The organism is Curtobacterium sp. NPDC087082, assembly GCF_044745045.1.
GTDB lineage: Bacteria > Actinomycetota > Actinomycetes > Actinomycetales > Microbacteriaceae > Curtobacterium.
On sequence record NZ_JBIUZN010000001.1, the window covers coordinates 190,324 to 247,537 of the forward strand.

52 protein-coding genes (1 of these 52 cut by a window edge) are annotated in these 57,214 nt (G+C 70.8%); 24 read left to right on the forward strand and 28 right to left on the reverse strand.

Annotated features, from left to right (window positions below; all coding sequences use genetic code 11):
- The 4 genes from ACIPEP_RS00825 to ACIPEP_RS00840 all read left to right on the forward strand — a co-directional run.
- Positions 1-386 (forward strand): hypothetical protein (locus tag ACIPEP_RS00825; protein ID WP_402716192.1); only part of this gene is annotated, 386 nt, incomplete at its 5' end.
- 131 nt (positions 387-517) lie between these two features.
- Positions 518-970, forward strand: a complete 453-nt coding sequence (locus ACIPEP_RS00830; RefSeq protein ID WP_402716193.1) for a DUF3060 domain-containing protein — start codon at positions 518-520, stop codon at positions 968-970.
- Positions 971-1,044: 74 nt separating this feature from the next.
- Positions 1,045-2,334, forward strand: a complete 1,290-nt coding sequence (locus tag ACIPEP_RS00835; RefSeq protein ID WP_402716194.1) for a lipopolysaccharide biosynthesis protein — start codon at positions 1,045-1,047, stop codon at positions 2,332-2,334.
- Between the two features lie 9 nt (positions 2,335-2,343).
- Entirely contained in the window at positions 2,344-3,240 is an 897-nt protein-coding gene (locus tag ACIPEP_RS00840; protein WP_402716195.1) for an ankyrin repeat domain-containing protein, read from the forward strand.
- 62 nt (positions 3,241-3,302) lie between these two features.
- Here the strand turns inward: ACIPEP_RS00840 and ACIPEP_RS00845 are convergent, their stop codons facing one another.
- The 7 genes from ACIPEP_RS00845 to ACIPEP_RS00875 form a co-directional block, all read right to left on the reverse strand.
- Positions 3,303-4,490: a glycoside hydrolase family 1 protein gene (locus tag ACIPEP_RS00845; protein WP_402716686.1), complete on the reverse strand. Its 1,188-nt coding sequence runs from the start codon at positions 4,488-4,490 to the stop codon at positions 3,303-3,305.
- 8 nt (positions 4,491-4,498) lie between these two features.
- Entirely contained in the window at positions 4,499-5,371 is an 873-nt protein-coding gene (locus tag ACIPEP_RS00850; RefSeq protein ID WP_402716196.1) for an alpha/beta fold hydrolase, read from the reverse strand.
- On the reverse strand, positions 5,368-7,152 hold the full coding sequence (locus tag ACIPEP_RS00855) for an ABC transporter ATP-binding protein (RefSeq protein WP_402716197.1): 1,785 nt from the start codon (positions 7,150-7,152) through the stop codon (positions 5,368-5,370). The genes ACIPEP_RS00850 and ACIPEP_RS00855 overlap by 4 nt, the downstream gene beginning before the upstream one ends.
- The gene (locus ACIPEP_RS00860) at positions 7,149-8,081 is read right to left on the reverse strand and encodes an ABC transporter permease (protein ID WP_070417090.1); all 933 of its coding nucleotides are present in this window, start codon (positions 8,079-8,081) and stop codon (positions 7,149-7,151) included. Before ACIPEP_RS00860 ends, ACIPEP_RS00855 begins: the two co-directional genes overlap by 4 nt.
- Positions 8,078-9,058 carry an ABC transporter permease gene (locus ACIPEP_RS00865; RefSeq protein WP_070417091.1) on the reverse strand — a complete coding sequence of 327 codons (981 nt, stop codon included), beginning with the start codon at positions 9,056-9,058 and terminating at the stop codon, positions 8,078-8,080. Before ACIPEP_RS00865 ends, ACIPEP_RS00860 begins: the two co-directional genes overlap by 4 nt.
- On the reverse strand, positions 9,055-10,785 hold the full coding sequence (locus ACIPEP_RS00870; protein WP_402716198.1) for an ABC transporter substrate-binding protein: 1,731 nt from the start codon (positions 10,783-10,785) through the stop codon (positions 9,055-9,057). Before ACIPEP_RS00870 ends, ACIPEP_RS00865 begins: the two co-directional genes overlap by 4 nt.
- A gap of 262 nt (positions 10,786-11,047) precedes the next feature.
- The gene (locus ACIPEP_RS00875; RefSeq protein WP_070417092.1) at positions 11,048-12,154 is read right to left on the reverse strand and encodes a LacI family DNA-binding transcriptional regulator; all 1,107 of its coding nucleotides are present in this window, start codon (positions 12,152-12,154) and stop codon (positions 11,048-11,050) included.
- A gap of 208 nt (positions 12,155-12,362) precedes the next feature.
- Here ACIPEP_RS00875 and ACIPEP_RS00880 point away from each other — a divergent pair, with 208 nt between their 5' ends.
- Positions 12,363-12,518: a hypothetical protein gene (locus tag ACIPEP_RS00880; protein ID WP_156794780.1), complete on the forward strand. Its 156-nt coding sequence runs from the start codon at positions 12,363-12,365 to the stop codon at positions 12,516-12,518.
- Positions 12,519-12,599: 81 nt separating this feature from the next.
- Here ACIPEP_RS00880 and ACIPEP_RS00885 read toward each other — a convergent pair whose 3' ends face one another.
- Positions 12,600-13,301 (reverse strand): GntR family transcriptional regulator, encoded by a 702-nt coding sequence (locus ACIPEP_RS00885; RefSeq protein WP_254790679.1) that lies wholly within the window; start codon positions 13,299-13,301, stop codon positions 12,600-12,602.
- A 107-nt stretch (positions 13,302-13,408) separates the two neighbouring features.
- Between ACIPEP_RS00885 and ACIPEP_RS00890 the strand changes: the two genes are divergently transcribed.
- The 3 genes from ACIPEP_RS00890 (at position 13,409) to ACIPEP_RS00900 (ending at position 17,577) form a co-directional block, all read left to right on the forward strand.
- Entirely contained in the window at positions 13,409-14,554 is a 1,146-nt protein-coding gene (locus ACIPEP_RS00890; protein WP_229085922.1) for an MFS transporter, read from the forward strand.
- Positions 14,555-14,683: 129 nt separating this feature from the next.
- Entirely contained in the window at positions 14,684-16,156 is a 1,473-nt protein-coding gene (locus tag ACIPEP_RS00895; protein ID WP_402716199.1) for an O-antigen ligase family protein, read from the forward strand.
- Complete coding sequence (locus ACIPEP_RS00900) at positions 16,153-17,577, forward strand: polysaccharide biosynthesis tyrosine autokinase (protein ID WP_402716200.1); 1,425 nt, start codon at positions 16,153-16,155, stop codon at positions 17,575-17,577. Before ACIPEP_RS00895 ends, ACIPEP_RS00900 begins: the two co-directional genes overlap by 4 nt.
- An 81-nt stretch (positions 17,578-17,658) precedes the next feature.
- Here ACIPEP_RS00900 and ACIPEP_RS00905 read toward each other — a convergent pair whose 3' ends face one another.
- Positions 17,659-18,822, reverse strand: a complete 1,164-nt coding sequence (locus tag ACIPEP_RS00905) for a Vms1/Ankzf1 family peptidyl-tRNA hydrolase (protein ID WP_092384694.1) — start codon at positions 18,820-18,822, stop codon at positions 17,659-17,661.
- 193 nt (positions 18,823-19,015) lie between these two features.
- On the opposite strand from ACIPEP_RS00905, the gene ACIPEP_RS00910 reads away from it, so the two are divergent.
- From ACIPEP_RS00910 to ACIPEP_RS00930, 5 genes are all read left to right on the forward strand, one after another.
- Complete coding sequence (locus ACIPEP_RS00910) at positions 19,016-20,380, forward strand: extracellular solute-binding protein (RefSeq protein ID WP_071303434.1); 1,365 nt, start codon at positions 19,016-19,018, stop codon at positions 20,378-20,380.
- Entirely contained in the window at positions 20,377-21,474 is a 1,098-nt protein-coding gene (locus ACIPEP_RS00915; RefSeq protein WP_071294396.1) for a carbohydrate ABC transporter permease, read from the forward strand. The genes ACIPEP_RS00910 and ACIPEP_RS00915 overlap by 4 nt, the downstream gene beginning before the upstream one ends.
- Positions 21,471-22,406, forward strand: a complete 936-nt coding sequence (locus ACIPEP_RS00920; protein ID WP_092384698.1) for a carbohydrate ABC transporter permease — start codon at positions 21,471-21,473, stop codon at positions 22,404-22,406. The genes ACIPEP_RS00915 and ACIPEP_RS00920 overlap by 4 nt, the downstream gene beginning before the upstream one ends.
- Complete coding sequence (locus ACIPEP_RS00925; RefSeq protein WP_402716201.1) at positions 22,403-25,417, forward strand: glycoside hydrolase family 2 TIM barrel-domain containing protein; 3,015 nt, start codon at positions 22,403-22,405, stop codon at positions 25,415-25,417. The genes ACIPEP_RS00920 and ACIPEP_RS00925 overlap by 4 nt, the downstream gene beginning before the upstream one ends.
- Positions 25,418-25,507: 90 nt before the next feature.
- Complete coding sequence (locus ACIPEP_RS00930; RefSeq protein ID WP_402716202.1) at positions 25,508-27,478, forward strand: Ig-like domain-containing protein; 1,971 nt, start codon at positions 25,508-25,510, stop codon at positions 27,476-27,478.
- Positions 27,479-27,732: 254 nt separating this feature from the next.
- Here the strand turns inward: ACIPEP_RS00930 and ACIPEP_RS00935 are convergent, their stop codons facing one another.
- Positions 27,733-28,152, reverse strand: coding sequence for a DUF3151 domain-containing protein (locus tag ACIPEP_RS00935; protein WP_071294394.1), 420 nt, complete (start codon positions 28,150-28,152; stop codon positions 27,733-27,735).
- A gap of 288 nt (positions 28,153-28,440) precedes the next feature.
- Between ACIPEP_RS00935 and ACIPEP_RS00940 the strand changes: the two genes are divergently transcribed.
- Positions 28,441-30,015 carry an ABC-F family ATP-binding cassette domain-containing protein gene (locus ACIPEP_RS00940; protein ID WP_402716203.1) on the forward strand — a complete coding sequence of 525 codons (1,575 nt, stop codon included), beginning with the start codon at positions 28,441-28,443 and terminating at the stop codon, positions 30,013-30,015.
- A gap of 21 nt (positions 30,016-30,036) precedes the next feature.
- Here ACIPEP_RS00940 and ACIPEP_RS00945 read toward each other — a convergent pair whose 3' ends face one another.
- The 11 genes from ACIPEP_RS00945 to ACIPEP_RS00995 form a co-directional block, all read right to left on the reverse strand.
- Complete coding sequence (locus ACIPEP_RS00945) at positions 30,037-30,732, reverse strand: SDR family oxidoreductase (protein WP_402716204.1); 696 nt, start codon at positions 30,730-30,732, stop codon at positions 30,037-30,039.
- A gap of 53 nt (positions 30,733-30,785) precedes the next feature.
- Positions 30,786-31,274 (reverse strand): DedA family protein, encoded by a 489-nt coding sequence (locus ACIPEP_RS00950; protein WP_402716205.1) that lies wholly within the window; start codon positions 31,272-31,274, stop codon positions 30,786-30,788.
- A gap of 36 nt (positions 31,275-31,310) precedes the next feature.
- Positions 31,311-32,342 carry a YihY/virulence factor BrkB family protein gene (locus ACIPEP_RS00955; RefSeq protein ID WP_092384718.1) on the reverse strand — a complete coding sequence of 344 codons (1,032 nt, stop codon included), beginning with the start codon at positions 32,340-32,342 and terminating at the stop codon, positions 31,311-31,313.
- 4 nt (positions 32,343-32,346) lie between these two features.
- Positions 32,347-32,865, reverse strand: coding sequence for a hypothetical protein (locus tag ACIPEP_RS00960; RefSeq protein ID WP_070417102.1), 519 nt, complete (start codon positions 32,863-32,865; stop codon positions 32,347-32,349).
- A 389-nt stretch (positions 32,866-33,254) separates the two neighbouring features.
- Complete coding sequence (locus tag ACIPEP_RS00965; RefSeq protein WP_402716206.1) at positions 33,255-34,298, reverse strand: Gfo/Idh/MocA family protein; 1,044 nt, start codon at positions 34,296-34,298, stop codon at positions 33,255-33,257.
- 70 nt (positions 34,299-34,368) lie between these two features.
- Positions 34,369-35,295 carry a prenyltransferase gene (locus ACIPEP_RS00970; protein ID WP_402716207.1) on the reverse strand — a complete coding sequence of 309 codons (927 nt, stop codon included), beginning with the start codon at positions 35,293-35,295 and terminating at the stop codon, positions 34,369-34,371.
- Complete coding sequence (locus tag ACIPEP_RS00975; RefSeq protein WP_402716208.1) at positions 35,292-35,672, reverse strand: lycopene cyclase domain-containing protein; 381 nt, start codon at positions 35,670-35,672, stop codon at positions 35,292-35,294. Before ACIPEP_RS00975 ends, ACIPEP_RS00970 begins: the two co-directional genes overlap by 4 nt.
- Positions 35,669-36,010: a lycopene cyclase domain-containing protein gene (locus ACIPEP_RS00980; RefSeq protein ID WP_402716209.1), complete on the reverse strand. Its 342-nt coding sequence runs from the start codon at positions 36,008-36,010 to the stop codon at positions 35,669-35,671. The genes ACIPEP_RS00975 and ACIPEP_RS00980 overlap by 4 nt, the downstream gene beginning before the upstream one ends.
- Complete coding sequence (crtI, locus tag ACIPEP_RS00985; protein WP_083295095.1) at positions 36,010-37,641, reverse strand: phytoene desaturase family protein; 1,632 nt, start codon at positions 37,639-37,641, stop codon at positions 36,010-36,012. The genes ACIPEP_RS00980 and crtI overlap by 1 nt, the downstream gene beginning before the upstream one ends.
- Positions 37,638-38,570, reverse strand: coding sequence for a phytoene/squalene synthase family protein (locus ACIPEP_RS00990; protein WP_402716210.1), 933 nt, complete (start codon positions 38,568-38,570; stop codon positions 37,638-37,640). Before ACIPEP_RS00990 ends, crtI begins: the two co-directional genes overlap by 4 nt.
- Entirely contained in the window at positions 38,567-39,625 is a 1,059-nt protein-coding gene (locus ACIPEP_RS00995; protein ID WP_402716211.1) for a polyprenyl synthetase family protein, read from the reverse strand. Before ACIPEP_RS00995 ends, ACIPEP_RS00990 begins: the two co-directional genes overlap by 4 nt.
- Before the next feature lie 21 nt (positions 39,626-39,646).
- Between ACIPEP_RS00995 and idi the strand changes: the two genes are divergently transcribed.
- From idi to ACIPEP_RS01010, 3 genes are all read left to right on the forward strand, one after another.
- Positions 39,647-40,189 carry an isopentenyl-diphosphate Delta-isomerase gene (gene idi, locus ACIPEP_RS01000; protein ID WP_070417109.1) on the forward strand — a complete coding sequence of 181 codons (543 nt, stop codon included), beginning with the start codon at positions 39,647-39,649 and terminating at the stop codon, positions 40,187-40,189.
- Positions 40,190-40,241: 52 nt separating this feature from the next.
- A complete protein-coding gene (locus tag ACIPEP_RS01005; RefSeq protein WP_071294384.1) occupies positions 40,242-40,844 on the forward strand; it encodes a glycerol-3-phosphate responsive antiterminator in 603 nt (200 codons plus the stop codon).
- A gap of 250 nt (positions 40,845-41,094) precedes the next feature.
- A complete protein-coding gene (locus ACIPEP_RS01010) occupies positions 41,095-42,144 on the forward strand; it encodes a magnesium and cobalt transport protein CorA (protein ID WP_402716212.1) in 1,050 nt (349 codons plus the stop codon).
- A 111-nt stretch (positions 42,145-42,255) separates the two neighbouring features.
- Here ACIPEP_RS01010 and ACIPEP_RS01015 read toward each other — a convergent pair whose 3' ends face one another.
- The 4 genes from ACIPEP_RS01015 to ACIPEP_RS01030 form a co-directional block, all read right to left on the reverse strand.
- The gene (locus ACIPEP_RS01015; protein ID WP_402716213.1) at positions 42,256-43,683 is read right to left on the reverse strand and encodes an FGGY-family carbohydrate kinase; all 1,428 of its coding nucleotides are present in this window, start codon (positions 43,681-43,683) and stop codon (positions 42,256-42,258) included.
- Positions 43,680-45,212 carry an FAD-binding oxidoreductase gene (locus ACIPEP_RS01020; RefSeq protein ID WP_402716214.1) on the reverse strand — a complete coding sequence of 511 codons (1,533 nt, stop codon included), beginning with the start codon at positions 45,210-45,212 and terminating at the stop codon, positions 43,680-43,682. Before ACIPEP_RS01020 ends, ACIPEP_RS01015 begins: the two co-directional genes overlap by 4 nt.
- Before the next feature lie 97 nt (positions 45,213-45,309).
- On the reverse strand, positions 45,310-46,086 hold the full coding sequence (locus tag ACIPEP_RS01025; RefSeq protein ID WP_402716215.1) for an SDR family oxidoreductase: 777 nt from the start codon (positions 46,084-46,086) through the stop codon (positions 45,310-45,312).
- A 26-nt stretch (positions 46,087-46,112) separates the two neighbouring features.
- Positions 46,113-47,396, reverse strand: a complete 1,284-nt coding sequence (locus ACIPEP_RS01030; RefSeq protein WP_402716216.1) for a nitrate/nitrite transporter — start codon at positions 47,394-47,396, stop codon at positions 46,113-46,115.
- 309 nt (positions 47,397-47,705) lie between these two features.
- Here ACIPEP_RS01030 and ACIPEP_RS01035 point away from each other — a divergent pair, with 309 nt between their 5' ends.
- The 4 genes from ACIPEP_RS01035 (at position 47,706) to ACIPEP_RS01050 (ending at position 53,322) form a co-directional block, all read left to right on the forward strand.
- The gene (locus tag ACIPEP_RS01035; RefSeq protein WP_070417111.1) at positions 47,706-48,728 is read left to right on the forward strand and encodes a LacI family DNA-binding transcriptional regulator; all 1,023 of its coding nucleotides are present in this window, start codon (positions 47,706-47,708) and stop codon (positions 48,726-48,728) included.
- A gap of 596 nt (positions 48,729-49,324) precedes the next feature.
- Complete coding sequence (gene mmsA, locus ACIPEP_RS01040) at positions 49,325-50,848, forward strand: multiple monosaccharide ABC transporter ATP-binding protein (RefSeq protein ID WP_175473765.1); 1,524 nt, start codon at positions 49,325-49,327, stop codon at positions 50,846-50,848.
- Positions 50,845-52,137, forward strand: coding sequence for a multiple monosaccharide ABC transporter permease (gene mmsB / locus ACIPEP_RS01045; RefSeq protein ID WP_070417112.1), 1,293 nt, complete (start codon positions 50,845-50,847; stop codon positions 52,135-52,137). The genes mmsA and mmsB overlap by 4 nt, the downstream gene beginning before the upstream one ends.
- Before the next feature lie 78 nt (positions 52,138-52,215).
- The gene (locus ACIPEP_RS01050) at positions 52,216-53,322 is read left to right on the forward strand and encodes a sugar-binding protein (RefSeq protein WP_070417113.1); all 1,107 of its coding nucleotides are present in this window, start codon (positions 52,216-52,218) and stop codon (positions 53,320-53,322) included.
- A gap of 122 nt (positions 53,323-53,444) precedes the next feature.
- On the opposite strand, the gene ACIPEP_RS01055 is transcribed toward ACIPEP_RS01050, so the two are convergent.
- Together ACIPEP_RS01055 and ACIPEP_RS01060 are read right to left on the reverse strand one after the other, a co-directional pair.
- A complete protein-coding gene (locus ACIPEP_RS01055) occupies positions 53,445-53,822 on the reverse strand; it encodes a DUF86 domain-containing protein (protein WP_402716217.1) in 378 nt (125 codons plus the stop codon).
- The gene (locus tag ACIPEP_RS01060; protein ID WP_083403123.1) at positions 53,819-54,334 is read right to left on the reverse strand and encodes an XRE family transcriptional regulator; all 516 of its coding nucleotides are present in this window, start codon (positions 54,332-54,334) and stop codon (positions 53,819-53,821) included. Before ACIPEP_RS01060 ends, ACIPEP_RS01055 begins: the two co-directional genes overlap by 4 nt.
- Before the next feature lie 154 nt (positions 54,335-54,488).
- Between ACIPEP_RS01060 and ACIPEP_RS01065 the strand changes: the two genes are divergently transcribed.
- Positions 54,489-55,499, forward strand: a complete 1,011-nt coding sequence (locus ACIPEP_RS01065; protein ID WP_402716218.1) for a hypothetical protein — start codon at positions 54,489-54,491, stop codon at positions 55,497-55,499.
- A 194-nt stretch (positions 55,500-55,693) separates the two neighbouring features.
- Positions 55,694-56,248: a hypothetical protein gene (locus ACIPEP_RS01070; RefSeq protein ID WP_139199446.1), complete on the forward strand. Its 555-nt coding sequence runs from the start codon at positions 55,694-55,696 to the stop codon at positions 56,246-56,248.
- 25 nt (positions 56,249-56,273) lie between these two features.
- On the opposite strand, the gene dcd is transcribed toward ACIPEP_RS01070, so the two are convergent.
- On the reverse strand, positions 56,274-56,861 hold the full coding sequence (dcd, locus tag ACIPEP_RS01075; protein WP_070417116.1) for a dCTP deaminase: 588 nt from the start codon (positions 56,859-56,861) through the stop codon (positions 56,274-56,276).
- Between the two features lie 88 nt (positions 56,862-56,949).
- On the opposite strand from dcd, the gene ACIPEP_RS01080 reads away from it, so the two are divergent.
- Positions 56,950-57,214: the 5' end (the start) of a GNAT family N-acetyltransferase gene (locus ACIPEP_RS01080; protein WP_402716219.1), read on the forward strand. 827 nt of this gene lie beyond the right edge of the window; only the first 265 of its 1,092 coding nucleotides appear in the window; it begins with the start codon at positions 56,950-56,952; its stop codon lies off the right edge, out of view.

A 57,214-nucleotide genomic window follows, 5' to 3' on the forward strand; every position in this document is an offset into this window, starting at 1 on the left:
GGTCCGGCATCGGCACGATGTCCGCCGGCGAGCGCGACGTCATCCTGCAGTTCAAGGAACCCGGCAGCCGCGACAAGCAGACCATCACCCGCACCCTCGAGGTCCGAGAGCGCACCGTCGTCGACTTCGCGCTGACCAGCCCGACCCCGGGCAGCACCGTCGGCACCGCCTTCGAGTTCCGCGGCGACGCCACCACCGACACCATCGTCAACGTGATCCGACCCAACGGATCCGGCGTCATCATGGACAACGTCGAAGCCAACGGCAAGGGCAAGTGGTCCGGCACCGCCACCCTCGAACCCGGCCGCACCCACACCGTCCGCCTCCAGTACAAGGAGCCCGGCAAGAACAAGGTCACGATGGACTTCCAGCTCACCGTCCCCTGACCCGACAACACCACCCCGAACAGCCCCGACACCACCCAGGTGCCGGGGCTGTTCCCGTTCGCCCTTTCATCATCGCAACCGTCATGCTAATATTTCATGTACCGGGAAGTCCGGCTCTCGAAGGGAACCCCATGAAGAAGCTCCTCACCGCGACCCTCTCCGCCGCCGCGCTCGTCACGCTCCTGGCGGGCTGCTCCACCGCCGAGCAGAACGACGCCGCGAAGTCCCCGGCACCGACGACGATCGTCGAGACCGAGGAACAGCTCCGGGCGGCCGACACGACGGGCGCGTACGACAAGCTCAACAACTGCGTCGACGGCATGCTCACCGTGATCGACGCCGCGAAGGCCAAGGACGCACTCGCCAAGGGCTGCGAGACCGTCCGCATCGTTGAGTCCGGCGCCACCATGACGCTCGGCCCGGTCGAGCACCTCTCGGTGGAGGGTGCGGACAACACGATCACCGCGTCGACCATCGGCGAGATCGCCGTCGACGGCGAGGAGAACTCGGTCTCCTACACGGGCGAGGACCCCGAGCACCTCGACGACTGGGTCGTCAAGGGCACCGAGATCACCAAGAAGTAGCACCCACGACCGCCCCGGCCCCGAACGGACCGGGGCGGTCGCACGTCCGAGCCGACCAGGAACCGAGGAACACGATGCCCCGCACCGAACGCCACGCCGTCGCGTTCTCGACCCTCGGGAACGCCGTCGCACCGATCGCAGCGCTCGCCACCGCCCCCGTCCTGGCGCACGCGCTCCAGGCCGAGGGTCGTGGTCTGGTCGCAGCGGCCACCGCCCCGCTGCTGCTCGCGGTGGCGCTCGGCTCCCTCGGGCTCCCGGCGGCGCTCAACCACTGGATCGCCCGGCACCCGGGCATCACCCGGCCGGCGTTCCTCCTCAGCGCCGTCATCAGCGCCGCGGCGGGGGCCGGCCTCACGGTCGTGCTGGCCCTGCTCGGGCCGACGCTCGCCGGCGGGCACGAGACCCTCGGCCGACTCATCCTGCTCGCAGCCCTCGCACTCGTGCCGAACCTGCTCGCGGCGCTCCTCCAGTCGGTCGCCGCCGGGCACCACGCCTGGCGCCTCATCGCGATCGAACGGCTCGTCACGCAGGGGTCCCGCCTCGCGGTCATCGGCGGGCTCGCACTCGCGGGGACGCTCACGGTCGAGTTCGCCGTCGTCGCGATCGCCGCGAGCCCGGTGCTCGGCGCCTGCTGCTACCTCGGCCTCCTGCGGGGAGCGAGCAACCAGACCGGGTCCTCCGCCCAGAGCGCGCAGGCACTCGACGCCCGGGTCCTCGTGTCGTACGGCGGCCGGGTCTGGTTCGGCGCGCTGTCCGGCATCCTCCTCAGCCGGCTCGACCAGACCCTGATGGTCCCGCTCGCCGGCGCGGTCGCGCTCGGGCTGTACGCGGTGGCGGTCAACATCGCGGACGTGCCGCTCATCGTGGCGAACGCCGTGCGCGAGGTCTCGTTCAGCGACCAGAGCGCGTCGAACGACCCGGCGGCGCTCGCACGGTCGTCCCGGCTGACCACGGCCGCGGTGACGCTCGCCTCGATCTCGATCGGCCTCGCGATGCCCCTCGCCGTCCCGCTGCTGTTCGGGGCCGACTTCCGCGAGGCCGTCCCGGTCGCAGCGATCCTCCTGCTCGGACTGGTCCTCGGGTCGCCGGGGTCGCTCGCAGGCGTCGGCCTGGCAGCGGCGGGTCGGCCCGGTCTGCGGAGCGTCTCCCTCGCGGTCGCCGCGGTGTGCAGTGCCGTCGCACTCGTCCTCCTCGCTCCAGTGCTCGGCGCGCTCGGTGCCGCGCTCGCGACCTGCCTCGGCAACGTGGTGTCGGCCGGCGGCAACCTGGTGTTCCTCCGACGGCTCACCGGGCAGCCCGTCTCGGCGTTCTTCGGCCTCCGCCGCAGCGACCTCCGCGCGGTGCGGGCCCTGCTCTCCCGGTAGGCTCGCACCGTGCGATGGAGTCGAGTGGGCTGGCCCGCCGTCGGGTACGTCTCCCTCGAGGACGTCGACGGCTACCCCGAGCACCTCGCACGCCTGGTGACCGACGCCCCGCCGTCCGTGGCCGCCCTCGCGTCCGTCACGTGGAGCGAGTCCCGCATCCAGAGCTGGCGCATCGAGGAGGCCGGCCGCCACGGTGACGCCGGCGTCGACGCGACACCGACCCACACCGTCCACGCCGTGTTCGTCGTCCGCAACGACGAGGTGCTCGACACCCCGGACGGCCTCTGGCGCCGGTGGAACCACGCGCGGGTGTCCCTCCGCTTCGACCGTGCCGTCCTCGATCCGTCCGACACGGAGGCGCTCGACCTGCTGGCCGGTGACGTCCACGTCTCCCGCGGCGAGATCGCACACGTGGACGCCGACGTCTGGGAACTGCGCCTGCTCGTCTCCCCCACCGGCGAGCTCGCGATCCACTTCCGCGACGTCGTGATCGAGGTGCGGCCGGTCGCCGAAGAGGACTGGGCAGCGCTTGAGGCACGCCCTGCCCACGGCTGGCACGGCCCGGTCCCGGACGGCTGGGTCGAGTGGGCGACCCCGGCGGTGCGGGCTGCGGCGCACGGAGACGTCGGCGGCCTCTCGCTGGCGCTCGACGGCATCGGTCAGGACCCCGCCGGCATCGACGAGGTGGACCCGCGGTGGGGATTCGCGCCGCTGCACGCGGCCGTCTGGTTCGACAACCGCGGCACGACCGAGGCACTGCTCGAACGCGGTGCGGACGTCCGGGTCGAGGACGCCGAGGGGCGCACCGCGATGGACATCGCCCAGGAGCGCGGCTCACGCCGGGCGGAGGAGATCCTTCTGGCCTGGTTCGACCGGCCGGCGCACGAGCCGCCCCAAGGCGACTGACGACGGACGGGAGGCGCGGTCCCAGCTGGCACCGCGCCTCCCGTCCGCCCTCCGGCTGGGTCTCAGACCGTGAGCGCGTTGGCGGCGGCGACCCGCCCGTACCACCGCGCCGAGTCCTTCGGCGTCCGGGCGAACGTCACCGGGTCCCACGACACGAGCCCGAACGTCGGGCGGAAGCCCGACGCCCACTCGTAGTTGTCGAGCAGCGACCAGTGCTGGTAGCCGAGGACCTCGATACCGTCCTCGATGCACGCGTGGATCCCCTCGAGGGCGCCCTGCGTGTAGGCCACCCGGCGGGAGTCGTCGGCGGTGGCGATCCCGTTCTCGGTGATCATGAGCGGCACGTGCCCGGAGAGCTCCCACGCGCTGCGGAGCCCGTCGGCCGAGGCCTCGGGGTAGAACTCCCACCCGGTCAGGGTCGTCTCGACGTCGTCGGCCACCGGGAGCGGACCCGACGGTCCGATGAAGGTGCGGGTGTAGGCCTGCACGCCCAGGAAGTCGTCGCCGGCGGCGTTCTCGAGGTACCAGTCGTCGCGCGGGTACCCGTACTCGCGGAGCATCTCATCGGCGCCGGGCTCCCCGTTCGACCGGAACGCCTGCGTCGCGATGGTCCAGCCGGACTGCAGGCCGGACACCTGCGACAGGATCTCCCGCGAGCGCTTGTGCGAGGCGAGCAGTGCGTCGGCGACCCCGAGGTCCGGGTTCGGCAGGCCGTAGGCGACCAGGTTCGCCGCGTCCTCACCGCCGGCGAGCATCGCCGCGATGTTCGGCTCGTTGATCGTGCAGACGTAGCGGACGCCGTCCTGCACGACGGGGAGCGCAGCCTCGGTGTACCGCGCGAAGAGGTCGGCGGCGTCGGGGGCGCGCCAGAAGCCGTCGCGTTCGAACCAGCGCGGCACGGTGAAGTGCATGAGCGTGACGATCGGTTCGATGCCGAACTCGTGGCAGGTCTCGACCATGCGGCGGTAGTGGTCGATCTCGGCGCGGCTGACGAACCCGCGCTCGGGTTCGATCCGCGCCCACTCGATGCTGAACCGGTAGGAGTTCAGTCCGAGGTCGGCCGCGATGCGGATGTCCTCGCGGTACCGGTGGTAGCTGTCGGCGGCGTCACCCGAGGGCTCGACGATGGTGGTGTCGGGCTCGTGCTCGTGCACCCACCAGTTGCTGTTGACGTTGTTGCCCTCGATCTGGTGCGCGGCGGTGGCGGCACCCCAGAGGAAGCCCTTCGGGAACTGCAGCGTGGTGATGATCGTGCCTTTCAGTGCTGTGACAGGAAGCGGTCGAAGGTGTGGAGCGTCGCCGACGGGTTCTCGACCTGCGGGCCGTGGTAGCTCTCCGGGATGACCTCGTAGGCGGCGCCGGTGTCCTCCGCCATCTGCCGCTGCCAGGGGATCGGCCAGGCGCCGTCCCACTCGCCGTGGGTCACGAGCACCGGGAGCCCGGTGGCGCGGAGTGCGGCGGAGGAGTCGGTGTGGTCCTCGAGGATGTGCCCGCCGGCGACGACGCTCGCGGGGTCGTGCGCGTCGAAGCGGTCGCGGACGAACCGGGGGTCGTCGGGGAGTTCCTCGGCGGGCCGGTACGCCCAGAGCGGGTTGGTGGAGTCGAACAGCTGGCGGAGGTTGCCGCCGGTGTCGTGCAGGATCGTCAGCTCGGCGACCTTGCGGTAGGGCCAGCCGTACGGTCCGGAGCAGAACTGCACCAGGTCGCGGAAGGCGCTCGGGTCGGCGATGGCCGCCTCGCGGACGATCACGCCGCCGAGCGAGTGGCCGATGAGGTGCACGGGAGCGCCGTCGTCGAGCAGCCGTGCGACCCGGACGACGTCGGCGGCCTCTTCCGCCAGCGTGTAGCCGGACGGCCCCGATGCGCGCGCCGAATCGGCCTGGCCGCGGCGGCTGATCGCCACCGCGGTCCAGCCGGCGTCCCGGAGGAGCGGCATGAACGTGCGCCAGTCCTCCTTCGAGCCGGTGTACCCGGGGACGACGAGGACGGTGCCCTTCGACGGCCCGGGAGGCACGACGCGGTATGCGGTGAGTCGGCCGACGGGGAGGTCGATGCCGACGACGTCGACGCCCTCGGGGGTGGGCAGGTGGCCGAACGGCGGAACGGACGGGAAGTCGCGGAGCGTGCTCATGCCAGCAGCGCCCGTCGTGGGTTCGGCACCGCGTCGAGCAGCGCCACCGTGTAGTCGTCCTGCGGGTGCTGCAGCACCTCGGCCGTGCGACCCCGTTCGACCACGGCGCCGTCGTGCAGCACCATGATGTCGTCCGTGATGAGGCGCGCACTGAGCAGGTCGTGGGTGATGTAGAGGAGCGAGACGCCCCACTGCTCGCGGAGGTCCTCGAGCAGGGCGAGCACCCCGGCACGGAGCGTCACGTCGAGCATCGAGACCGGCTCGTCGGCGATGATCACCTGCGGGTCGGACGCGAGCGCCCGGGCGATGACCACGCGCTGGCGCTGGCCACCCGACAGCTGGTGCGGGAGCTTCTGCGCGAACTGCTCCACCGGGGTCAGGCCCACGGTCTCGAGCAGCTCGAGCACGCGCTTCCGGGCATCGCGCCCGCGCAGGTTCGTGTAGTTCGCGACGGGGCGGGACAGCGTGTACTCGACCGTGTGCAGCGGGTTGAGCGCGGCGTAGGGATCCTGGAACACCATCTGCACCTCGGAGCGGAGGTCCTTCAGCCCCCGTCTCCCGAGCTTCGCCACGTCCGTGTCGCCGAACCGGACCGTGCCGGTCGTCGGCTTCTCGACGCCGGTCAGCATCTTCGCGATCGTCGACTTGCCCGAACCGGACTGGCCGACGAGGGCGAGCGACTGCCCGGGTTCGAGGGTGAACGACACGTCGCGCACCGCCTGCACCGGCTGCTCGCCGCGTCGGGGTGCCGGGTAGGTCTTGACGAGGTGGTCGACCACGATCGGGTTGCGGGCGGCGCTGCGCTCGCGGGAGCCGACCGTGCTGAACGACGTCGTGGTCTCCTGGCGGGTGGCCGACGGGTCGCGCTGCGACCGGTCCGGGAAGCCCGGCAGGCTCACGACCTCGGCACGCGGGTCGGCGTAGTGCGACAGCAGCATCTGCGTGTACTCGTCCTGCGGGTCGCGGAGGATCTCCTTCGAGCCGCCGTCCTCGACGATGCGGCCCTCGTGCATGACGAGCACGCGCTCGGTCGCCTCGAGGACGATGCCGAGGTCGTGGCTGATCAGGATGGCCGTGAAGCCCTCGGACTGCTGCAGCTCGATGATGGTGTCCATCACGGCGTGCTGCACGAGGACGTCGAGCGCGGTGGTCGGCTCGTCGAACACCATGAGCTGCGGCTCGAGCGAGAGCGCCAGGGCGATCGACACGCGCTGCCGCATGCCGCCGGACAGCTCTCCCGGGTACCGGGCGAGCATGGCGGTGGGGAGCTTCACCTTCTCGATGAGCTCCTTCATCCGGGCGTCCCAGCGATCACGCGACACGTGGCCGTGGGCCTTGAAGATGTCGATGAAGTGGTTGCGGATGGTCCGCACCGGGTTGAGCGCGTTCATGCCGGACTGCAGCACCATCGCGAACCCGCCCTGGCGCTGCTGCCGGAGGGCTTCCTCGTCGAGGTCGCGGATGTCGTGGCCGCCGAAGAAGATGTTGCCGCCGTTGGTCCGAGCCGGCGGCTTCTGCAGCCGGGTCAGCGCGTAGCCGAGGGTCGACTTGCCGGAACCCGACTCCCCGACCAGGCCGACGAACTCGCCCTTCCGCAGCTGGAAGGACACGTGGTCGACCGCCTGGACGGCCTCCTGGCCGGCCGATTCGTACACGACCGACAGGTCGCGGACGTCGAGCAGCACGTCCTGCGCGGCGCTCGTGGTGTCGGACGGGAGGCGCGTGGCGGCGCCGTCCCGCGCCTCCAGGCCGTCGATCGGTTCGGAACGCGAGCCGCTCATGCGGTGGCCTCCTTGCGCTTGCGACGCGCGCCTTCGCGCAGTCGCGGGTTGGACACGGCGTCGACGCCGAAGTTGATCAGGGTCAGGCTCATCGCGAGGAGTGCGATGCAGAGACCCGGGGCGAACAGCAGGATCCACTGACCGGTCAGCAGGGCGTTCGAGTTCTGCGCCCAGTAGAGGATCGTGCCCCAGCTCACGATGGACGAGTCGCCGAGTCCGAGGAACTCGAGGCCCGCCTCGGCGAGGATCGCGCTCGTGGCCGCGCCGAAGAACGAGCCGACGATGAGGCTCGTCATGTTCGGCAGGATCTCGCGGAACACGATGCGCGTCGCGCCGTCGCCGGAGAACTGGGCCGCGGTCACGAAGTCACGACCGCGGAGGGACTGCGTCTGGCTGCGCAGGACGCGCGCGCCCCAGGCCCAGCCGGTGACCACGATCACCGCGATGATGACCGCGATGCCGCCGTTCTGCAGGTACGCGGCGATGACGATCATGAGCGGCAGGCCGGGGATGACGAGGAAGAGGTTCACGATGAACCCGATGACCTCGGCGATCCACCCGCGGACGTAGCCCCAGCTCAGGCCGATCGCGACGGCGACGAGCGTGGACAGCAACCCCGCGACGGCACCGACGAGCACGGAGATCCGGGCGCCGTAGATGATCTGCGACAGGACGTCCTCGCCGGCGGCGGTCGTGCCCATCCAGTGCGCGCCGGTGGCGTCGGCGCTCCGGGCGAACCCGTTCTGGCTCGCGCCGTACGGGGCGAGGAGCGGGGCGAAGATCGCCACGATCACGAAGACGGCGAGGATGATGATGCCGATCCGGGCCTTGGTGTTGCTCCAGACGACGCCGAACTGGCGGGCGGCGGCTCGGAGTTTGCTCGGGGCGGTGGGTTCTTCTGCTTGCGTGCGAACTGCGATCGTGGTCATCGGCGCGTCCTCGGGTCCAGGACGCCGTAGAGGACGTCCACGATGAAGTTGGCGATGAGCACCGACACGGTGATCATCAGGAAGAGGGCCTGCATGAGCGGGTAGTCCTGCCCGATCACGGCGTTGAACAGCAGGTAGCCGATGCCCGGGTAGCCGAACACCTGCTCGACCAGGACCGAACCGCCGACCACACCGCCGAGTGCCAGACCGAAGCCGGTCAGGTTCGGCAGGATCGCGTTGCGGGCCGCGTACCGGATCGCCACGGTGCGACCGCGGAGACCGTTCGCCTCGGCGAAGGTCACGTAGTCGTCACCGAGGGTGTTGATCATGGCGTTGCGCATGCCGATGATCCAGCCGCCGAGGCTCGTCACGAGGATCGTGATCGCCGGCAGGACCGCGTGCTGCAGGGCGTCCCCGAGGAACGCACCGTTCAGGCCCGGGGTCGTCGTCGCGGAGTAGGCGCCCGTGGTCGGGAACCAGTGCAGGACGTAGCCAAGGAAGAACAGCAGCAGGAGCGCCGTCCAGAAGTACGGGAACGTCGACATGAACGAGCCCGACAGCGTCGGCAGCGAGTCCAGCCAGGTGCCGCGCTTCCAGGCCGCGCCGACACCGATCAGGGTGCCGAGCACGAACGCGAGGATCGTCACGACGCCGACGAGGATCAGCGTGTACGGCAGGGCCTGGGCGACGAGGTCCCCGACGGGCTGCGGGTAGAACGTGTAGCTCGTGCCGAAGTCGAGGGTGATGACCTGGTGCAGGTAGCTGACGTACTGGTCCCAGAGGTTGCCGCTCGGGACGCCGAGCTGGGCCTCGATGGCCTTCTTGGTGGCGTCGGTGACCGGGCCGTTCTGGCTGAGCTTCGCGAGGGCGGCGTCGGTCGGGCTGCCGGGCATGAGTCGCGGGAGCACGAAGTTCAGCGTGACCGCGGCCCAGAGGGTCAGGACGAAGAGGACGAGTTTCTGGAGGATGTACTTCACTTCTGGTCCTCTTCGGCCTTGATGATCGCCCGGCCGGCTGCGCTGTCGCGGAGCCGCAGCTTCGAGAAGATGAGCAGCGGTGCCGAGTCGTAGTTCTGCGGCGCCATGTACGGGTCCTCGGCGCTGGGCCAGCCGACGAACTTGCCGGTGTTGAACAGGCCCCAGAGTCCGCCGTAGTACATGCCGATCACGGGCAGGTCGTCGTACACGATCTCCTGCAGCTGGTTCAGGATCTCCTGCTGCTTCGCGGTGTCCGTCGTCGCCTTGTACTCGTCGAGGAGCTTCTGCGTGTCGGCGTTCTGGTACCGCTCGAAGTTGTTCACCGTCGACTTGCCGACCGGCTGGTAGAAGTCGCTGCTGAGCAAGGAGTTGAACGCCTGGTAGACGTCACCGTTGCCCATGCCGCCCATCGCCATGTCGAACTGTCCGTTGTTGATGTTCGACTGGTAACCGGCGGGCTGCGGTGCCTGGATCGACACCTTGATGCCGATGGCCGTCAGGTTGCGCTGCACGGTCTGCGCGGCGCGGAGCCAGTCCGAGTAGCCGTTCGCGGTCATGATCGTGATGGACAGCTGCTTGCCGTCCTTCATGATCTTGCCGTCCTGCTCGGTCCAGCCGGACTTCGCGAACGCCTGCTTCGCGGCGTCGACGTCCTGCGCGACCATGCCCTGGTCGGGGATGTCCGGGTTGAGGTACTTCTCCTGGTTCGGCAGGATCAGGCCGGTCTGGCCCGCCGCCGCCAGGTTGCCCTCGGACGCGGTCTCGGCGATGTCGTCACGGTCCAGGGCGAGGGAGATGCCCTTCCGGACGTTGACGTCGTTGTACGGCGCCTTCGTCAGGTTCGGGATGAGACCGATGACGCCGCCTGCCGGGAACCACCACGTGTTCGTCTTCGACGCCGCTCCCCAGGTGCCCTTCACGTCGGAGATGAAGGAGTACGCCCAGTCGTAGCCGCGCGTGACGGTGTCGAGCTGCGTGTTCGTCGCCGGGAGGATCAGGTGCTTGATGGCGATCTTGTCGGCCTGCCAGTACTTCGGGTTCTTGTCCATCGAGTACTGCTGGTCGGTGTAGTTGCCGAGCACGAACGGACCGGTCCCCACGGGGTTCGGGTCACGCCACGTCGTCGGGTCCTTCACGCCGCCGTAGTGCTTCTCACCGAGGATGTACGTCGCACCGATGATGTTGAGGCTCGGCACGTCGTCGCCCTTGAGGTGGAAGACGACGTGGCCGTCCGTGCTCTCGATGCTGTCGATGTGCTGCCAGGCGCCCTTGACGTCCATCGCCGGGAACTTCTTGAGCAGGTCGAACGTGAAGACGACGTCCTTCGCGCTGAACGGCGAGCCGTCCGACCACTCGACGCCCTTGCGGATCGTCATGTCGATCGTGCGCGCGTCCGGCTGCTCCCAGCTGCTCGCGAGCCACGGGGTGCCCTTGCCGTCGAGGGGGTTGATCTCGATGAGCGGCTCGTACATCCACTTGCTCGCCGTGCGGGCGTTCGCGATGTACGGGTTGAAGTTGCGGTCGAACAGCGGGTTGCCGTGGTCCGCGTTGATGAGCATCGTGTCCTTGCCGATGCTCGGGTCCGGCTGGGACCGGACCTGGATGCTGCAGCCGGTGGCCGCGAGGGCCACGACCGCGATGCCGGCGATGGCCGCGATGAGGCGGCCTCTCCGTCCCCGGCGGGTGCCCGGGGTGCGCGCTGGGACGCGCTGTGGGGGAAGCGTCATTGCTCGGTCGACCTCCGTGTCGAGTCGGTACGGAGACAATGTATGCGCTTACATCGCGTCGCGCAACCGGGCGGGTTGTTTCGCGGGGCGGCACGTGTGGGCGCGGTCCGGACCGCAGTGTGCGAGGTTCCGACCAGCGTGCGGGGGCGCGAGCCTCCCACGGTGCGCGGAACCTCGCACACTGCGGCGACGCGGCGACGCGGGAGCTCGCTGCGGCGACACGGCGACGCGGGACCTCGCACACCGGCGCAGCCGCCACTGCCTACAGCGCTGGCGGGCAGCTCTCGCGCAGGAGCACCTCGACCGGCAGGCGCATCGCCCGCGGCGGCCCCTCGCGGCGCTCCAGCCGGTCCACGATCGCCCGCACCGCCGCGCGCCCGAGCTCCCCCATCGGCTGGTGCACGGTGGTCAGGCGCGGCGACGAGAACCGACCCGCGTCGATGCCGTCGAAGCCCGTCACGACGAGGTCCTCCGGCACCCGCACACCACGCGCCCCCGCGGCGTCGAGCACCCCGAGCGCCGACTGGTCGTTCGAGCAGACGATCGCCCGCGGGACGGCGTCCCCGTCGAGCAGCTGGGCCGCGAGCTCCCGGGCCCGCGCACGCCCGAAGTCGCCGTGCACGACACGCACCGACGATGCCGGCACCCCGTGGTCCTCGAGCGCCTGGCGGAACCCCGCGGAGCGTTCGATGTCGTCCGGCGAGTCGATCGGCCCCGCCAGGTACACGAGCGACGACCGGATGCCGAGCCGCCCGATGACGTGCGCGCCGAGCGTCCGCATGCCCGCGGCGTTGTCCACGCTCACCGAGTCGAACCCGTGCGAGCGCCGGTCGTCGGCGAGCACCACGACCGGGATCCGTCGGGCGACGTGTTCGAGCAGGTCGTCCGGCACCGTCTGGGCGAGGACCGCGAGACCGTCGACCCGGCCGGCGACGTCGTTCACGATGACGTCCCGCGAGGACCCACGCCCCGCGGCCACCATCAGCGCCAGACCCCGCTGCCAGGCCTCGGTCTCGGCGCCGCGCAGGACCTCGTCGAAGTACAGGTTGGACGAGAACGGCTGCGTCACGTGCCGCCGGTCGTCGACGACCCGCACGCCGCCGTCCGTGACGAGGTCGGGGCGTTCGTCCGGCACGACGTCGAACCCGGGCAGCAGCAGTCCGACCACGCCGGTGCGCTTGCCCGCGAGGGCCCGCGCGTTCCCGGAGGGGACGTACCCGAGCGTCCGGATCGCCGCCTGGACCCGGTCGCGCGTGCCCTCGCGGACGGCGTCCGGCGTGCGGAGCACGCGGGAGACGGTGGCGATGGAGACACCCGCCGCGGAGGCCACGTCGTAGACCGTGGGAGGTGCGGTGCGCTGCTCGGCCAAGCCCGTCCCTCCTGTCCGACGTCCGCTGGTGTCGTGCCGCGAGCCGCGCGGCCGGACCATCCTAGGCATGGTGCCAGCCGGGACTTTCCCACATGTGACGGAAACCCCTTGCGCGATCCGGACAGCGCGCGCGACACTGTCACGACCTCAGCACGTCCCGTGAGGAAGCGCACCAACGACGGTGCCCACACACACAGGAGAAGACGCGATGTCCCAATCGACGCGGTCCGGCAGCAAGAGCGCGATCCGGCTCACCACCGACGAGGCCGAGGTGCGCGACGCGCTGCTCGACCACTCCGACGGCGGCAACGCCTGGATCTTCGACCAGATCGACGCGGCCGAGGACGCGGCGACGAAACCGTAGCGGCCTTCCCGGAGGCGCGGTGCGGGTCCGCCCCGCACTGCGCCCTCCGCAGGTGGGCGCGTCCACGGCACGGCCGTCGCGTCAGCGCTCGGTGCTGCCCACGATCGCCATGCCGGCGCCCCGCAGACGCCGGCGCTCCTGCGCGATCCACGCCAGCAGCCGGTCGTTCGTGCCGGCGACGTGCGCCGCGAGCAGCTCGGCCGCGCGGTCCGCGTCCCCGGAGCGCACGGCGTCGATGATGGCGCTGTGCTCCTCCCACGCGGCGTCGCGGGCCTCGGGCGTGCGCACCTCGATCCAGCGCGTGCGCTCCAGACGGGTGAGTGCGTCGGCGATGGCGTCGGTGATGAACCGGTTGCCGCCGAGCGCGGCGAGGTCGAGGTGGAACGTCGAGCCCATCCGGATGCCGGCCTGCTGGTCGGGCGTCGGCCGGAGGGTGTCGAGGTGGCCGCGGACCTCGGCGAGTTGCTCCTCGGACGCGCGTGCCACCGCGAGCCGGGCGGCTGCGGGTTCGAGGACGCCGCGGAGTTCCGCGAGCGAGGCGATCTCGTCGAGGTCGATCGGGGTGACCGTCCACGAGCGACCCTCGTGCAGGATGAGCCCTTCGCGTTCGAGCCGCGACAGGGCTGCGCGCACGGGGGTCCGTGAGGCGTGGAACCGCGCCTCGAGCCCCCGCTCGGAGATGCGCTCCCCCGGGGCGATCTCGAGCGTGAGGATCGCGGCTCGGAGGTTGTCGTAGAGCTGGCTCGTCTGCGACACGGGCGCTGCATCGGTCGTCTCGGTCACGGCGATCCAGCCTAGCGGCGATCCGGACCGGATGGTATACCGTAATGGTATACCAATCCGTTCCACACTGAAACGATCTCGTGACCACCACCTCCCGCGCCTGGACGATGCTCGGCCTCGGCGTCGCCGCCCAGGCAGCCGGCACCCTCGTGGTGTCCGCCCCCGCGCTGCTCATCCCGTACCTGCACGCCCACGGCACGACGCTCACCCTCGCCGGGCTCCTGGCCGCCGCACCGACGTTCGGCATGGTCCTGACGCTCATCGCCTGGGGTGCGATCACCGACCGCGTCGGCGAGCGCGTCGTCATCGCGGGCGGGCTCGTGCTCACGACCCTCGCGGTCGTCGGGGCCTGGCTGGCAGCGGGCGACCCGGTGCTGCTCGGCCTGGCGTTCCTCGCCGCCGGCATGACGAGCGCCTCGACGAACGCCGCGAGCGGTCGGGTCGTGGTGGGGTGGTTCCCGAAGGAGCGGCGCGGCCTCGCGATGGGCATCCGGCAGATGTCGCAGCCGCTCGGGGTGACGCTCGCGGCCGTCACGGTCCCGCAGCTCGCCGAGGCGGACGGCATCCGCGCGGCCCTCGTCCTGCCCGTCGTCCTGTGCGCCGTGCTCGCCGTGCTGTGCGCGATCGGCATCGCGAACCCGCCCCGCCCCGCGCGTGCGGACGCCCCGGTGGAGCACGTCGCGAACCCGTACCGGGCGAACGGGTTCCTGTGGCGGATCCACGCGGTGTCGGTCCTGCTCGTCGTGCCGCAGTTCACGCTGTCCACGTACGGCCTGGTGTGGCTCGTCGGCCTCGGCTGGTCGACCCCGGCCGCGGGACTGCTCGTCGGGGCGTCGCAGTTCGTCGGCGCCGTCGGGAGGATCCTCGTCGGCGCCTGGAGCGACCGCGCCGCCTCGCGCGTCGGCCCGCTGCGGATCGTCGCGGTGAGCGCCGCCGTGGTGATGGGACTGCTGGCGGTGGTGGACGCCACGCACCTCGCCGCCGCCGCTGTGTTCCTCGTCGTCGCCACGAGCGTCACCGTCGCGGACAACGGGCTCGCGTACACGTCGGTGGCCGAGGCCGCGGGGCCGTTCTGGTCGGGACGGGCGCTCGGGGCGCAGAACACCGGGCAGTTCATCGCGGCGAGCGCCGTGGGCCCCGGGGTCGGCGCGCTCGTCGGGGCGCTCGGGTTCGCGGCGTCGTTCTCGATCGTGGGGGTGCTGCCGCTGCTGGCGCTGCCGCTGGTGCCCCGGCGCGATCGTTCCCACGACTGACCAGGGCCGCGCTTCCTGGCAAGATTCTGCTAACACTTGATATGTCACTATTCCACAAGCGTGATGCTCGGTATCGTGTGATGTACCAGCAGACCACTCGGGTCGGCTGCGACGACATCCGGAGCCGACATGACGACACTCGCCACGCGCAGTGACCGTCGACCCCGTTCCGGTGCTCACACTCGTCCGAACCTCGCGGGCGAGACCGCAGTGGTGCTCGGGCTGGTCGTCCTCCTCATCGGGGCCGTCCTGGCGTCGTCGGGCTTCTCCGTCGTCACGCAGCTCGCGGTCGTCGGCGCCACCCTCGTCGTCGCCCTGACGATCCCGGCGGTGTTCAAGGCCCGCCGTGGTGCCGACCTCACGCCGTTCCTCCTCGCACCGATCGTCCTGTCGGCCTTCCAGAACGTGTACCTCCTGCCGGTCGTGCCGGACATGGACCCTGCGGCGTTCCCGGTGATCATCATCATCAACTTCGTGGACGCCGTCCTGCTCCTCGGGGTCCTCGCCGTCACCCGGTCCCGGACGGGGACGCACCCGCTCGTGCGGGTCACGGCCGTGTGCCTCGGGATCACGACCGCCTGGGGCTGGGCGAGCGCGCTCGTGTTCGGCGCCGAGATGGTCGCCACGCTGTCTGCGTTCCGCAACGTCGTGACACCGCTGGTCTTCCTGCTCCTCGGACTGCTCGCCGCGCGGTCGACCCGTCCCACCGTCTTCGCGACCGGTGTGGTCGCCGTCGCGGCGGTGACGATCGCGTTCGGGTTCTGGGAGCTCAACAGCACGTCCTTCTGGCAGGACGCCGGCATCCGACCACTGTGGAACGCGAAGACCCTCGGGATCCGGGACAGCACCGGACTCCCGGGCAACTTCTTCTCGTCGGAGCTGTTCGACGGGCTGCCTGCTCGACGGATGGTCTCCTCGTTCGCCGACCCGGTCCACTTCGGAACGTTCCTGTTCGTCGCGTTCGCTGCGGCGGTCTGGCTCCGCCGGTGGATCATCGCCGGCTTCTGCGTGGCCGCGGCGTCGTACGCGGTGAGCAAGGGCTTCCTCCTCAGCACCCTCGTGTTCGTCGCGGTGTGGGCACGGACCTACGCCAACCCGGTGGTCCAGGCGCTCGCGGTCATTGCGGCCCTCGGCACTGCCGTGTGGTTCTACACGTTCGCGGCGGAGAGCTCGACGGGGAGCACCGACGTCCACATCGACGGGTTCCTCGCGGCGTTCACCGAGCTGCCGGGCCACCCGATCGGCCGGGGGCTCGGCAACTCGGGCGTCCGTCGGGCGGCGACGGCGGAGTACGCCGATCGGAGCGACGTGTCGGAGTCCGGCATCGGCGTCATCATCTCCCAGCTCGGCGTCATCGGCCTGGTGGTGTTCGGCGTCTTCTTCGTCGCGCTGGTCCGTGCTGCGAGCAGCGTCACGGAACGGAACGCCCGGCTCGTGGCGGTCGGGCTGACCCTCGCGTTCCTCCTGAACGCCACGTTCAACGAGGTGGCGCTCAGCCCGAACTCCGCCGCCGCCTACTTCATCCTCATCGGCCTGGTCATCGGATCCGACCACCTCCGCCGCCAGTCCGACCCGATCGAACAGGGGACCCCATGGAAATGACCGACATCCTCCAGATGCTGCGCCGCGGAGCGTGGATCCTCGCGCTGACGACGCTCCTCGGGCTCGCCGGCGGCCAGGCGTACACCGCGACGTCCGATCCGGTCTACCGCGCGGCCACCAAGCTCTACCTGGCGGTCCAGACCGGGGAGACGAACGCCGCCGGTCTGAGCCAGGGTTCGGTCGCGGCACAGACGAAGGTGAACTCCTACCTCCCGATCGTGACGAGTGAGATCGTGCTGGAGCAGGTGATCCGTGACGAAGGCCTGGACATGACGGTCGGTGCCCTCGGCGCCCGCGTGACCGCTTCCGCCGCGCGGGGGTCCAACGTGGTCGACATCGCGGTGACGGGCAACGACCCGACGGAAGCCGCCCACCTGACCACAGCGATCGCCGATCGGTTCAGTGCGACGGTCGTGGAGCTCGAGCAGCCGCTCGCAGACGGCTCGAGCCCGGTCAAGGTCAGTGTGCTGCTGAACGCCGCGGTGCCGCTCACGCCGTTCGAGCCGCGGCCGACCTACAACCTCGCGCTCGGCGGCATCAGCGGCCTGGTGCTCGGCTTGGCGATCGTCTTCGCCCGCGGCATGCTCGACACCCGCATCCGGGCCGCGTCCGAGATCGAGCAGTTGGACCTCCCGCTCCTCGGCGGCCTCGGGTTCAACCCGGACCACGCGAAGACCCCGCTCGTCGTGACCGGCGATGCCCGGAGTCCGCTCGCCGAAGCCTTCCGCGACCTCCGCACGAACATCGCGTACTCGTCGAGCGGGAACGAGACCCCGGTGATCATGATGACGTCGGCGATGCCGTCCGAGGGCAAGACGACGTCGATCACGAACCTCGCGATCTCCACCGCCGAGAGCGACGCCCGGGTCCTGCTCATCGACGCGGACCTCCGCCGCCCGCGGATCGCGGACGTGCTCGGCATCGAGGGCGCCGCGGGCCTCTCCGACATCCTCGTCGGTCGCGCGGAGCCCGACGACGTCATCCAGCGCTGGGGAACGGGCAGCCTGGACGTGCTCCCGGCCGGCCGGATCCCCCCGAACCCGAGCGAGCTGCTCGGCTCGGAGTCCATGCGGCAGCTGCTCGCGCTCTTCGCCGACGCGTACGACATCGTCCTGATCGACGCGCCGCCGACACTCCCGGTCACCGACGCCGCCGTGCTGAGCGGCATGGTCAGCGGCGTCGTGTTCGCCGCGGCGGCCAAGCAGACCCGTCGTCCGTCGCTGACCTCGGCCGTCGAGCGCCTGACGAGCATCGACGCGAAGGTCCTCGGCGTCGTGGTCACGAAGATCCGGTCGCGGAACCGCCGGGACTTCAGCTACGGCGGCTACGGGTACGGGTACGGCTACGGCTCGTACGAGCCCCGGACCGCCGCGCTCACCCTGCCGGCCCAGGAGGGCGGGCGTCGCGCCCGCACGTCCTGACCGGGACACTTCGTGTGCAGAAATGGTCGGGTGCCCTCTCGGGACCCGACCACTTCTGCTCACCAAGCGGTGCTCACCGCATCACGCGGGGACGGCCGGCCCCACCGGCCACCGCAGCAACGCCGCCGCCGCGACCCCGCCCGGCAGCGACGCCGCGTTGACGAGCACGAGCTCCGCGTCCGTCAGCACCGCCGCACGCACGAGCGCGCACACCGCCGGCACCGCTCCGATGACGGGCGTCCCGGCAGCCTGTTCCGGTGCCGTCGCCACCCACGGGGCACCGGCGAGCGCGAGGAGCGTCCGCTCCCCGACCGCCACGGCGTCGAGCGCGACGACCGATCCCTGCGCCTGCTGCAGCGCCCCGACGACTGCTCCGAGCCCGGTCACCGCGAGGTTGTCGCCCCGACCGACGTGGGTGCGGAGCAGGTCCTCGAGGTCGTGGCGTCGGGTGGCGACGACCCGGGCGAGCGCGGTCTCGACGTGCTCGACGAACGCCTGCTTCGACGAGGCGTCGGCGCGGGGGTCGCCCGGGAAGACTGAGGTCAGCGCACGGGTCTCCGACGACAGCGCCTTCACGAGGAGCTCCCGCGCGGTGACGTCCCCGGCGACCACGACCAGTCCGGGTCGGAGTGTCCGGACGGCCTCGTCCACGGCGGCGGCGGTCTCCGACGAGTTCTGCTTCCAGATCTCCTCGGTGTGCTGCTGCCAGTGCGGCTGCTTCCACCCGGTCCCGGCCTTGGCGTAGTGCAGGGTGTCGTTGCGCCCCTGGACCTGCTGCTCACCGCCGGTCGCGTCGAGCGGCGCGTGGCCGAGTCGGTAGGCACGGAAGGCTCCGCCCTCCTTGCCGGCGTGCACCACCAGGAACGGCAGGTCGACGGGCCGGTGGGCGACGAGCGGCACGAGGTCGGGGACGGCACCGACGCCGACCGACTCCGCGCCGTGCAGGTGGCCGGGCAGGACCTCGCTCAGCACGAGCGCACCGTCGTGGACCAGCACGTACCGGGTGACGGGCGAGGGGACGCCGGGTTCCTGCTCGAACTCGCCGGCGACGAGGTCGACCACGTCGTCGGTCGCACCCTGCGCACGGAGGGCCTCCTCGACCGCACGCAGCTTCAGTGCCGCCTGCCGTCGGGGGTCCTCCACGTTGCCGGAGACGTCGGCGTACGCCCAGGCCCAGGTCCCACCGCCCTCCAGCCGCTGTCCCAGGATCCCGTGCAGTTCGCTCGTCGCGTTGGTCGACGTCATGGCAGCTCCTCTCGGACGGATGCCGGGGCTGTCACGGACCCCGACGTTTCGTGTTGGCCCACACTCCACCCCGACGGGGCACGGTGTTCCACGTCCGGAGGGAACGTCCAGAGTCTTCGTGAAAGTACAGCTGCGCTCGGTTTTGTGGTTGGGTTGGAGGCATCCCGCTCGACGACGAACCGGAGTCCCGGCAATGACGCCTCCACCGAACCGACGGCCCATCTCCCGACGACAACTGCTGGGCTTCGGCCTCGGCGCGGCCGCGACCGGACTGCTCGCCGGCTGCGCGGTGCCGGGGTCGACCAACGTGAACAAGGCGGCGCTGATCCCCGCCGCAGCGAGCGGGCAGAAGGTCGAACTGACGTACTGGGCCTGGCTCAAGGACCTGCAGAAGGTCTGCGACGTCTGGAACAAGACGCACCCGGACATCCAGGTGACCGCGAACTGGATCCCGGGCGGCAACAGCGGCGGGTACCAGAAGATGTACTCCGCGCTCGCGGCCGGTGGTGGCCCGGACATCGGGCAGGTCGAGCTCCGCCAGATCCCCGAGTTCATGCTCGCCAACGGCCTGGTCGACCTCGCCCGCTACGGCGCGAAGGACTTCGAGTCGAAGTACGACGACGCCGCCTGGGCGCAGGTCTCGTTCGTGGACGGCATCTACGGCATCCCCCAGGACACCGGCCCCATGGGGTTCTACTACCAGACGGCGCTCCTGGAGCAGGCCGGCGGCGAACCCCCGACGACGTGGGACGAGTGGCGCGACCTCGCCGAGAAGGTCCGGAAGACCGGCGCGCAGAACTACCTCGAGGTCTTCCCGGTCTCGGACGCCTCCCCCTTCGCCGCGTACGCGCAGCAGGCCGGCGCCCGGTGGTTCAAGGTCGACGGCGACGAGTGGGTCGTCGACATGACCGACGAGAAGACCCTGATGGTCGCCGAGTTCTTCGACGGCGTCATCGACGACAAGCTCGTCGACACGAGCGCCGGCGCGTACTCCCCCGGCTGGTACGCCTCGGCTGCGAGCGGCAAGATCGCGGCCGTCACGAGCGCGAGCTGGGGCGACGCCCTCATCGAGTCCGTCCAGGGCGGCGAGGGCAAGTGGAAGGTCGCACCCATGCAGAAGTGGGGCGACACCGGGTTCGGGTCGAGCGCGATCGGCGGTTCGACGGCCGCGGTGCTCGCCAACGCGAAGCACCCGAAGGAAGCGCTCGAGTTCATCACGTGGATGACCACCTCGAAGGAGGGCATCGACGCGATGATCAAGTACTGCGGCATCGGGTGGTCGCCCGCGAAGGACTACATCGGGGCGCAGCGCGAGCAGCCGAGCAAGTGGTTCTCCGGGCAGAACTACAACGAGGACGTCTTCGTCCCTGCCGCCAAGGAGCAGAACGTCGAGTGGTCCTGGTCGCCCGTGACGCAGTCGGCGTTCACGAGTCTGCAGAACCAGTTCCGCCGCAAGCTCACGAGTGGGCTGAAGCTCACCGACGCGGTGGAGCTCGCCCAGAAGGAGATCGTCCAGTCCTTCAAGGACAAGGGCCTCAGCGTGAGGACGGCACGATGACCACGACGCAGCCGAAGAACGGCTTCCGCACGAGCACGAAGGCCACGGTCGCCCAGAAGCGCGCCCCGTGGATCCTGCTCGCACCCTTCCTCGCCCTGTTCGTGCTGACGTTCATCATCCCGATCATCAGCGCGCTGTTCCAGTCGTTCACGACCGTCGACCGCGAGGGACTGTTCGGCGAGGACGGCGTCGTCGGCAGGTTCGCCGGGTTCGACAACTACGCGATCGCGCTGCAGGACGCCGGCTTCGTCGCCTCGATCGGTCGCATGCTGCTGTTCGGCATCGTGCAGGTCCCGGTGATGATCATCGCCTGCACGATCCTCGCGCTGCTGCTCGAGTCGGCGAGCGCCCGCTGGCCGGGCTTCTTCCGTGCGATCTACTTCATGCCGTACGGCGTCCCCGGCGTCATCGCGACGATCCTGTGGTCCTTCCTGTACGTACCGGGCCTGTCGCCGATCGTGTCGCTGCTGCAGGGGATCGGGCTCCAGCCAGACTTCCTCGGCGCGAACAGCGTGCTCTGGTCGATCGCGAACATCGTCACGTGGACGTACACCGGCTACAACATGCTCATCATCGTGGCGCAGCTGAAGTCCATCCCCGGCGAGGTCTACGAGGCCGCCAAGGTCGACGGCGCGAACGCGTTCCAGGTCGCGTGGCGGATCCAGATCCCCCTCATCGCGCCGGCACTCGTGCTCACGACGGTGTTCTCGATCATCGGCACGCTGCAGCTCTTCGCGGAGCCGCAGATCCTGTCCACGGTCGCCCCCGCGATCGACACCGAGTACACGCCGAACTACGCCGCCTACACGAACGCGTTCGCGTTCAACGAGTACGGCGTCGCGAGTGCGCAGGCGGTCATCATCGCGCTGGCAGCGTTCATCCTGTCGTTCGCGTTCCTCGCGTTGACGAACCGTCCGCCGAAGGACGAGCGGGATCGCCGCAAGCGGGCGAAGCGGGACGGCCAGGAGGCGCGGGTCGCGCTCCAGACGCGCGTCGCGTCGGCCGGGACGGTCACCACCCAGGCCGCACCGCACCTCCAGGGCCGCTCCGGTCCGGACCACGGCACCACAGTCACGAAGGGGGCGGACGCATGAGCAGCGAAGCCATCGAAGCGCCGGCCACCGCGAAGACCGCGGTCCCGGTGGACACCACGTCGATCTCGGCGCACCAGCGCCGCAAGCTCGACCGCTCCGGCAAGTCGCAGATCGTCGTGACGGGCATCCTCGTCATCGTCGCGATCTACTTCCTCGTCCCGCTGTACTGGGTGATCATCGCCGCGACGAAGACCACCGGCGCGCTGTTCGCCACGAACGGGTTCTGGTTCGGCGGCGACTTCGCGCTGTTCAGCAACCTCCAGCAGGTGTTCACGTACGACGGCGGCATCTTCGTCCGCTGGATCGCGAACAGCATCCTGTACTCGGGCGTCGGCGCCGTCCTCGCGACGTACTTCGCCGCGGCGGGTGGCTACGCGCTCGCGAAGTACGAGTTCCGGGGTCGGCAGCTCGTGTTCGGCACGATCCTCGGCGGCGTGCTCGTGCCGGGGACGGCGACGGCCCTGCCGCTGTTCCTGCTGTTCTCGACGCTGGGCCTGACCGACACGTACTGGAGCGTGCTCATCCCGAGCCTCGTCTCACCGTTCGGCCTGTTCCTCTGCCGGGTGTACGCCGCGGCGTCGGTGGACACGGCGCTCCTCGAGCAGGCACGCATCGACGGGGCCGGCGAGCTCCGGATCTTCCACACGATCGTGCTCCGGCAGATGACGCCGGCACTCGTCACCGTGTTCCTGTTCCAGGTCGTCGGCATCTGGAACAACTTCTTCCTGCCGCTCATCATGCTGGCCGACCAGAAGCTGTACCCGATCACACTGGGACTCAACAACTGGCGCTCGCAGGTGGACCGGCTGCCGGAGTTCTACCAGCTCACCACCGGCGGGGTGCTCGTCTCGGTCATCCCGCTCGTCATCGCCATCATCGTCCTGCAGCGCTTCTGGCGCGGGGGCCTCACGGAAGGATCGGTCAAGGGTTGACCATCGCCGCACTCTCCTCCACCGCCCCCGGTTCGGACACCCGGCTGGCCCCACGGGCCTGGCTGCACACGGACGCTCCCGCCCTGTCGTTGAGCGGGGAGTGGGACTTCCGGTGGTCGCCCGTCGCGGATGTGCCCGAACCGGGGCCGGAGGACGAGTGGGGCACGATCCCGGTGCCGGCGCACTGGGTGCTGCACGGGCACGGCGCGCCGAGCTACACGAACCTGCAGTACCCGTTCCCGATCGACCCGCCGCACCCGCCGGAGGAGAACCCGACCGGCGACTACCGCCGCACCTTCGACGTCCCGACGTCCTTCGACGCCGCGGCCCGGGTGCTGCTCCGGTTCGACGGTGTGGAGTCGCACTTCCGGGTGTGGGTGAACGGCGTCCTCATCGGATGGTCGACCGGGTCGCGGCTCGCGACGGAGTTCGACGTCACGTCCGTGCTGCGACCGGGGGCGAACGAGGTCCGCGTCCGGGTGCACCAGTGGTCGGCGGCCTCGTACCTCGAGGACCAGGACCAGTGGTGGCTGCCCGGGATCTTCCGCGACGTCACGCTGCTGGCGCGGCCGACCGCCCCGATCGACGACGTGTTCGTCCGCGCCGGGTGGACCGCCGTGCTCGGGAGTGCGGCGAGCGCCGGGACCGCGGCGTCCGGCCGACCGTCGACCGGTACGGGGACGATCTCGTTCCCGACCGTCGATGCGGCGTTCCCGGTGCGCTTCACGGTGCCCGCGCTCGGCGTCGACGTCTCGTGGGCGTCCGCCGACGAGGTCGGACCGATCACCGTCGAGGGTGTCGAGCCGTGGAGCGCCGAGCTCCCGACGCTGTACGACGCGACGCTGTCCACCGGGACCGCAGCCGGTGGGAGCGCCGGTGGTGAGACCGTGTCGCTGCGGCTCGGCTTCCGCACCGTGTCGATCGAGGGCGATCGGTTCCTGGTGAACGGCGAGCGCGTGGTGTTCCACGGCGTGAACCGGCACGAGACCCATCCCGTGCGCGGTCGGGTGTTCGACGAGGAGCACGCACGCGCGGACATGGCGCTCATGAAGCGGAACAACGTCAACGCCATCCGGACGTCGCACTACCCGCCCCACCCCCGCGTGCTCGACCTCGCCGACGAGCTGGGCTTCTGGGTGATCCTGGAGTGCGACCTCGAAACGCACGGGTTCATCTTCACCGGCTGGGTCGGCAACCCGTCGGACGACCCGGCCTGGCGCGAGGCGTACCTCGACCGCATCGCGCGGACCGTCGAGCGCGACAAGAACCACGCGTCGATCGTGATGTGGTCGCTCGGCAACGAGTCCGGGACCGGCCGCAACCTCGCCGCGATGTCGCAGTGGGTGCACGACCGCGACGACGAACGTCCGGTCCACTACGAGGGCGACTACACGGGTGCCTACACCGACGTGTACTCGCGCATGTACCCGTCGCTGCAGGAGACCGAGTCGATCGGCGGCGGTCCGGAAACGCCCCTGCTCGGCTGCGGCCCGGCCGAGGCGGCTCGCCAGCGGTCGAAGCCGTTCATCCACTGCGAGTACGTGCACGCGATGGGCAACGGACCCGGCCAGATCGCCGAGTACGAGGCCCTCGTGGACAAGTACCCGCGGCTGCACGGCGGGTTCGTGTGGGAGTGGCGGGACCACGGGCTGCTCGCGCACACCCCCGACGGACGGCCTTACTACGCGTACGGCGGCGACTTCCACGAGGTCGTCCACGACGGCAACTTCGTGATGGACGGCCTGGTGCTGCCCGACGACACCCCGACGCCGGGGCTGGCCGAGTTCGCGGCCGTCGTGGCGCCGATCCGGCTGTCCGCGTCGGACACCACCGTGCTCATCGAGAACCGGTACCACTCGGCCTCGACCGCGGGACTGCGGTTCCACTGGACGCTGTCCCGGAACGGCGTGGTGGAGCACGAGGGCCGGTTCACGCCGGGCGTCGTCGCGGCGCGGTCCTCCGCCACGGTGCCGGTGCCGGACGAGGTGCTCGAGGCCGCGACCGCGGCGCTCGCACCCGGTGACGAGCTGTGGTTCGACGTCACGGCGGAACTGGCGGGGCCGACCTCGTGGGCGGACACCGGCCACGTCCTGGCACGCACCCAGACGCTCGTCGCATCGCGCGAGGCGGACGTGCCACGGGCCTCCGGTCAGGGGTGGGACGGCGACCGACTCGGCGACGGGACGTTCTCGGCCCGCGGTGACCTGGTGTCCTGGAAGGGGCACGAGGTCGCCGGGCCGCGGCTCGAGCTGTGGCGCGCACCGACCGACAACGACAGTCTGGCGTCGCAGGGCGGGTACGAGACGGCCGACCCGGTGCTGACGCACGGCGTGGGCGACCCGGACGCTCCCCCGTCGGCCACACGCTGGCGGGAACGCGGGTTGGACCGGCTCACGCACCGGCTCGTGTCGGTGTCGCGGACGGACTCCGGGCTCGAGCAGCGGGTCCGCGTCGCGGCGGCGAACAGCGGGTGGGGCGTCGACGTCACGCACCGCTGGACCCTGACCGACGCCGGGCTGCTGCTGCAGACCGACGCGGTGCCGTTCGGCGCGTGGGACGTCACGTGGCCACGGATCGGGGTGCGGTTCGACCTACCAGCGCCCCTGGCCGACTCGGACGCGTCGTGGTTCGGCACGGGGCCGCTCGAGTCGTACGCGGACTCGTCGCACGCCGCCCGCGTCGGACGCTTCTCGGCACCGGTGCGGTCGCTCGGCGTCGAGTACTCGATGCCGCAGGAGACCGGGCACCGGCCGTCGCTGCGCGAGCTGTCGGTCGGGCCGTTCACCGTGTCGACCGTCGGCTCGCACCGTGCAGGGTTCACCCTGTCGCCGTGGACCGCGCAGCAGATCGGTCGCGCGATGCACCCGTACGAGCTGCCGGTGTCGGAGCACCTGTACCTGTACCTCGACGCCGCGCAGCACGGCCTGGGGTCGCGTGCGTGCGGCCTCGACGTGCTGCCGGAGCACCAGCTCTGGCCGCAGGCGTTCTCGTGGAGTGTCGTGCTCGGCTGAGTCCAGCCCGGAAGTCGTATATCTGATACATATTCCTTGCGCCTGCGTCGGGCGTCCGGAAGGGTCTTCTCCACCAGCAGAGAGGACCCCATGCACAGCACTCCCAGGCGCGCCGTCGCGAGCGCCGCCCTGACCGCCCTCGTGGTGGTCGGCGGCGGCCTCGCGACCGCGGTCGCCACGACGTCCCCCGCGCACGCGGTCGCGCCGTTCCCGGTCACCGACCCCTTCGTCGGACTGCCGGTCGGCACGACGATGCCCGCCGGCTGGACCCGGATCGCGACGGACGACGGACAGGCAGCGATCGTCGACCACGGCGCCGCCGGACGGTGGCTGCGGCTGACCGACGACACGAAGCGGGTGAGTTCCGCCGTCTACAACGAGTCGCCCTACGACTCCAGCCACGGCCTGACGGTCGAGTTCGACCAGCGGATGTGGAGCACGACGGACACCGGGTACGCCGACGGGATCGGGTTCTTCCTGCAGGACGCCGCCGTCCCGCTCGACGCGATCGGGCCCGTCGGTGCCGGCCTCGGCTACCACGACGGCACCCGCCCCTGCGAGGAAGGCCTCGACGGCGGGGTCGTCGGGATCGGGTTCGACCGGTTCGGCAACTTCGCGCGTCCCGACGTCGTCCCGAACGCGATCACCGTCCGGGGTCCGGAGCGCGAGTGCTACCCGGCCCTCGCGACCACCGGGGACCTCGGCGACGGGTTCCTCGAAGACCGCGAGACCACGGCCGAGGCGGCCACGCACCGCCACGTGCAGATCGATCTGCTGCCGACCGACGCCGGCGGGATCCGGGTGCTCGTCGCGATGTCCGAGCCGACCGCCCCCGGCGCCGACGCGGGCGAGCTGCGCGAGGTCGTCAGCGCCGACCTGCCCGCCACGGCGCTGCCGGAACAGGTGCGGTTCGGCTTCAGCGCATCGACCGGTGGCCGGACGCAGTTCCACGAGATCCGGAACCTGCGGGCGACGCAGCCGACCGACGTCGTCACGACCGCCCACACGCTGACCAACGCGCCGGTCACCCCCGGCGAGGACGTCACGTTCGAGCTGCGGTCGGTGAACGACGGGCCGGCGACGATCGGCGGAGCGGTCGACGCCGTCGCGCGCACGGTGGCGGTGACCGAGGGACTGCCGCTGACGGACGTGCGGTGGACGTGCCGTGCAGAGGCCGGGGCGACGTGCGGCGCCGCTGCGGGACAGGGTGCGGTCGCCGCCGACTGGTCGGGCCCGCCCGGTGGTGCGGTCACGATCGCGGTGCGGGGGACGGTGCCGGTGACGACCCGCTCCGGCCTCCACACGATGCCCGTCGAGAGCGTCACGGACTTCACGAGCGACCGCCTCGACGCAGCCCGCCCCGCGATCGCGCTCGACGGTTCGGTGACCGACGTCGACCTGTCGAACAACGCCGACCGGACCGCGTTCGAGGTCGTCCTGCCCGAGGCCGTCGCGGTCGACGACGAGGGCACGACGAAGCAGGGCGAGCCGGTGACGATCGACGTCCTCGGGAACGACCCGCTCGACGGGAGCTCGGCGGACCCGGACTCGCTGCGCTTGAGCGGCGACGGGATCGAGGGGGCGGAGCTCTCGGCGGACGGCAAGCGGCTCCGGGTCCCCGGCGAGGGCGTCTGGACGGTCGAGGGCGTGCAGGTGACGTTCACCCCGGAGTCGTCGTTCTCCGGACCGGCGACGGCAGTGCGGTACCAGGTGACGACGCACGCGGGGCAGACCGTGGTGGCGGTCGTCCGGGTCGTGGTGGAGCCGGTCGAGTCGGTGGTCGTGCCGCCGACGCCGGGCCCGGGCGCGGACTCGGGCTCGGGCTCGGGCGGCGGCGCGGGATCGGGGGCCGGCTCGGGCGCGGGGCCGGGCGCTGCCTCAGGCGCTGGTGACCGCGGGGCGTCCGACGCCGTGGCCGAGCGGGCGAGCGCGCGGGGAGTGCTGGCGTACACGGGCGTGTCCGGGCCGGCCGTCCTCGTCACCGGGGCCGTGGCGGCGCTGCTGCTCGCCGCGGGTGCGTGGGTGCTGCTCGCGCGGCGGCACGCCGTGGCCGCGCGCTAGCCGCCGGCGGCTCGCCGCGGCTCGCACAACGGAAGTCACCTCGAACCAGGCGGAAGCGCGGTTCGAGGTGACTTTCGTTGTGCGCCGGCCGGGCGCGAGCCAGCCCGCTGCGCAGGCGGAGGGAGGTTCCGCGGGGTTCGTGACCGTTCTGGTTCGCGATTCCCGGGTTTCACGAACCAGAACGGTCAGCGAGCCTGCAGAGTGCGCGCACCGGCGGAGACGAGCGACGAACCGCCCGCGCCTGCGGCCGTGCGCTACGCGCTCAGCGCCGGGATCGCCGCCGGGTCGGACGCATCGAGGAACTCCGTCAGCCGCTCGGGCTCGCCCGGCTCCTCGATCGCCGAAGCCGCCCGCCGCAACGCGAACAGCGCCCGCAGCACGCCCCGGTTCGGCTCGTGCGACCACGGCACCGGCCCGGCGCCGCGCCAGCCCGCCTTCCGCAGCGCATCGAGCCCACGGTGGTACCCCACCCGCGCGTAGGCGTAGGACTCGAGGGTCGCCCCACGCTCCCACGCCTCGTCGGCGAGCAGTGCCCACGCCAGGCTCGACGCCGGGTGCGACACCACGACGCTCGCGACGGGAGCATCGGCAGCGAGGGCGGCGGTCACCTCCGGCTCGGCGGGCAGGAGCGTCTCGGGGTTCGCGGTCGGGTTCGGCAGCAGGTTCTCCGGCATGCCCCCAGCCTGTCACGGCTCGAGGGCCTTGCGCGGCCGGAGACTCCCGGCGTACCTTGGGCGGGTCCTCGTCGTCATCGCGAGGCCACCGGTGCGGGACGACCGACCGGCGGTGCGGGTGGCGGTCACGCAGGGCTCCCCGACGGAAGTGGACGAATTGCTGTCGATCACCGGATCTGCTCAGCCCTCGCGCTGACACCGTGATCGTCGCGCCCCGTCGGGCGCTCCGCCCTCCCGTGGCGGGTCCGGTGTCGTGCGCCCAGCATCGACCACCGGGGAGGCACCCGTATGCCCATCAGTCCGTCCGTCGTCCTGAACGACCTCAGTTTCGCCTGGCCCGACGGCACCGTCGCGCTCAGCCACCTCACCACCGCCTTCGGCCGTGGCCGGACCGGCCTGGTCGGGAGGAACGGTGCCGGCAAGTCGACCCTCGTCCGGCTGGTCACGGGTCGGCTCCACCCCACGTCCGGCACCATCACGACGTCCGGCCCCGTCGACCACCTGCCGCAACGCCTGCAACCGCAGAACGACGATGCGGTCGCCGACCTCCTCCGCATCCGTCCGACCCTGACGGCCCTCCGCGCAATCCTCGGCGGTGACGCCGCTCCGGAGCACTTCGACGCCGTGGGCGACGACTGGGACCTCGAGGAACGGGCAGCCGCGGCGCTCGACGGCATCGGCCTCGGCATCGGCGCCGACCTCGAGCGTCCGGTGAGCACCCTGTCCGGAGGTCAGGCCGTCCTCGTGGCGGTCGCCGGCATCCGGCTGCGGGGGCTCCCGATCGCGTTCCTCGACGAGCCGACGAACAACCTCGACCGTCGTGCCCGGAGGATGTTGCTCGACATGGTCGACGACTGGCCGGGCACCCTCGTCGTCGTCAGCCACGATCGCGAGCTCCTGGAGCACGTCGACGAGGTCGCCGAGCTCCGCGCGGGCGGCATGACCGTGTTCGGCGGGACCTTCAGCGCGTTCGAGGAGCACCTCGCGGTGCAGCAGGCCGCCGTCGAACGCGAGGTCCGGGTCGCCGAGCAGCGACACCGCACCGAGAAGCGGCAGCGCATCGAGGCCGAGACGAAGATCGCCCGTCGTGCCCGGTCCGGGGTGAAGGCCGCCGAGGGGATGCCGAAGATCTTCGCGAACGAGATGCGGAAGCGCGGCGAACAGACCGCCGGGCGGCTCCGTACCGGGTACGCCGAGGACGAGGCCGCCGCACTCGCCACCAAGCGCGAGGCAGAGGGACGGCTGCGCGCGGACGAGTCCATCCACGTGACGCTGCCCGACCCGGACGTGCCGGCGTCGCGGCAGATCGCGACGATCACGCTGCGCGGGCGGGCGACGATCGTGCAGGGCCCGGAACGCATCGCGGTCGCCGGGGACAACGGCGTCGGCAAGACGACGCTGCTCGAGCAGCTCGTCGGGGTCCCCGGCGCGCGGGCGCACCCGTTGCCCGACACGACTGCGGTCCCGCACGTCGACCGCATCGGCTACCTGCCGCAGCGGAAGGACTCACTCGACGACGCGCTGTCGGTGCTCGAGAACGTCCGGCGGGATGCCCCGCACGTCCCGCCGACCGAGGTGCGGAACCGGCTGGCGAAGTTCCTGGTCCGTGGGGACACCGTCGACCGCCCGGCAGGCGCGCTCTCGGGCGGGGAGCGGTTCCGGGTGGCGCTGGCGAGCCTCGTGCTCGCGGATCCGCCGCCGCAGCTGCTGGTGCTCGACGAGCCGACGAACGACCTCGACCTGACGAGTGTCGACCAGCTCGTGGACGCGCTCCGGGCGTACCGCGGGGCCCTCGTGGTGGTCAGTCACGACGAGACGTTCCTCGACCGCCTCGACCTCACCACGAGGATCGAGCTCCGCTGACCCGCCCCTGGCCGCAGCGGGTCAGCGCCGCCGCGTCGGCCGGATCGCCAGCGACTCGATCGTGCCCCGCTCCGGCAGGTCGACGACGGTCCGGACGGCGTCGGCCACGTCCGAGGGCGCGAGGTAGTAGTCGGTGTCGTAGTCCTCGCCGAGCTTCTCGGTCAGCGCCCGCTGCATGTCCGAGTCCGTCCGGCCCGGGTGCACGCTCGACACCCGGACGCCGTTCGCCCGTTCCTCTTCCCGCAGGGCATCGGCGAACGCCCGCAGCGCGAACTTCGACGCCGCGTACACGCCTCCGCCGGGGCCGGAGTGGAACCCGGAGCCGCTGTTGATCGGCACGACGATGCCCCGCGCGGCGCGGAGGGCCGGGAGGGCGAGCCGCGTCAGCTCGGCGACCGCGAACACGTTCGTGGCGAAGACCTGCTCCCACACCTCGCGCGGGGTGTCCGCGACGGTCGTGCCCTGCTCGACCCCGGCGGAGTGCACGAGGACGTCGAGGCGCTCCGGCAGCGGCGGGAACTCGCCCGCGCCGAGGTCGCCCACGAACGGCGACGCGCTGGGCAGCTCGGCGACGAGCGCGTCCACGGCGGCGGCGGTCCGGCCGCCGACGAGCACGTGGTGCGTGCGTCCCAGGTCGAGCGCGATGGCCCGGCCGATCCCACGGGTCGCGCCCGTGACGAGTGCGGTCGGACGGACGGGAGGCGCGGTCTCGGTCATGCGCACCACCCTACGGAAGCCGCGGGGCGGGCCGGCACCGCGCCTCCTGGACGTCAGACCCGGGACGTGTCCGCGGCGAGCCGGCGACGACGCCGGACCGTCCACACGGCGACCGAGGCGGCCGCCGCCAGCACGACGAGCACGACCACGCCCCACGGCGACCCCGCGAACGCCGCGAGCACCGCCCAGAACAGCGCGATCCCCACCGTCGCGTACACGAACGCCCACGCCACGCACCCCGGGACCATCGCGATCGTGTACCGCCACCACGGCACCCGGGCGATGCCGGCGGCCGCGTTCATGATCGTCTGCAGCCCCACGGTGAGGAAGCTGACCGTGACGACGGGCAGCCCCCAGCGGTCGAGGAGCGCCGAACCCCGACGGACCGCCGCCGAGTCGAGCCAGCGGCCCCAGCGGGACCGCGCCGCGCCGGTGACCGCGAGCCGTGCCAGCCAGTAGGTCGCCTGCGCGCGGCAGAGCACCACGACGAAGAGCGCGAGGACCAGCCACCAGAACGGGAGCCCCTCGAGGAAGGACGGCACGGGCGAACCGTAGCGACCCCGACCGGGAATGTCCCGTCAGCGGCGGTCGGCGTCCTCGCGGATCTTGATGCCGTCGAGGACGTCCTGCGCGCGCTTCTCGTCCTGCTTCTCGATCTGCCGGGTGTCGCGTTCGGGGAGCTGGATGTCCTCCTCCGCACGGATGCCGGCCTGCAGCTGCCGTCCGCGCTCGAGCTCGGCGTCGAACTCCGCGCCGAAGAGCAGCGCGTTGTTCGTGATCCACACCCACAGCAGGAAGACGATCACGCCACCGAGGGACCCGTACGTGGCGTTGTAGTTCGAGAAGTTCCCGACGTAGAAGCCGAACCCGACGCTGGCGACGACGAGGATCAGGATGGCCACGATCGAGCCGCCGCTGACCCACCGGAACTTCGGCTGCTTGACGTTCGGCGCCCAGTAGTAGAGCACCGCGACGACGATGATCGCGATGACGAGCAGGATCGGCCACTGCACGATGCTCAGGACGGTCGCGGCGGCGTCGCCGAGCCCGATCACGTCGCCGAAGCTGCGGGCGAGCGGGCCGGACACGAGCGCGAGCAGCCCGAGGACGAGCAGGACGACGGTGAAGAGCGTGACGCCGAGCATGGTCGGGCGGAGCTTCCAGATCGGACGCCCCTCGCGGACGTTGTAGATCCGGTTCATCGCGCGGCCGAAGGCCCCGACGTACCCGGAGGCCGACCAGAGCGCACCGACCACACCGACGATGAACGTGATCGGCGCCGCGGGCGAGCGCACGAGTCCCTCGATGGGGTCCCGGAGCAGGCTGACGACCTGTTCGCCCCCGATGTTGTTCACGAGGTCGAGCAGCGTGTCGATCGTCTTCTTCGGGTCGGACACGAGCCCGAGGATCGACACGACGGCCAGCAGACCGGGGAAGAGCGCGAGCACGGTGTAGTAGGTCAGGCTCGCGGCGAGGTCGGTGCACTGATCGCTGGAGAACTCGCGGAGCGTCTTCTTCAGCGTGTAGACCAGCGTGGGCTTGGTGAGGTCCGCCGGGCTGTCGGGCTTGCGGGGGTCGTCGGGTTCGGGCTTGTGCTGCTCGCGTGCCACGGGACTACCCCCTCGCCTTCAGTGCCTGCTTCGAACGCTTGGCGGCCTGCTTGCGGTTCTTCGTCGCGCGGCGCTGGACCGCGGCGATCCCGGCGCGCTGCTTGACACGTGCGCGGTGCTGCGGGTCGCGTTCGAGCGACTCCTCGGCGGCCTTCGCACGGGCCTTGCGCCCCTTGCGTCCGGGCTGACTCTGCTCGGCGGCGCCCGGGCCGTCGCCACCACGGGCCCCGAACGGCAGCAGCGCGGTGAAGGCCGACGACGCGGGCGGCTCGGCGAGGTGCCCGGCGGGGTTGTTCCGGATCGCGATGCCGACGACGATCGCCGCGACACCGGCTGCAGCGGTCACGCCCATCGCCACGAGCGGGGTGGGGTCGCGGTGCCAGCGCTGCTTGGTCTTCGCGATCGCCAGGCGGGTGCGCGCCGGGATGTCCGCACGACGACGGATCTCGGTCACGGTGTCCGTGATGCCCTCACGTGTGCGGACGTTCGCGAGTTCGAGCTCGGGGAGACTGTCCTTGGCCATTCCCCATTTCGTACACGCTCGGGCCGGGGTCGTGTCCAGCCCCGGGCGTGTCCGCGCACGGCGGACGCGGCCGGCGGGCACCGCCGGTGCCGGTGCCGGTGCCGGTGCCGGTGCCGCGAAAGCGACAGATCCGCGGGCCGGCCCGGCGTCCGTGTCGCGAAAGCGACGGGGTGCCGCGGGAACGCGACGGCAGACCGTCGCTTTCGCGGGGCGGGAGCGCGACCGGACGGCGGCCTGGAGGCGCGGGTCGGGCCCGCACCGCGCCTCCAGTCCGTGCCGCCGGAGCGACAGATCCGTGGGCCGGCCCGTCGTCTTTGCCGCGGAAGCGACAGGGTGCCGCGGGACCGCGGCGGCAGACTGTCGCTTTCGCGAAGCCGGCCCGCCGGGCGTCAGGACGGGACGACGACGTCCTCGGGCACGCCCGACGCCGCGGAGCGGCCCGCCGCCTCCATGAGCGCGAGGCTCCGCAGGTTGTCGCGACCGCTCGTCGCCGGCGCGGGACCACCGGACACCGAGCGCGCGAAGGCCTGCAGCCCGCCCTGCCGGTCGGTGTGCGCCATCGTCGGCAGCTCGACCGCCTCGGCCTCGTCGTCCTGCGTCCGGCGGACCGTCACGCGGTCCCCGGCCACCGCGTTCGGCTCCCCCGAGCGGCTCGTGAACCACAGTTCGCCGTCCTCGCCCTGGATGCTCCACTCGCCCGCCCAGGCCGTCCGGGGGCCGCGCGAGAGCCAGCTGCCGCGGTAGCTGACCACGAGGCCGTCGTCGAGCTCGATGATCATCGAGGCGACGGCTTCGTCCTGGTACTTGCTGTACGACGGGTACGACGACTTCGCGAACACGCGGACGGCCTCGCGACCGGTGATCATCCGGAGGAGGTCGAAGTGGTGGATCGCCATGTCGTTGATCATCGCGTGCGGGAACCGGTAGTGCGGGTGCTCCTCGAACGCGAGGTCGTTGTCCCACTGCCGGAAGTCGACGTTGATCGCCGAGAGCTCGCCGACGGTGCTCGCGGCGAGCAGGTCCTGCACGACCCGGGGTGCCGGGTACCAGCGGTAGTTCTGGCTGACCTGCAGCACGAGCCCGAGCTCCTCGGCACGACGGACCGCGGTGACGGCCTCGTCCGTGGTGTTGGCGAAGGGCTTCTCGACGAGGACGTGCTTGCCGGCCTCGAGCGCCTCGAGGGCGAGCGGCACGTGCGTCACGGCGGGGGCGGTGATCACGACGGCATCGGCTTCGACACCGGCGAGCGCCTCGGTGAGGGACGCGAACGCCGCCGACTCCGGCAGACCGAGGTCCGACCGCACGGCGTCCAGTGTCGCCGGGACCGGGTCGACGATCCCGACCACCTCCACTTCGGTGACCTCCGGGATGGCGGTGCGGGCCCAGTTGCCGCCCCACCCTCCGAGACCGACGTGGATGATCCGGACCGTCATGCGTGCACTCCTTCGTGGCTGGCGCCCCACGACTCCCGCGGCGCGTGCGTCCAGTCTGTCAGGGCACGGGTCAGTGCGTGAACGCGTACGCGATGAGTGCCATCGTCACGATGAACCCGGCGAGGTAGTTGATCCAGAGGAACCGCTTCCACCCGGCGTTCGCGGACTCGGCGCCCGCGTCGGTGACGTTCCACCACGGCAGCACGTTGAGGGCGTACGGCACGACGACGATCGCGGCGATCGGACCAGGGAACGCCGAGAACAGCAGTGCGACACCGGCGACGAGGTACGCCACGAACGCCACGCGCACGGTGGCGCGCGCACCGATGACGGTCGCCACGGAGCCGATCCCGCCGGCCCGGTCGGCGAGGACGTCCTGCACGGCACCGAACGCGTGCGACGCCACGCCCCACAGGAAGAACGCCACGCACACGGCGACGAGCTGGCCGGTCCAGTGCGGGCCGGCGAGCGCCAGGCCGTAGATCGCCGGCGAGACGAAGTGGGTGCTCGACGTGAGCGAGTCGAGGAACGGCTTCTCCTTGAAGCGCAGCCCCGGTGCCGAGTAGGCGATGACGGCGAACACGCTGATCGCGAGGACGAGCCACGACCACGGCCCGTTGCCGGACACCGCGCCGAGCACGACGAGCGCGACCAGGAACGGCACGTTCGTGACGACGACGGCCCAGAGCGTGGTGCGGTGCACGCTCTTGTCGAGCAGGGCACCCTCGACCCCGCCCTTGCGCGGGTTCCGCAGGTCGGACTCGTAGTCGAAGACGTCGTTGATGCCGTACATCGCCAGGTTGTAGGGCACGAGGAAGTACACGACGCCGACGAGGAACGCAACGAGCGAGAACCCGCCGCCACCCTCGACACCGACCCCGCTGCCGAGCAGGTACGCGGCGCCGAACGGGTAGGCGGTGTTCACCCAGCTGATCGGCCGGGACGACACGAACAGGGCGCGCAGGGTCGACGGCCTGGAGGCGGTGCTCGCGTTCATCGGGTCGGTTCCTCTTCGTGGGATGGCCGGATGGGTCGGTCGAACAGGACCCACAGGCTGGGGAGCAGCACAATCGCGGCGATCGAGTACGCGAGGTCCTCGACCGGGATCGCCCCGATCTTCGCACCGCTGATGAGCGCCGGGTCGTACGCCACGATCCGCAGCGTCACGATGACGTTGTCGAACACGATGGTCATGACGAGCAGGGCGATGCCGGCGACGAGCCCGGTCACGAGGGCGATCCGTCGGCCAGTCGGTGCGCGGCGGCCCCGGGCACGAGCACGTCGTGCGGCGACGATCCCGGCGGCGACGGCGACCACCGCGACCGCGGCGAAGAACGGCAGCGCGAGCAGGGCGTACGCGCCGGAGCCGGTCACGATCCGCTCCGCTCGGCCCGCCGCAGGCCCCGCGCGACGAGGGGCTGCACGAAGCCGACCAGGTTCATGGTCGTGTAGCAGAGCAGCAGGAGGAAGAAGAGCTCCTCGAGCGGGACGTCCGGCGCGAGGAGGACCCCCGTCAGCAGGTTCTGCGGCCCGATGAAGAAGATGCCGAGGGCGACCCCGAGCACGTCCCACAGCAGGAAGAACGCGACGCCGACGACCATCACGGCCGCCGCACGCCACGGCGCCCGCCAGAAGAACAGGTGCAACCGGGCATCGAGGACGGTCATGCCGACGAGTGACACCAGCAGCCCGGCGAGGTAGAGCCCGGGCATCAGTCAGTGGCGCCGGGCCGCCGGAGCGGTGCCGGGAGCGGTTCGGTGCTGGTGTCCCCGTGGATGCGCTTGAGGAGCACCTCGGCGCTGATCAGGCACATCGGCAGCCCGATGCCCGGGATCGTCGAGGCACCGGCGTAGTAGAGCCCGTCGACCTTCGCCGAGGCGTTCTTCTCGCGGAAGAACGCGCTCTGCTTCAGGGTGTGCGCCGGCCCGAGCATCGAGCCGCTCCAGGCGTTGTAGTCGTCGGCGAAGTCCCGGGGACCGATCGTCCGGCGGACCCGGATCCGGTCGCGGAGGTCCGGCACGCCGGCACGCTCGGCGACGACGTCGATGGCGCGGTCGGCGATCCGCTCGACCTCGTAGTCGCCGGCACCGTCGATGCCGCCCTTGCCGATCGACAGGTCGGCGGGCAGCGGCACGAGGATGAACAGGTTGCTCGATCCCCGCGGGGCGACCGAGGCGTCGGTCTCCGAGGGAGCGCAGACGTAGATCGACGCCGGGTCGGGGACGTGCCGGTCGGCGCCGAAGATCGCGCCGAAGTTCGCCTTCCAGTCCTCGGTGAACACCAGCGTGTGGTGCAGCAGCCCCGGCACGGGCCCGTCGACGCCGAGGTAGACGAGCACCGCGCTCGGCCCCGGGTCGCGCTTCGCCCAGTGTGCGGCGGGGTACGTGCGGTGCTCCGCGTCGAGCAGCTGCAGCTCGGTGTGCCGGAGGTCGGCGGCGCTCACCACGAGGTCGGCGGGCGCCGTGTGCTGCGCGCCCGCGCGGTCGCGGTGGACGACACCGGTGACGTGGCCGTCCTCGACGACGATCCGCTCGACCTTGGCGCCGGCGATGATCTTCGCGCCCTCACGGCGGGCGACGCGTTCGACGGCGGAGATGACCTCGGTGATGCCGCCCTTCGGGTAGAGCACCCCGTCGGCGAGGTCGAGGTGGCTCATGAGGTGGTACATGCTCGGCGCTGCGTACGGGCTCGTGCCGAGGAAGACCGCCGGGTAGCCGAGGACCTGCCACAGGCGGCGGTCCTTGACCGCGGACTCGGCGAAGGTCGAGAGCGGCTCGATGAGGAGGCGCGCGAGCTTCGGCAGCCGTCGGAGGACGTCGGGGGCCGCGAGCTTCGTGAGGTCCTGGAAGGTCGTGTAGAGGAACCGGCGGATCGCCATCGCGTAGGTGTCCTCGGACGAGGCCAGGTACTTCCGCATCCGTCTGCCGGCGCCCGGCTCGACGGACTCGAACAGGGCGATGTTCGCCTCCCTGTCGGCGCGGAGGTCGATCGGGTCGTCGTAGCCCTCGCTGTACACGCGGTACCCGGGGTCGAGCTTCTCGAGGTCGAGTTCGGCGTCGGCCGAGGTGCCGAGCAGCTGGAAGAAGTGGTCGAACACCTCGGGCATGAGGTACCAGGACGGGCCCGTGTCGAACCGGAAGCCGTCCTGCTCCCACGACCCGGCGCGGCCGCCGAGCTGCCCGCGCTGCTCGAGCACGGTCACCGAGAAGCCGTCCCGCGCGAGCAGGGCGGCGGACGCGAGTCCGCTGATGCCGCCGCCGATGACGACGGCACGTCGGGCGGGCACCTTGCGCTTGGTCGTGGTGCCGGCATCCTTCGGACTGGAGGCGCGGGGCGGGGTCACGCCGTGCCTCCCGTCCGGTGGTGGGTCGCGCGCGACCGCAGCGGCGCACGTCCGGCGAGCACCTGCGCGGCCAGTCGGGCCTTCACCGGGTTCGGGACGCGCACCCGGGTGGTGACCAGGCGGTCGGCGGGCGTGACGGCGATGCGGTCGTTGAGCTCCTGGAAGAGCGCGTGCGCGAGGCCGACGGCGTTCCGCGCGTCGGCCGGCAGCAGCCGGACGGTGCGGGCGGCCCGGTCGAGGTCGGACTGGACGTCGGCGACCAGTCGTTCCTTCGTCGCCTCGTCGAAGCTGCGGATGTCGACCCCCGGGAAGTAGGAGCGACCGAGCACCTCGAAGTCGGCGTGCAGGTCGCGCAGGAAGTTCACCTTCTGGAACGCGGCACCGAGCGCTCGGGCCCCGTCGACGAGCACGGTGCCGTCGAACGTCGGCCGGCCGGCGCGGTGGACGAACGCACGCAGGCACATCAGGCCCACCACCTCGGCCGAGCCGTACACGTAGCGGTCGAAGGACTCCTGGTCGTGCTCGGTCCGCTCGAGGTCCATCCGCATCGAGGCGAAGAACGGCCGCGTGAGCTCCGGGCCGAACCCGGTGACCCGAGCGGTCCGGGCGAAGGCGTGCACCACCGGGTTGACGGAGAAGCCGAGCGCGATCGCCCGCTCGGTGTCGGCCTCGAGCTCGTCGAGGACCGTCCGGGCGAGGTCGTGGTCGAGTCCGGCCTCGGTCGCGGGTCCGTCGACGACCTCGTCGGCGACCCGGACGAGGGCGTACACGTTGCGGATGTGCTCACGCGTGTCCTTCGTGAGCAGCCGACTGGCGAGCCCGAAGGACGTCGAGTACCGGTCGATGACGACGCCCGACGCGGCCTCGGCCGTGGCGTCGTAGAGCGGGAGCCGGGTCGTGGGACGCGGCTCCGTTCGGCTGTGGCTCACCGGGCGCGCTCCACGAGTTCGGTCACGAGGGCCTCCAGGCGGTCGGCGAGGTCGTACGGCAGTCCGGCGAGCTCGGCACGGGCGAGTGCGGTGTGCTCGGCGATCCGCGATTCGGCGGCGGCCCGGGCGCCGCAGGTGACAAGGGTCGCACGGAGTTCGGCCGCGCGCTCCTCGCTGAGGTCCGGGTTGCCGAGGTACGGCGCGATGTCCGGCCAGCACTCGGTCGTCGCGGCGTGGGCGATCAGCATCGTGCGCTTCCCCTCGCGCAGGTCGCCGAGGACGGTCTTGCCGGTCGTGCCCTCGTCGCCGAAGACCCCCAGCAGGTCGTCCACGATCTGGTAGGCGATCCCGATCTCGCGGCCGAAGGCACCGAGCGCCTCGACGATCGGTTCGGCGGCGCCGGCCAGCACCGCACCGGACTGCAGTGGCGCCTCGAACGAGTACACGCTCGTCTTCGCACGCTCCATCTGCAGGACCTCGTCCACCGTCGGCATCACCCCGAGGGCGAGGTCGACGTCGGTCATCTCGCCCGCGGCGCTGGCGAACACGGCCTCGTCGAGGAGCTCGAGCAGTCGGGCACGTCGGTCACCCGTGACGCCGGCCGACTCGATGAACCGGGGTGCGCCCGCGAGCGCCAGGTCGCCGGCGATGACCGCGGCGCTCATGCCGCGGTGCTCGGCGGTGGGCAGCGGCAGGCCGCCCGTCGTGCCCGTGTCGCGGAAGGACCCGGCGACGTTCGGCTGGCCGCGGCGCGACCAGTCACGGTCGATGACGTCGTCGTGCACGACGAGCGCGGTGTGCAGCAGCTCGTACGCGGCACCGACGTGCGCGGCCGCGTGCAGGTCGTCGCCGCCGAGGCCGGTGTAGGCGGTGAGGACCATGCGCGGGCGGAAGCGCTTCCCGCCCATGCTCGCCTTGCGGAGCACCCGCCAGAGTTCCCCGGACGGTCGTCCGTACCGCTCGGCGCGCGCCGACGACACGGCGAAGAAGCGCTCGAGGCAGTCGTCGACGAGCGCGAGGTCGATGTGCGCCACGGTGGCCGCTTCCTCGCTCATTGGCCTAACCTATCGATGCAGATGACGACTTTCCCTGAATCCGTGGTGCTCCTGGCCGATGACCGTACCCCGATCGGTACGGCGGACAAGTTCACGGTGCACACCGACCACACGCCCCTCCACCTGGCCTTCTCGTGCCACGTGCGGAACACCGACGGCGACGTCCTGGTGACCCGTCGTGCGCTGTCCAAGAAGACGTGGCCCGGGGTGTGGACGAACACGTTCTGCGGCCACCCCGGTCCCGACGAGTCGTTCGAGGACGCGATCGCCCGACGGGCCTCGCGTGAACTCGGCATCACCGTCCGCGACGTCGAGCTCGTGCTGCCGGACTTCCGGTACCGCGCCGTCGACGCCTCCGGGATCGTCGAGAACGAGGTCTGCCCGGTCTTCCGCGCGGTCACCGACGACGTCCCGGCTCCGGCCGACGACGAGGTCGCCGAGTACGCCTGGGTCTCCGAGGCCGCGCTGCGGGAGTCGGTCGCCGGTGCGCCGTTCGCGTGGAGCCCGTGGCTCGGGTGGCAGCTCACCGAGCTCGCGACGGCCGGTCTGCACATCACCCGCTGACCGGTGCGCGCCCGCCCGCGATTGTCAGGGCGCGTCATCGACAATGGTCGGTATGACCACGACGGAACGCGATGTCGCACCGCGGGCCGGAGCCGACGCCGTGCTCGACGCACTCCGCGACGACCCGGTGATCGCCAGCGTGAAGGACGCCTCCGCGCTCGACGAGGTGCTGGCCTCCGACCGGGGCGTCGTCTTCGTGCTCTACGGCAGCGTCCTCGACGTCGCGGACATCGTCGCCCGGGCGAAGGACGCCGGCAAGACCGTGCTCGTGGACGTCGACCTGCTCGACGGCTTCGCTGCCCGGGACGTCGTCGTGACGTGGATCGCCGAGCACACCCGAGCGGACGGCGTGCTCTCCACCAAGTCGAACCTCGTCCGGGCCGCCAAGCGCGCCGGGCTCGTCGCCGTGCAGCGCTTCTTCCTCGTCGACTCGTTCTCGTACCACCAGCTCCCCCGCGTGGTCGAGCAGGCCGGACCCGACGCGATCGAGATCCTGCCCGGGTGCATGCCGCGGGTGATCACCTGGCTCCGGGACGACACCGCCGTGCCGGTCATCGCCGGCGGCCTGGTGTGCGACAAGGCCGACGTGATGGCCGCCCTCGGTGCCGGAGCGGTCGCGGTCGCGTCGTCGAACCGCGACGTCTGGGGCATGTGAGCGTTCGTTCACTTGGCTCCGCCGACTCGACGGAGTAGGGTCGGCCGTCGGTCACGGGTGTGGCCACGAGGCTGCGCACCGCGGCCGACGGACCAGCAGAAGGGCAGGTGAGGCGCGATGTCGGGTGACCATCCTCGATCGGGCCGGCCGCCCCTGACGCTCGTCGCCGTGCCCGTTCGCTGAGCAAACCCCTCCCCGGAACCACTCCGGGGTCACTTCGCGCCTGCCTGCTCCCGAGAGGAGCACGCACATGGCACTGATCGACAACGCGATCTACGTCGAGGGACGTCGCGTCGGGTCACCGTCGACCCTGTCGCTCGCCACCGGGGGCGACCTCGCCTGGATCGGGCTCTTCCGCCCGGACGACACCGAGCTCGAGGCCGTCGCGACCGAGTTCGACCTGCACGAGAACGCGGTGGAGGACGCCCGCAAGGGACACCAGCGCGCGAAGCTCGAGCGGTACGGCGACACGCTCTTCCTGGTGCTCCGACCCGCGTGGTTCGACGTCACTGCCGAGACCGTCGAGTTCGGTGAGGTGCACCTGTTCGTCGGCGACCGGTTCGTGGTGAGCGTCCGGCACGCCGAGCGTCCCGACCTGGCGGCGCTCCGTGCCCGGGTCGAGGCCGACCCGGAGTTCCTCGCCCGGGGCTCCGAGGCCGTCACCGCCGCCGTGCTCGACGAGGTCGTCGACGGCTACGCCCCCGTGGTCGAGATCCTGCAGGACCACGTCGACGCCATCGAGGACCAGCTGTTCGCCGGGCAGGTCGACCCCGGCGTCTCGAAGCGGATCTACCAGCTCCTCAGCGAAGTGCTGGCCTTCCAGCGCGCCACGAAGCCGGTGCCCGCGATGGTGAAGGGGCTGCTCCGCGGCGCCGACAAGTACGGCGTCGACGACGAGGTCCAGCACCGCCTGCGGAACGTGCTCGACCACGCGCTGCGGGTCACCGAGCGGGTGGACTCGTTCCGGGCCCTGCTCGAGAACGCCCTGACGCTGCACGCGACCCTGGTGTCGCAGGAGCAGAACGAGGCGATGCGCCGCATGACCAGCGCCAGCCTCGCGCAGGGCGAGGAGAGCCGCCAGCTCGCACGCGCCGCGCACCGGCAGGGCGAGGAGGTCAAGAAGATCTCCTCGTGGGCGGCGATCCTCTTCGCCCCGGGACTCATCGCGGGGGTCTACGGGATGAACTTCGACCACATGCCCGAGCTCCACTGGCGGTACGGCTACCCGGTCGCGATCCTCGGGATGCTCGCCCTGATGGGCGTGCTCTGGGCGATCTTCCGCAAGCGCAACTGGCTCTAGACGGTCGCAGCGACGGACGGTCGCAGCGACGGACGGTCGCAGCGACGGACGGGAGGCGCGGTGCCAGCTGACACCGCGCCTCCCGTCCTCCGAGCGATCGCGTCGCACCCGTCAGCCGACGATGGCCGCCGTCCGCCGGTAGACCTCGTCGGTGTGCGCCGTCACGTCCGCGTGCACGGCACGCAGCGCGTCGTACACCGCCGCGGCCGACGGGTCCGGCGTGAAGCGGTCCCGCTCGACGACCATCGCCGCGGCCGCAGCCTCGAACGACGGGTGCACCCCGGTCGCGACCGCCGCGCAGATCGCCGCCCCGCGCCCTGCAGCACTGTCGCCCACCACACGGATGGTCGGCGCCTGGAACACGTCCGACATGATCTGCATCATCAGGTCGGACGACGAGCCACCGCCGGAGACGACCACCCGGCGGTACGCCGTCCCGAGCTCGGCGGCCATGGCATCCCCGCGGTCGCGCATCGTCATCGCGATGCCCTCGAGGATCGACCGGTACACGTGCGCCCGGCCCTGCCGTCCGTCGAACCCGAGGATCGAACCCTTCCGGAACGTCGCGTCGGCCGGCGCGAGCCAGTCCAGGACGGTCAGCAGCCCGTCCGAGCCCGCGGGGACATCGGCGGCCTCGCGGCCCAGTCGGTCCTCGGCGCGCTCGCCCGCCGCGTCGGCCGCTGCTGCGAAATCCGGCCCGAGCAGGTCGCGGAACCAGCTCACGGTCCACATGCCGCGACGGATGCCGCCGGACTCGTAGAGGTAGCGGCCCGGCTCCGAGCCGAAGTTCGTCCAGAAGTCGGACGCCCCGTCGATGTTCCGCTCGCCGACCGACATGCCTGCGATGTACGTGCCGAGCGACACGAGGAGCGTCGTCGGGTCGAGGAGTCCGCAGCCGAGGGCCTCCACGGCCTTGTCGTTGGCCGTCGCGACCACCGGCAGGCCGACCGGGAGGCCCGTGGCCGCCGCGGCCTCGGCCGTGACGGTGCCGAGGACCTCGCCCGGCGCGACGAGCTCGACCAGCTGGTCGCGTCGCATGCCGGTCGCGGCATACGCCGCTTCGTCCTCGCTCCACCGCCAGGTGTCGGTGTCGATCGGCCAGACTCCTTGGTAGTTCGCCGCGGTGTCCCGGAAGGCACCGGTGAGCCGGTGCGTGACGTACCCGGAGGACGTCGTGACGTACGCCACGTCGTCCTGCTCGGCGACGAAGGGCGCGCCGACGCGGGCGTCCATCCAGCTCAGGACCGGCTGGGCGAGTGACCCGTCGGCGCGGAGCACCGCCCGGCAGAACCGGATCGTGCAGAGGCCGACGCCGACGATCTCGGACGGGTCGCCCGGGAACGCCTCCATCGCGATCCGGCACGCCGCCGCGATCGAGTCCCAGAGGTCGTCGTCCGGGTGCTCGACCACTCCAGGTGCCGGCGTGTGGTTCGGCCGCAGCGGCACACGCCCCTCGGCGACGACCCCGCCCCGCTCGTCGAAGACCGTGACCTTCGACGACTGCGAGCCGTTGTCGATGCCGACGAGGTACCTGGTCATGCGCCGGTGCGCCCGCTCGTCGCGCGACCGAAGGTGGTGTCGGGGTCGGCCGCGGCCGGCTGGATCGCGCCCGGCTCCGGGAAGATCGTGCCCTTGTTCATGATGCCCTTCGGGTCGAACTGCGCCTTGAGTCCCTGCATGATCGCGAACGCCGAGCCGTGCTCCTCCTCGACCCAGGGGGTGCGGTACTTGCCGACACCGTGGTGGTGGACCATCGAGCCACCGTGGCGCAGCGCCTCCTCGACGATGATCGCGTTGAGGGGGATGTGGTACTTCTCGATCTCCTCCTCGGGCGAGCAGTCGATGCGGTAGTCGTACACGAAGTACATGTTCGTGCCGGTCTGGTAGCTGTGCGACGAGTGGCCGCCGAGCATCGTCAGGTCGCCGGCGTACGGGTACTCCTCGCGGATGCGGCGCATGACCGCGTCGTACACGTCGCCGACGGCCGACCAGTCCGCCGAGACCTCGGTCGTGTAGCCGAGCTGCCCGTCCCGCAGCATGACGGCCTTCTCGGCGTCGATCTTGTCCTGGCCCCAGTTGAGGTTGTCGAACCACGCCTCGATGAGCGCGGGGTCGACCTGCTCGTGCGGGTGCTGGGCGAGGACTCGCTCGATCTCCTCCGAGGTCGCACGGACGATGCCGGCGGGCCCCTCGGCGACGAAGACCACGACGCACTTGTCCTTCGAGAAGTGCGAGAAGTGCTGGTTGGCGTCCTCCGGCGAGTACAGCCGCACGACCGAGGGGTGGAAGCCGTTCGTGATGACCTCGCGCAGGATCGCGATGCCCGTGCGCATGTCGTCGACGAGTGCGCCGTGGAACTCGTTGTTCTCCGGCTGGTACCTGAAGAGCTTGACCGTGACCTCGGTGATGACGCAGAGCGCACCCTCGTTGCCGATGACCACGTGGCGGATGTCCGGGCCGGCCGAGCGGCGCGGGACGGCCTTGATGCGACGGACCTTCCCGCCGGGGAACACGGCCTCGAGCCCGACGACCATGTCCTCGATCGCGCCGTACAGGCTGGAGAACTGCCCGATCGAGCGGGTCGCGACGAGGCCGCCGTACTGGGCGAGCGGCTTCGACTGCGGCGAGTGGCCGGTGGTGAGGCCCTGCAGGCGGAGCTCGTCCTCGAGGCGCTGGAGCGGCACACCGGCCTGCACCGTGACCTGCATGTTCTCCGGGTCGATCTTCAGGACGGCGTCCATCCGCGAGCAGTCGAGCACGATCGTGTCGACGACGCTCGTCTCGAGGCCGCCCTCGGTGCCGGTGCGACCGGTGCGCGGGACGATGTTGACGAGGTTGTCGTCCGCGAACGCCAGGATCGCGGCAACGTCCTCGGTGGACTCGGCGTTGACGATCGCGACGGGGGTCGGGGCGTCGTGGATGCCGTGCACGGACTGGTACTTCTTGAACCGGTCGACGCTGGCGTCCTTGAGGTGCTGCTCGTCCGTGTCGATCTGTTCGGGGCGGACGATGCCGGCGAGACGCTGCAGGATCTCGGCCCGGTCGAGGGTGGCGATCGAGTCGATCATGGTGGTGAGCCCTTCGTTGGTGTGTTTCGTTGCTCTGGTCTGGTGGTCTGTGCCCTGGAGGCGCGTGGCGGCGCCGTCACGCGCTTCCTGTCCGTCGTCAGCGGACGAGGTACCCGCCGTCGACGGTGAGGGTGTGGCCGTTCACGTAGTCGGATGCGCGCGAGGCGAGGAAGACCGTCGCGCCCATGAGGTCGGCGACGTCGCCCCAGCGCCCGGCCGGGATGTGGTCGAGCACGCGCTGGTTCGTCTCCGGGTCCGACCGGGTCTGCTCGGTGATCTTCGTGGCGAAGTACCCGGGCGCGATCGCGTTCACCTGCACGTTGTGCTGCGCCAGCTCGTCGCAGTACGCCTTCGTGAAGCCGACGATCCCGTGCTTGGTCGCGGCGTACGCGGGCGACCACTGTCCGCCGAGGAACGCGAACAGCGACGCGATGTTGATGATCTTGCCCGCGCCCTGCGCGACGAAGTGCTTCGCGACGGCGTGCCCGAGGGCGAACGGCGCGGTGAGGTTCACGGCGATCATCGGGTCCCACTTCGCGCGGTCGAACGCCTCGACGTCGTCGAGCAGGCAGATGCCCGCCGAGTTGACGAGCACGTCGACCCCGCCGAGCTGCTCCGTGCACGCGTCGACGATGCGCGTCGGGGCGTCGGCGGCGGTGAGGTCGACCTCGAGGAACTCGTACCGGCGTCCCTCGCCCTCGACGAGCGCCCGGGTGGTGCCGTCGTCGTCGACCACGCTCGGCACGAACACGTCGGCGCCGGCCTTGGCGAGGGCGAGCGAGAACGCCTGGCCGAGGCCCGAGTTGCCGCCGGTGACGATCGCTCGCTTGCCAGCGAGCGAGAACAGGTCCATCGAGAAGTCGCGGATGTCCATGGGGTGAGGGGTCCTTTCGAGGTGGGTCAGGCGGCGACGACGACGTCGGGCGCCGGGCGGTTCCGCAGTTCGCGTGCACGGACGCGCATGGTGAGGGTGGTGAGCAGGAAGCCGAGGACGGCGGCGCCGAGGAGGACGGCGAACATGGTCGTGTAGCCGCCGCCCTGCGAGGGCACGCCGTTCGCCGGGTCGCCGACCCACCACGCGCCGAGGGCGGGGAGGAAGGCGTCCGGCAGGTAGGCGATGCCCGAGGCGAGCCCGATCACGCCGCCGCGCTGGGCGAGCGGGACCTCGACCTCGCCGATCTGCGCCCAGTAGATGCCGCGCGAGGTGAACACCGCGAGGCACATCACGATCATGAGCACGACGGCGATCCACACGAGGGCGGGGTCGTGCGGCAGGAGCAGGAAGCCCACGGCGCTGATCGCCGCGACGACGAACGCCCACCGGAGGAACGCCGGCGACGACTTCGTCCACCGGTCGACGAGCACGCCGCCGACCGGGCCGCCGACGATCTGGAACACGTACGTGCGGACGACGCCGATCGCCCCGAGGAGCACGACGGGCACCGCGAAGCCGTCCTGCAGCAGCGGCGTGAGGTAGCCGAGCAGCGTGTAGAAGCAGTACATCGCCATGATCGAGAAGCCGATGAGCCAGGTGTACTTGTTGCGGGCGGCGGCCCCGAGTTCCCGGAGCGACACGGCCTGGCGTCCGACCTGGCCGAGGGCGTCCCGGTCGGTGCGGACCACGACCAGGACGAGCACGGCGAACACCAGGCAGAGCACGCCGTAGATGCGCATCACCCAGAGGACCCCGCCCGTCTCGGCGATCGCGGCGGCGACGATGGCGGCGCCGACGAAGCCCACGACGGTCGACGTGATGCCGCGGACGCCCTCGAGCCAGCCGAAGAGCTTGCCCTGCTCGTCGGCGGTCCCGAGCATCGAGACGAGCTTCACGAGCGACGACCAGTACAGCCCCATGCCGAGGACGGCCATGAGCACGTGGGCGACCACGACGCCGGTCTCACCGGGCACCGTCGACAGCCAGAGGTCGACGATCCCCATCCCCGCGAGCGCGATCACGATGAGCACCTTCGGCGAGAAACGGTCGGCGAACCAGCCCCCGCAGAAGTACATGAGCACGGCGACGGCGCCGAAGACCGACGTGATCTCGCCGTAGCGCTGGATGGTGAGGTCGAGCGCGTGCGCGGTGTCCGCGAGGAACACGAACCGGATGTACGCGACCTGGAAGATCACGCCGCCGGTCATCGACAGGACGATGAAGCTCGTCAGTCTGCGGGCCTTGGTCAAGACCACTCCTTCGTGGTGGATGGGGTTCGGTGGACGCAAAAAAGAGAACAGCGACACCCCAGCGCTGGTGCGCTGCGGGTGTCGCTGTTCTCTGAGGTCTGGAGCGACTGCCGTCCTCGGGTGGACGGCCGATCTGCAGTTGTACGTTCCGGTACGGGCGATATGCCGGATACGACGTGAACCGTACCCCACCGGATCGGGAAACGACAACTCAGGTGGCGTGGATGCCGGAGGCGTGCATAATGATCTGGCTCGGAATGTGAACGTGCACATGGGCGTGCCACGGCCCCGGGCAGGAAACGAGTAGCAATGGCGTCGACGCGGGCACAGCAACCGCGGTCGCCCAGCATCCGCGACGTCGCGCGGGTTGCCGGTGTGTCCCACCAGACGGTGTCTCGGGTGCTCAACAACTCGGACGCGATCCGGGCCGAGACCCGCGACCGTGTCCTCGCGGCGATGGAGCAGCTGCAGTACCGGCCGAACCGTGCCGCACGGGCACTGGTCACCAGCCGGACGCGGACGATCGGTGTGCTCACCGCGCAGCGCTCGCACTACGGGCCGGCGGTGACGATGCAGGCGATCGAGGACGCCGCGGTCAGCCGCGGGTACTCCGTCACGACGGCCAACATCGCCGAGCCGACCGACACCGCCGTCCGCGACGGCCTCGGGCACCTGCTCGACCAGGACGTCGAGGGGATCGTGGTCATCGCGCCGCAGCAGCGGGTGTTCGACCTCATCGAGGAGCTCGGGATCCGGACGCCGTACGTCACGATGCGCTCGAGCGTCGGCGAGGACCCGACCGCGCTCTGGGTCGACCAGATGGAGGGCGCCCGGCTCGCGACGGCGCACCTGCTCGACCTCGGGCACGAGTACGTCCGGCACATCGCCGGACCGCAGGACTGGATCGAGGCAGACGCCCGGATGCAGGGCTTCCTGCGCGAGATGTCCGACCGCGACATGCCCGTCGTCCCGCCGATCCTGGGCGACTGGTCCGCCGACTTCGGGTACCACGCCGGCCGGGAGCTCCTGCGCTGGCGGGACTGCACCGCGATCTTCTGCTCGAACGACGCGATGGCGCTCGGGGTGGTGCACGCCGCACGCTCGTACGGCCTCGACGTCCCGGGGGACCTGTCGGTGGTGGGCTACGACGACATCCCCGAGGCGAAGCACTTCTGGCCGCCGCTCACGACCGTGCAGGTGGACTTCGCCGAACTCGGCCGACGGTGCGTGGACCTGCTCCTGCCCGGCGACGACGACGCCGTCCTCCGGCCGATCGACATCGTGCCCCAGCTCGTGGTGCGCGGCTCCACGGGCGCCCCGCGCAAGCGCTGAGCGCGGCGCGGGCGCCGCCGTGCCGCCCTTCGTGAGCAGAAATGGTCGGGTCGGGCAACGCGACCCGACCATTCCTGCTCACGATGCGGAGCGGGCGCGGCCCCGCGGGGCGGGCGCGGCCCCGCGGGGCGGGCGCGCCCGTGCGGGGCGGGCACGGCCGTGCGGGGCGGGCGCGGCCGCGCGGGGTGGGCGCGCCCGTGCGCGGACGGGAGGCGCGGGGCGGCGCCGACCCGCGCCTCCAGGCCGTCATCGACCCACCCGGGTACCCCAACGCGGGGGACGTGCGGTGCCCGGTTCCGCCAGATCACGCGGCCCGTTACACAAACGCGACCAAACCGAATTGACAGGCGCGCCGATCGCGTGCGTAGTATTACCTCCGTTCCGCCGATGTGAACGGTCACATGACCGTCACGACGCGGGACTCCGGACGCGACAACGAAGTCCACACAGGCCTCCTGTGCCCTTCGTCGCCGCTCGCAGAACCACCCGAAGGACTGCCGCATCGCAGCGGCAGAAGGAGATGCACCGTGGCGTCAACCCCGATCGACACCGGCCTCGAGACCCGGTCGATCACCGCACCCGAGACGATCCTCGAGATGCGCTCGATCACCAAGGAGTTCCCTGGTGTGAAGGCGCTGTCCGACGTCTCGCTCAGCGTCCGTGCCGGCGAGATCCACGCGATCTGCGGCGAGAACGGCGCCGGCAAGTCGACCCTCATGAAGGTCCTGTCCGGCGTCTACCCGTACGGCACCTACGACGGCGAGATCGTCTTCGAGGGCGAAGAGGTCCGGTTCAAGGACATCAAGCAGTCCGAGCAGTCCGGCATCGTGATCATCCACCAGGAGCTCGCGCTGATCCCGGAGCTCTCGATCACCGAGAACCTGTTCCTCGGCAACGAGCCGGGCAAGTTCGGCGTCATCGACTGGACGAGCGCTCAGCTCCGTGCACAGGACCTGCTCGCCCGCGTCGGCCTCGCCGACGACCCGGACACGCAGATCAAGAACATCGGCGTCGGCAAGCAGCAGCTCGTCGAGATCGCCAAGGCCCTGCACAAGGACGTCAAGCTCCTCATCCTCGACGAGCCGACCGCGGCGCTCAACGAGAACGACTCGCAGCATCTCCTCGACCTCATCGTCGGGCTGAAGGCCAAGGGCATCTCGAGCATCATCATCAGCCACAAGCTGAACGAGATCGAGCAGATCGCCGACGAGATCACGATCATCCGCGACGGCAAGACCATCGAGACGCTGAACGTCAAGGGCGACGGCGTCAACGAGGACCGCATCATCCGCGGCATGGTCGGCCGCTCGCTCGAGAGCCGCTTCCCGGACCGCACCCCGAAGATCGGCGAGACCTTCTTCGAGGTCCGCGACTGGACCGTCCAGCACCCGCTCGACTCCTCGCGCCTGGTCTGCAAGGGCTCGAACTTCCACGTGAAGCGCGGCGAGATCGTCGGCTTCGCGGGTCTGATGGGCGCCGGCCGCACCGAGCTCGCGATGAGCATCTTCGGCCGCTCCTACGGCACGTGGCTCGGCGGGCAGATCATCAAGGACGGCGAGGAGATCAAGGTCACCAACGTCCAGCAGGCGATCGAGCACGGCATCGGCTACGTCTCCGAGGACCGCAAGGCGCTCGGCCTCAACCTGCTCGACACGGTCAAGCGATCGACCGTCGCGGCCGACCTGCAGAAGATCTCGAAGGCCGGCGTCGTGGACTCCCTCGAGGAGTACAACGTCGCCGAGAAGTACCGGAAGCTGCTCCGCACGAAGGTGCCGACCGTCGAGGAGAACGTCGGCAAGCTCTCCGGCGGCAACCAGCAGAAGGTCGTCCTGTCGAAGTGGATGTTCACCGACCCGGACATCCTCATCCTCGACGAACCGACCCGCGGCATCGACGTGGGCGCCAAGTTCGAGATCTACGGCATCATCCAGCAGCTCGCAGCCGAGGGGAAGGGCATCATCCTCATCTCCTCCGAGCTCCCCGAACTCCTCGGCCTCTCCGACCGGATCTACACGATCTTCGAGGGCCAGATCACGGCCGACATCCCCTCGGAACAGGCCGATCCAGAAACGCTCATGCGCAGCATGACCTCCGCGCGGAAGGGCGCTCTCGTCTCATGAAGAACCTGAAACTGCTGTTCGGCAAGGGCAACAGCATCGGCCAGTACGGCATGATCATCGCGTTGATCGCGATCGTGATCTTCTTCTCGATCACGACCAAGGGCCTGATCCTCGAGCCGACGAACGTCATCAACCTGTTCCTGCAGTACTCCTACATCCTCATCCTCGCGCTGGGGATGGTGATGGTGATCATCGCCGGCCACATCGACCTGTCGGTCGGTTCGGTCGCGGCGTTCGTCGGCATCATCGTCGCGCAGTCGATGTCCGTGTGGCACTGGCCGGCATGGGCCGCGATCATCCTCGGCCTCGCCGTCGGCGCCCTCGTCGGTGCCTGGCAGGGCTTCTGGGTGGCGTTCGTCCGGGTCCCCGCGTTCATCGTGACGCTGGCCGGTCAGCTCATCTTCCGCGGTGCGAACCAGATCATCGGCCAGTCGACCTCGGTGCCGACCCCGGACTCGTACAACGCCATCGGCGCTGGCTACCTCGGCGACTTCGGCCCGGACTTCGGGTACTCGAACGGCACGCTGCTCATCGGTCTGGCCACGATCATCGCCCTGATCGTCATCGAGGCCCGCGGCCGCTCCCGCCGCAAGAAGATGCAGGCCGAGGTCCCGCCGCTGTGGGTATCGATCGTCCGCACGGGCGTCCTCGTCGCCGTCACGCTCGTCGCGACCTACCTGTTCGGCGCCGGCCCCGTCGGTACCTCGATCCCGATCGTCGCGATCATCCTCGGTGTCCTCACGATCATCTACGGCTTCATCACGAAGAACACGATCTTCGGTCGCCAGGTCTACGCGGTCGGCGGCAACGCGAGCGCCGCGGTGCTCTCCGGTGTCAGCGCCCGCAAGGTCAACTTCTTCGTCATGGCGAACATGTCCGTGCTCGCCGCGGTCGCCGGCATGGTGTTCGTCGGCTACTCGAACGCCTCGGGTCCGGCTGACGGCACCGGCTGGGAGCTCGACGCGATCGCCGCCGTGTTCGTCGGTGGCGCCGCGGTCGCGGGTGGCATCGGCACGATCTCCGGGTCGATCATCGGTGGCCTCGTGATGGCGCTCCTGTCGAACGGCCTCCAGCTCATGGGCATCGAGTCGAACAAGGTGCAGATCATCCGTGGTCTCGTCCTCCTCGTCGCGGTCGCCTTCGACGTCTACTCGAAGTCCCAGGGCCGCCCGTCGCTCATCGGCGGCATGATGCGGCAGTTCCAGAAGAAGGACACCGAGCAGAACACGGTGGCAGCCCAGCAGCCGCAGTCCATCCAGGACCAGCCGGACAAGGTCAACACCCAGTAAAGACGTGGCGCCCCGGGCTCCCGGGGCGCTCGAACCCCTCACCACAGCACCACCCCTCAACGAAGAGAAAGCACTCACATGCGCAAGAAGCTCATCGCCGGCATCGGCCTGGCGCTCGTCGCGGGCCTCGCCCTCAGCGGCTGCTCGGCCCGCGGCACCTCCGGCTCGGACTCGGGCTCGAGCACCGAGATCAAGAAGGGCGACCTCATCGGTGTCGCCCTGCCGGCCAAGACCTCGCAGAACTGGGTGCTCGCGGGCGCCGCGTTCGAGAAGTCGATCGAGGACGCCGGCTTCAAGGCCGACATCCAGTACGCCAACGCCGGCAACCCCGTCCCGGACCAGCAGTCGCAGATCTCGGGCATGGTCACCAAGGGCGCCAAGGTCGTCATCATCGGTGCCGCCGACGGTTCGCAGCTCGGCTCGCAGGTCAAGGCCGCCAAGGCGAAGGGCGTCACCGTCATCGCCTGGGACCGCAACATCCTGAACACCAAGAACGTCGACTACTACGTGGCGTTCAACAACTACAAGGTCGGCCAGCTGCAGGCGCAGGCACTCCTCGACGGCCTCAAGGCCGAGAAGGGTGACGGCCCCTACAACATCGAGCTCTTCGCCGGTTCGGCGGACGACGCGAACGCCACCGTGTTCTTCAACGGTGCGATGAACGTCCTCGAGCCGAAGATCAAGGACGGCACCGTCAAGGTCACGTCCGGCCAGGAGACCTTCCAGAAGGTCCAGACCAAGGGCTGGCTCGCGCAGAACGCCCAGTCCCGCATGACGGACCTCCTGTCGCAGTACTACTCGGGTGACACCAAGCTCGACGGCGTCCTGTCGCCGAACGACACCCTCGCCCGTGCGATCCTGACCGCGACGAAGGCCGCCGGCAAGCCGAACCCGGTCGTCACCGGCCAGGACTCGGAGACCGCGTCGATCCCGCTCATCATGCAGGGCACGCAGTACTCGACGATCTACAAGAACACCACCGAGGAGGCGCAGGCCGCCATCGACCTGGTGTCCGACCTCTCGAAGGGCAACAAGCCCGACACCAAGATCGACAAGACGAACAACTACAACGGCGTCAAGACGGTCCCGGCGATCGAGCTCACCCCGGTCCTCGTGACCAAGGAGAACGCGGTCGAGGCCTACAAGGGCAACGACACCCTCGAGGCACTCGCCAAGAAGGGCTGATCTCCCCGATCACACGACGACGGCCCCGTCTCGCTCCGGCGAGACGGGGCCGTCTCGCGTTCGCGGCGGGGGCACGGTCGGACGGGAGGCGCGGGCTGGGGCCGACCCGCGCCTCCCGTCCGTCACTGCGGCAGGTCCACTGCCCCTGCCGCGCCCCGACGGTCACCGCGCGCTGCGTGCGCGGCGCGCAGGCGGTGGACCGCCTCGCAGAGCGATGGCACGTCCACCCGGGCCGTCCCGAACACCACGGCCGGCGTCGTGTCGAAGTACCGCCGGGTGAGGCGTTCGCCGAGGAGCGACACCCGCGACCACGGGATGCTCGGCTCGGTCGACGTCACCGCGCTCGGGAGCATCCGGACCGCCTCGCCGATCTCGACCAGTCGCATCCGGACCGCGTCGTACACGAGGCCCTCCGGCAGGGCGTCGTCGTCGACGTAGGCACGGATCACCCCGCACGCACGGATCACGTCGTCGAGCCGGTCCCCGACGTCGCGGCTCACAGCGGCACCGCGTCCCGGACGGCGTCGGCGCCCATGCCGGCGGCGTCCACCACGTCCACCCGCACGCCGAGGAGCTGCTCCGCCTCGTCCTGGATCCGCATGAGCGCGAAGATGCCGAGCCCGGGATCGAGGTCCACCATCAGGTCGACGTCGCTCGCCGGGCCGTCCTCGCCCCGGGCCACGCTGCCGAAGAGCCGGGGGTTGCGGCCACCGAGGCGCTGCACGATCGCGACGAGTTCCCGCCGTGCGGCCATCACCCGTTCGCGGAGGGGCGGCGGTTCCTCGACGGGGTGCAGGTCGATCGCGGCCGTGAACCCCGCTGCGAGCAGGAGCCGCTGCAGTGCGGCGAGGGACGGCTCGCGGCGTCCGTTCTCGTAGGTGCTGATGACGCTCTGCGTGACGCCGGCGCGGTCGGCGAGCTGCACCTGGGTGAGTTCGGCGCGGAGGCGGGCGTCCCGGATGAGCCCGGCTGCCGACACTGGCGGCGCGGGTCGTGGGAGTACTGCGGACATGCGGCCACGATACACAGAATGCGACATTTCTTTACGCACATCCTGCGGTTCGGAGTGCCGCGTCCAGAAGATTGCGACGGGCGATATCGCGGGCCGCGTTATGCCGAATACAAGTTTTTCCATTCGACGTCCGCTTTGCTTGTACGATCACGCCATGGACGTCGTGCGAGGCCTCGAGTTGCTCGAGTTGCTCGAGACAGTTGTGCCCGACCTGGACCTCTCCGTCCGTGCGACCTCGTCACGGACCGCCACTCTGACGTCTCGGCAGGGACTCCGCCACGTGCTCATCCGGGCGCTCGACACCCCTCCGACCCCGGCGCGCGTGATGCGTGAGCTGGGCACTCTCGGCCGAGGCGCGATGGCGGCTGAAGCGCTGCTGTACGTCGTTCCACGATCGACCGCCTCCCTCCGCGCGATCGCGCTCGCTGACCCGCGGGTGATCGTCGCGGCCGTCGACCAAGGTGCCGTACTGATCGACGGCACCGAGTGGTCGCGGACGCCCGTTCCGGCCCCGGTTCGTGGCTCACGCGGCCGCACGCCCTGGGGACGGTTCGCGCTGATGCGAGCGCTCGTGCGCACCGGCGCTCCGCGAACACAGTCCGAACTCGCGAGCGAGACGGGCGTCACCCAGCAGGCGATCGCGCTCGCCCTGCCCGCGTTGCACAGCCTCGGCGTGGAGCGAACGGCCGGAGGATGGGTCGGTCGTGATGCCTCAGCACTGTGGGACGAGTTCCTGTCGGCGTACCCGGGCCCGTCGGGGGTACGCAGACGCTGGACGAGCGTGGCCGCGCTCGACCTCCAGCGGCAGCGGGCAGTCGAGGCAGCGCGCTCCGAGTCACGTCCGGTGCTCGTCTCCGGCGACTCGGCCGCCGACACCCTCGCGCCGGTTCGTCGCCCGGTCGTCGCGGTCCTCTACAGCGAGGCCGACCTCGACCTCGCGGCACGCTTCACCACGGCACCACTCGGTGACGAGACGCTCGCGGTGGTCGTCCCCGCAGATCCCACCGTCTTCGCGACCGCTCGAGCCTGGGACCCGCACGGCGCACCGACGCTCACGGATCCGCTGGTCACGGCATGGGAGGTCGCCAACTCCCGGGGTCCCGACCGCGACGACGCGGTCTTGGCACTGCGCCGCGTCACGCTCGACGGGCGGGACGAACGGTGATCCGTGTGAGCGTGGTGGTCCCGTGCACCTCGGTCGCCGACGAACTCGCTTTCGCCTCGCTCGGTGACGCAGTACGCGCGATCGCCGATCGCAGCGCCGCGCGCATCGTCGGAGGCCACATGGTCGGACTGCTCCTGACAGCGTTCCCGGTGGAGGGACTCGCGGCGCGGCGGACCGTCGACGCTGACGCGGGCGTGAGCACTGAGATCGCCGCCCGCGGTGACGTGGTCGACAGGCTGCTCGCCGACGGGTACCGGGCAACCGCCGGAAACCGGTTCGAGCGGGACGGCCGAACGATCGACCTGCTCGTGGAGTCGCTCGACGGACGCTTTCGCCCACGGCACCTCGGCGGGCGGCACTTCGACGCGAGTCCCGGCCTCGACGTCGTCCTCGCACAGGACCCGATCGAGGTCGACACGACCGTGGTCGACACCCACGGTCGCGAAGAGCGCTTCGTGGTCCGGGTCCCGACCGTCGAGATGGCGACGATCCTCAAGACGTACGCCTGGGCTTCGCGCCGCTCCACGAAGGACCTCGCAGACCTCGGGCACCTGCTGGAGATCCGTCATGCACACGGTGCCGACGCCGTCGGCGGGTGGGCCCTCGACACCGAACCGGTGAGCGGGCGCCGGCTGGACACCGCACGAACACTCCGGAGCATCAGGCCGGCCGATGCACGATTCGCGGACTCCGGGATCGCCGGGCCACGCTTCGTCGCGCTGATCAGGGAGTACATCGCGGTGGTCTGACGTCCGACGTCCACCCGGGTGCCGGTCAGGAGCGGCGGGAGACGTCCGTCCGCAGGAAGTTCTGCGCCGAGCGCGACGGCGTCGGACCGCGCTGCCCCTGGTACCGCGACTGGTACTCGGCGGAGCCGTACGGCTTGTCGGCCGGGCTCGACAGCTGGAAGAAGCAGAGCTGGCCGATCTTCATGCCCGGCCAGAGCTTGATCGGCAGGGTCGCCACGTTCGAGAGCTCGAGGGTCACGTGCCCGGAGAAGCCCGGGTCGATGAAGCCCGCCGTGGAGTGGGTGAGGAGGCCGAGGCGCCCGAGCGAGCTCTTGCCCTCGAGCCGTGCGGCGATGTCGTCGGGCAGCGTGACGACCTCGTACGTCGAGCCGAGCACGAACTCCCCCGGGTGCAGGACGAACGCCTCGTCCGGGTCGGTCTCGACCAGCCGGGTCAGGTCGGGTTGGTCGACCGCCGGGTCGATGTGCGGGTACTTGTGGTTGTCGAACAACCGGAAGAACTTGTCGAGCCGGACGTCGATGCTCGACGGCTGGACGAGCGAGGCGTCGTACGGGTCGAGGCCGATCCGGCCCTCGGCCAGCTGGGCGGTGATGTCGCGGTCGGAGAGCAGCACGCGACGAGCCTAGCGGCAGCGGAACGGCACCGGTAAGCTGCGAGGCTGCCCAGCGTCGGGCGGCGTCACACGGCCAGGAGGAACCGACATGACCGCGTACACCGTGCACGAACTCGACGTGCCCGCCACCATGGACGACGACGCCGCGACGGTGCAGGCCTTCCGCGACTGGGTCCGCGTACAGAACGCCGCCGAGGTCGCCGTCACCCGGTTGCCCGAGATCCTCTGGACGCCCGAGGAACAGCTGCCGTACCTGCTCGACCCCGAGGCACCGAGCCGCCTCTTCGTCGTGCGCGATCCCGACGGCGACGTCGTGGCGGCCGGCTCCTACGACACCAAGCAGGCACCGGGGA

Coding starts and splice junctions, on each gene's coding strand:
- ACIPEP_RS00895 (WP_402716199.1), top strand. CDS start 14,684: ATGACGACACTCGCCACGCGCAGTGACCGTCGACCCCGTTCCGGTGCT.
- ACIPEP_RS00910 (WP_071303434.1), top strand. CDS start 19,016: ATGACGCCTCCACCGAACCGACGGCCCATCTCCCGACGACAACTGCTG.
- ACIPEP_RS01010 (WP_402716212.1), top strand. CDS start 41,095: ATGGCACTGATCGACAACGCGATCTACGTCGAGGGACGTCGCGTCGGG.
- ACIPEP_RS00900 (WP_402716200.1), top strand. CDS start 16,153: ATGACCGACATCCTCCAGATGCTGCGCCGCGGAGCGTGGATCCTCGCG.
- ACIPEP_RS01060 (WP_083403123.1), bottom strand. CDS start 54,334: ATGTCCGCAGTACTCCCACGACCCGCGCCGCCAGTGTCGGCAGCCGGG.
- ACIPEP_RS00855 (WP_402716197.1), bottom strand. CDS start 7,152: ATGAGCGGCTCGCGTTCCGAACCGATCGACGGCCTGGAGGCGCGGGAC.
- ACIPEP_RS00830 (WP_402716193.1), top strand. CDS start 518: ATGAAGAAGCTCCTCACCGCGACCCTCTCCGCCGCCGCGCTCGTCACG.
- ACIPEP_RS00920 (WP_092384698.1), top strand. CDS start 21,471: ATGAGCAGCGAAGCCATCGAAGCGCCGGCCACCGCGAAGACCGCGGTC.
- ACIPEP_RS00980 (WP_402716209.1), bottom strand. CDS start 36,010: ATGCCCGGGCTCTACCTCGCCGGGCTGCTGGTGTCACTCGTCGGCATG.
- ACIPEP_RS01065 (WP_402716218.1), top strand. CDS start 54,489: ATGGACGTCGTGCGAGGCCTCGAGTTGCTCGAGTTGCTCGAGACAGTT.
- ACIPEP_RS00915 (WP_071294396.1), top strand. CDS start 20,377: ATGACCACGACGCAGCCGAAGAACGGCTTCCGCACGAGCACGAAGGCC.
- ACIPEP_RS00945 (WP_402716204.1), bottom strand. CDS start 30,732: ATGACCGAGACCGCGCCTCCCGTCCGTCCGACCGCACTCGTCACGGGC.
- ACIPEP_RS01050 (WP_070417113.1), top strand. CDS start 52,216: ATGCGCAAGAAGCTCATCGCCGGCATCGGCCTGGCGCTCGTCGCGGGC.
- mmsB (WP_070417112.1), top strand. CDS start 50,845: ATGAAGAACCTGAAACTGCTGTTCGGCAAGGGCAACAGCATCGGCCAG.
- ACIPEP_RS00940 (WP_402716203.1), top strand. CDS start 28,441: ATGCCCATCAGTCCGTCCGTCGTCCTGAACGACCTCAGTTTCGCCTGG.
- mmsA (WP_175473765.1), top strand. CDS start 49,325: ATGCGCTCGATCACCAAGGAGTTCCCTGGTGTGAAGGCGCTGTCCGAC.
- ACIPEP_RS00860 (WP_070417090.1), bottom strand. CDS start 8,081: ATGACCACGATCGCAGTTCGCACGCAAGCAGAAGAACCCACCGCCCCG.
- ACIPEP_RS00835 (WP_402716194.1), top strand. CDS start 1,045: ATGCCCCGCACCGAACGCCACGCCGTCGCGTTCTCGACCCTCGGGAAC.
- ACIPEP_RS00870 (WP_402716198.1), bottom strand. CDS start 10,785: ATGACGCTTCCCCCACAGCGCGTCCCAGCGCGCACCCCGGGCACCCGC.
- ACIPEP_RS00850 (WP_402716196.1), bottom strand. CDS start 5,371: ATGAGCACGCTCCGCGACTTCCCGTCCGTTCCGCCGTTCGGCCACCTG.
- ACIPEP_RS01025 (WP_402716215.1), bottom strand. CDS start 46,086: ATGGACATCCGCGACTTCTCGATGGACCTGTTCTCGCTCGCTGGCAAG.
- ACIPEP_RS00995 (WP_402716211.1), bottom strand. CDS start 39,625: ATGAGCGAGGAAGCGGCCACCGTGGCGCACATCGACCTCGCGCTCGTC.
- ACIPEP_RS00930 (WP_402716202.1), top strand. CDS start 25,508: ATGCACAGCACTCCCAGGCGCGCCGTCGCGAGCGCCGCCCTGACCGCC.
- ACIPEP_RS01020 (WP_402716214.1), bottom strand. CDS start 45,212: ATGATCGACTCGATCGCCACCCTCGACCGGGCCGAGATCCTGCAGCGT.
- ACIPEP_RS00970 (WP_402716207.1), bottom strand. CDS start 35,295: ATGAACGCGAGCACCGCCTCCAGGCCGTCGACCCTGCGCGCCCTGTTC.
- ACIPEP_RS00935 (WP_071294394.1), bottom strand. CDS start 28,152: ATGCCGGAGAACCTGCTGCCGAACCCGACCGCGAACCCCGAGACGCTC.
- idi (WP_070417109.1), top strand. CDS start 39,647: ATGACGACTTTCCCTGAATCCGTGGTGCTCCTGGCCGATGACCGTACC.
- ACIPEP_RS00965 (WP_402716206.1), bottom strand. CDS start 34,298: ATGACGGTCCGGATCATCCACGTCGGTCTCGGAGGGTGGGGCGGCAAC.
- ACIPEP_RS00890 (WP_229085922.1), top strand. CDS start 13,409: ATGCTCGGCCTCGGCGTCGCCGCCCAGGCAGCCGGCACCCTCGTGGTG.
- ACIPEP_RS01035 (WP_070417111.1), top strand. CDS start 47,706: ATGGCGTCGACGCGGGCACAGCAACCGCGGTCGCCCAGCATCCGCGAC.
- ACIPEP_RS01015 (WP_402716213.1), bottom strand. CDS start 43,683: ATGACCAGGTACCTCGTCGGCATCGACAACGGCTCGCAGTCGTCGAAG.
- ACIPEP_RS00905 (WP_092384694.1), bottom strand. CDS start 18,822: ATGACGTCGACCAACGCGACGAGCGAACTGCACGGGATCCTGGGACAG.
- ACIPEP_RS00880 (WP_156794780.1), top strand. CDS start 12,363: ATGTCCCAATCGACGCGGTCCGGCAGCAAGAGCGCGATCCGGCTCACC.
- ACIPEP_RS00960 (WP_070417102.1), bottom strand. CDS start 32,865: ATGGCCAAGGACAGTCTCCCCGAGCTCGAACTCGCGAACGTCCGCACA.
- ACIPEP_RS01005 (WP_071294384.1), top strand. CDS start 40,242: ATGACCACGACGGAACGCGATGTCGCACCGCGGGCCGGAGCCGACGCC.